53 protein-coding genes, 1 rRNA gene and 1 pseudogene are annotated in these 57,671 nt (G+C 52.2%); 14 read left to right on the top strand and 41 right to left on the bottom strand.

The window, feature by feature from the left end:
- The first annotated feature begins 203 nt into the window (after positions 1–203).
- On the top strand, positions 204–1,157 hold the full coding sequence (locus tag DXH47_RS07555) for an NADP-dependent oxidoreductase (RefSeq protein ID WP_129032753.1): 954 nt from the start codon (positions 204–206) through the stop codon (positions 1,155–1,157).
- A 163-nt stretch (positions 1,158–1,320) separates the two neighbouring features.
- Positions 1,321–1,551 (top strand): annotated as a pseudogene (locus DXH47_RS07550) (transposase); the annotation flags it as partial.
- Between the two features lie 267 nt (positions 1,552–1,818).
- Here the strand turns inward: DXH47_RS07550 and DXH47_RS07545 are convergent.
- The 24 genes from DXH47_RS07545 to trpS form a co-directional block, all read right to left on the bottom strand.
- Positions 1,819–2,334, bottom strand: a complete 516-nt coding sequence (locus DXH47_RS07545; RefSeq protein WP_129032751.1) for a hypothetical protein — start codon at positions 2,332–2,334, stop codon at positions 1,819–1,821.
- Between the two features lie 350 nt (positions 2,335–2,684).
- Positions 2,685–5,144: a phosphoketolase family protein gene (locus DXH47_RS07540; protein WP_129032750.1), complete on the bottom strand. Its 2,460-nt coding sequence runs from the start codon at positions 5,142–5,144 to the stop codon at positions 2,685–2,687.
- Positions 5,145–5,586: 442 nt separating this feature from the next.
- Positions 5,587–6,315: a GntR family transcriptional regulator gene (locus DXH47_RS07535; protein ID WP_129032749.1), complete on the bottom strand. Its 729-nt coding sequence runs from the start codon at positions 6,313–6,315 to the stop codon at positions 5,587–5,589.
- A 104-nt stretch (positions 6,316–6,419) separates the two neighbouring features.
- Entirely contained in the window at positions 6,420–6,773 is a 354-nt protein-coding gene (locus DXH47_RS07530) for a DUF3899 domain-containing protein (protein WP_129032748.1), read from the bottom strand.
- 93 nt (positions 6,774–6,866) lie between these two features.
- Positions 6,867–7,847 (bottom strand): ribose-phosphate diphosphokinase, encoded by a 981-nt coding sequence (locus DXH47_RS07525; protein ID WP_129032747.1) that lies wholly within the window; start codon positions 7,845–7,847, stop codon positions 6,867–6,869.
- A gap of 86 nt (positions 7,848–7,933) precedes the next feature.
- Positions 7,934–9,310: a bifunctional UDP-N-acetylglucosamine diphosphorylase/glucosamine-1-phosphate N-acetyltransferase GlmU gene (gene glmU / locus DXH47_RS07520; protein WP_129032746.1), complete on the bottom strand. Its 1,377-nt coding sequence runs from the start codon at positions 9,308–9,310 to the stop codon at positions 7,934–7,936.
- A gap of 22 nt (positions 9,311–9,332) precedes the next feature.
- Positions 9,333–10,163, bottom strand: a complete 831-nt coding sequence (gene purR / locus DXH47_RS07515) for a pur operon repressor (protein ID WP_129032745.1) — start codon at positions 10,161–10,163, stop codon at positions 9,333–9,335.
- 276 nt (positions 10,164–10,439) lie between these two features.
- Positions 10,440–11,243, bottom strand: coding sequence for a metal ABC transporter permease (locus tag DXH47_RS07510; RefSeq protein ID WP_129032744.1), 804 nt, complete (start codon positions 11,241–11,243; stop codon positions 10,440–10,442).
- Positions 11,236–11,943, bottom strand: a complete 708-nt coding sequence (locus DXH47_RS07505) for a metal ABC transporter ATP-binding protein (protein WP_129032743.1) — start codon at positions 11,941–11,943, stop codon at positions 11,236–11,238. The genes DXH47_RS07510 and DXH47_RS07505 overlap by 8 nt, the downstream gene beginning before the upstream one ends.
- Positions 11,940–12,851, bottom strand: a complete 912-nt coding sequence (locus DXH47_RS07500) for a metal ABC transporter solute-binding protein, Zn/Mn family (protein ID WP_225423526.1) — start codon at positions 12,849–12,851, stop codon at positions 11,940–11,942. The genes DXH47_RS07505 and DXH47_RS07500 overlap by 4 nt, the downstream gene beginning before the upstream one ends.
- A gap of 81 nt (positions 12,852–12,932) precedes the next feature.
- Positions 12,933–13,883 carry an alpha/beta hydrolase gene (locus DXH47_RS07495; protein WP_129032742.1) on the bottom strand — a complete coding sequence of 317 codons (951 nt, stop codon included), beginning with the start codon at positions 13,881–13,883 and terminating at the stop codon, positions 12,933–12,935.
- A gap of 181 nt (positions 13,884–14,064) precedes the next feature.
- The gene (ispE, locus tag DXH47_RS07490; RefSeq protein ID WP_129032741.1) at positions 14,065–14,919 is read right to left on the bottom strand and encodes a 4-(cytidine 5'-diphospho)-2-C-methyl-D-erythritol kinase; all 855 of its coding nucleotides are present in this window, start codon (positions 14,917–14,919) and stop codon (positions 14,065–14,067) included.
- A gap of 113 nt (positions 14,920–15,032) precedes the next feature.
- Positions 15,033–15,269, bottom strand: coding sequence for a Veg family protein (locus DXH47_RS07485; protein ID WP_129032740.1), 237 nt, complete (start codon positions 15,267–15,269; stop codon positions 15,033–15,035).
- A gap of 98 nt (positions 15,270–15,367) precedes the next feature.
- On the bottom strand, positions 15,368–16,258 hold the full coding sequence (gene rsmA, locus DXH47_RS07480; RefSeq protein WP_129032739.1) for a 16S rRNA (adenine(1518)-N(6)/adenine(1519)-N(6))-dimethyltransferase RsmA: 891 nt from the start codon (positions 16,256–16,258) through the stop codon (positions 15,368–15,370).
- A complete protein-coding gene (gene rnmV, locus DXH47_RS07475) occupies positions 16,251–16,823 on the bottom strand; it encodes a ribonuclease M5 (protein ID WP_129032738.1) in 573 nt (190 codons plus the stop codon). The genes rsmA and rnmV overlap by 8 nt, the downstream gene beginning before the upstream one ends.
- The gene (locus tag DXH47_RS07470) at positions 16,810–17,586 is read right to left on the bottom strand and encodes a TatD family hydrolase (RefSeq protein ID WP_129032737.1); all 777 of its coding nucleotides are present in this window, start codon (positions 17,584–17,586) and stop codon (positions 16,810–16,812) included. The genes rnmV and DXH47_RS07470 overlap by 14 nt, the downstream gene beginning before the upstream one ends.
- 104 nt (positions 17,587–17,690) lie before the next feature.
- Positions 17,691–19,724, bottom strand: coding sequence for a methionine--tRNA ligase (gene metG / locus DXH47_RS07465; RefSeq protein WP_129032736.1), 2,034 nt, complete (start codon positions 19,722–19,724; stop codon positions 17,691–17,693).
- Positions 19,725–19,860: 136 nt separating this feature from the next.
- Entirely contained in the window at positions 19,861–20,709 is an 849-nt protein-coding gene (locus DXH47_RS07460; RefSeq protein WP_129032735.1) for a DUF72 domain-containing protein, read from the bottom strand.
- Between the two features lie 54 nt (positions 20,710–20,763).
- On the bottom strand, positions 20,764–21,090 hold the full coding sequence (locus tag DXH47_RS07455; protein WP_129032734.1) for a hypothetical protein: 327 nt from the start codon (positions 21,088–21,090) through the stop codon (positions 20,764–20,766).
- A 10-nt stretch (positions 21,091–21,100) separates the two neighbouring features.
- Entirely contained in the window at positions 21,101–21,799 is a 699-nt protein-coding gene (locus DXH47_RS07450; protein ID WP_129032733.1) for an NAD-dependent protein deacylase, read from the bottom strand.
- A 79-nt stretch (positions 21,800–21,878) separates the two neighbouring features.
- Positions 21,879–22,844, bottom strand: a complete 966-nt coding sequence (locus DXH47_RS07445; RefSeq protein ID WP_129032732.1) for an IpaB/EvcA family protein — start codon at positions 22,842–22,844, stop codon at positions 21,879–21,881.
- Between the two features lie 7 nt (positions 22,845–22,851).
- Positions 22,852–24,120 carry a hydroxymethylglutaryl-CoA reductase, degradative gene (locus DXH47_RS07440; protein WP_129032731.1) on the bottom strand — a complete coding sequence of 423 codons (1,269 nt, stop codon included), beginning with the start codon at positions 24,118–24,120 and terminating at the stop codon, positions 22,852–22,854.
- A gap of 11 nt (positions 24,121–24,131) precedes the next feature.
- A complete protein-coding gene (locus DXH47_RS07435) occupies positions 24,132–25,052 on the bottom strand; it encodes a Ppx/GppA family phosphatase (RefSeq protein WP_129032730.1) in 921 nt (306 codons plus the stop codon).
- Positions 25,053–25,070: 18 nt separating this feature from the next.
- On the bottom strand, positions 25,071–26,090 hold the full coding sequence (gene trpS / locus DXH47_RS07430) for a tryptophan--tRNA ligase (protein WP_129032729.1): 1,020 nt from the start codon (positions 26,088–26,090) through the stop codon (positions 25,071–25,073).
- 390 nt (positions 26,091–26,480) lie between these two features.
- Here trpS and helD point away from each other — a divergent pair, with 390 nt between their 5' ends.
- Positions 26,481–28,787, top strand: a complete 2,307-nt coding sequence (helD, locus tag DXH47_RS07425) for an RNA polymerase recycling motor HelD (RefSeq protein WP_129032728.1) — start codon at positions 26,481–26,483, stop codon at positions 28,785–28,787.
- A 75-nt stretch (positions 28,788–28,862) separates the two neighbouring features.
- Here helD and DXH47_RS07420 read toward each other — a convergent pair whose 3' ends face one another.
- Positions 28,863–29,615 (bottom strand): alpha/beta hydrolase, encoded by a 753-nt coding sequence (locus DXH47_RS07420; protein ID WP_129032727.1) that lies wholly within the window; start codon positions 29,613–29,615, stop codon positions 28,863–28,865.
- A gap of 263 nt (positions 29,616–29,878) precedes the next feature.
- Between DXH47_RS07420 and DXH47_RS07415 the strand changes: the two genes are divergently transcribed.
- On the top strand, positions 29,879–30,853 hold the full coding sequence (locus DXH47_RS07415; RefSeq protein WP_129032726.1) for a tyrosine-protein phosphatase: 975 nt from the start codon (positions 29,879–29,881) through the stop codon (positions 30,851–30,853).
- Positions 30,854–30,926: 73 nt separating this feature from the next.
- Here the strand turns inward: DXH47_RS07415 and DXH47_RS07410 are convergent, their stop codons facing one another.
- Positions 30,927–32,105, bottom strand: coding sequence for a cation:proton antiporter (locus DXH47_RS07410; protein WP_129032725.1), 1,179 nt, complete (start codon positions 32,103–32,105; stop codon positions 30,927–30,929).
- A gap of 248 nt (positions 32,106–32,353) precedes the next feature.
- Positions 32,354–33,691: a dihydrolipoyl dehydrogenase family protein gene (locus DXH47_RS07405; RefSeq protein ID WP_129032724.1), complete on the bottom strand. Its 1,338-nt coding sequence runs from the start codon at positions 33,689–33,691 to the stop codon at positions 32,354–32,356.
- Between the two features lie 326 nt (positions 33,692–34,017).
- Here DXH47_RS07405 and DXH47_RS07400 point away from each other — a divergent pair, with 326 nt between their 5' ends.
- The 3 genes from DXH47_RS07400 to DXH47_RS07390 are packed head-to-tail and all read left to right on the top strand — an operon-like array spanning position 34,018 to position 35,655.
- Positions 34,018–34,464, top strand: a complete 447-nt coding sequence (locus tag DXH47_RS07400; protein ID WP_129032723.1) for a DUF3290 domain-containing protein — start codon at positions 34,018–34,020, stop codon at positions 34,462–34,464.
- Between the two features lie 3 nt (positions 34,465–34,467).
- Positions 34,468–35,106 (top strand): YetF domain-containing protein, encoded by a 639-nt coding sequence (locus DXH47_RS07395; RefSeq protein WP_129032722.1) that lies wholly within the window; start codon positions 34,468–34,470, stop codon positions 35,104–35,106.
- A gap of 12 nt (positions 35,107–35,118) precedes the next feature.
- Complete coding sequence (locus DXH47_RS07390) at positions 35,119–35,655, top strand: NUDIX hydrolase (protein WP_129032721.1); 537 nt, start codon at positions 35,119–35,121, stop codon at positions 35,653–35,655.
- Positions 35,656–35,708: 53 nt separating this feature from the next.
- On the opposite strand, the gene DXH47_RS07385 is transcribed toward DXH47_RS07390, so the two are convergent.
- Positions 35,709–37,580, bottom strand: a complete 1,872-nt coding sequence (locus DXH47_RS07385) for a bifunctional metallophosphatase/5'-nucleotidase (protein ID WP_129032720.1) — start codon at positions 37,578–37,580, stop codon at positions 35,709–35,711.
- A 519-nt stretch (positions 37,581–38,099) separates the two neighbouring features.
- On the opposite strand from DXH47_RS07385, the gene DXH47_RS07380 reads away from it, so the two are divergent.
- Entirely contained in the window at positions 38,100–38,942 is an 843-nt protein-coding gene (locus DXH47_RS07380) for a serine hydrolase (RefSeq protein WP_225423525.1), read from the top strand.
- A 213-nt stretch (positions 38,943–39,155) separates the two neighbouring features.
- Here DXH47_RS07380 and DXH47_RS07375 read toward each other — a convergent pair whose 3' ends face one another.
- The 7 genes from DXH47_RS07375 to DXH47_RS07345 form a co-directional block, all read right to left on the bottom strand.
- Positions 39,156–39,890: an ion transporter gene (locus DXH47_RS07375; protein ID WP_129032719.1), complete on the bottom strand. Its 735-nt coding sequence runs from the start codon at positions 39,888–39,890 to the stop codon at positions 39,156–39,158.
- Positions 39,891–40,009: 119 nt separating this feature from the next.
- The gene (locus tag DXH47_RS07370) at positions 40,010–40,753 is read right to left on the bottom strand and encodes an SDR family oxidoreductase (protein WP_129032718.1); all 744 of its coding nucleotides are present in this window, start codon (positions 40,751–40,753) and stop codon (positions 40,010–40,012) included.
- 185 nt (positions 40,754–40,938) lie between these two features.
- Positions 40,939–41,778 carry an aldo/keto reductase gene (locus DXH47_RS07365; RefSeq protein WP_129032717.1) on the bottom strand — a complete coding sequence of 280 codons (840 nt, stop codon included), beginning with the start codon at positions 41,776–41,778 and terminating at the stop codon, positions 40,939–40,941.
- Between the two features lie 58 nt (positions 41,779–41,836).
- On the bottom strand, positions 41,837–43,018 hold the full coding sequence (locus DXH47_RS07360; protein WP_129032716.1) for an MFS transporter: 1,182 nt from the start codon (positions 43,016–43,018) through the stop codon (positions 41,837–41,839).
- Between the two features lie 175 nt (positions 43,019–43,193).
- Complete coding sequence (gene lpdD / locus DXH47_RS07355; protein ID WP_129032715.1) at positions 43,194–43,610, bottom strand: prenylated flavin chaperone LpdD; 417 nt, start codon at positions 43,608–43,610, stop codon at positions 43,194–43,196.
- Positions 43,610–44,173 carry a UbiX family flavin prenyltransferase gene (locus DXH47_RS07350; protein ID WP_129032714.1) on the bottom strand — a complete coding sequence of 188 codons (564 nt, stop codon included), beginning with the start codon at positions 44,171–44,173 and terminating at the stop codon, positions 43,610–43,612. Before DXH47_RS07350 ends, lpdD begins: the two co-directional genes overlap by 1 nt.
- 19 nt (positions 44,174–44,192) lie before the next feature.
- On the bottom strand, positions 44,193–45,665 hold the full coding sequence (locus DXH47_RS07345) for a UbiD family decarboxylase (RefSeq protein ID WP_129032713.1): 1,473 nt from the start codon (positions 45,663–45,665) through the stop codon (positions 44,193–44,195).
- Positions 45,666–45,781: 116 nt separating this feature from the next.
- Between DXH47_RS07345 and DXH47_RS07340 the strand changes: the two genes are divergently transcribed.
- The 4 genes from DXH47_RS07340 to DXH47_RS07325 all read left to right on the top strand — a co-directional run bounded on the left by DXH47_RS07340 (position 45,782) and on the right by DXH47_RS07325 (position 47,993).
- Complete coding sequence (locus DXH47_RS07340) at positions 45,782–46,663, top strand: LysR family transcriptional regulator (RefSeq protein WP_129032712.1); 882 nt, start codon at positions 45,782–45,784, stop codon at positions 46,661–46,663.
- Positions 46,664–46,715: 52 nt separating this feature from the next.
- On the top strand, positions 46,716–47,126 hold the full coding sequence (locus tag DXH47_RS07335) for a peptide deformylase (RefSeq protein ID WP_129032711.1): 411 nt from the start codon (positions 46,716–46,718) through the stop codon (positions 47,124–47,126).
- Positions 47,127–47,256: 130 nt separating this feature from the next.
- Positions 47,257–47,640, top strand: a complete 384-nt coding sequence (locus DXH47_RS07330; RefSeq protein ID WP_129032710.1) for a fluoride efflux transporter FluC — start codon at positions 47,257–47,259, stop codon at positions 47,638–47,640.
- The gene (locus DXH47_RS07325; protein ID WP_129032709.1) at positions 47,637–47,993 is read left to right on the top strand and encodes a CrcB family protein; all 357 of its coding nucleotides are present in this window, start codon (positions 47,637–47,639) and stop codon (positions 47,991–47,993) included. Before DXH47_RS07330 ends, DXH47_RS07325 begins: the two co-directional genes overlap by 4 nt.
- Before the next feature lie 84 nt (positions 47,994–48,077).
- On the opposite strand, the gene DXH47_RS07320 is transcribed toward DXH47_RS07325, so the two are convergent.
- The 3 genes from DXH47_RS07320 to argF form a co-directional block, all read right to left on the bottom strand.
- Complete coding sequence (locus tag DXH47_RS07320; protein WP_129032708.1) at positions 48,078–49,634, bottom strand: YfcC family protein; 1,557 nt, start codon at positions 49,632–49,634, stop codon at positions 48,078–48,080.
- Positions 49,635–49,799: 165 nt separating this feature from the next.
- Positions 49,800–50,750, bottom strand: coding sequence for a carbamate kinase (gene arcC, locus DXH47_RS07315; RefSeq protein ID WP_129032707.1), 951 nt, complete (start codon positions 50,748–50,750; stop codon positions 49,800–49,802).
- 17 nt (positions 50,751–50,767) lie between these two features.
- A complete protein-coding gene (gene argF / locus DXH47_RS07310) occupies positions 50,768–51,766 on the bottom strand; it encodes an ornithine carbamoyltransferase (RefSeq protein ID WP_129032706.1) in 999 nt (332 codons plus the stop codon).
- Positions 51,767–51,913: 147 nt separating this feature from the next.
- On the opposite strand from argF, the gene DXH47_RS07305 reads away from it, so the two are divergent.
- Positions 51,914–53,215 (top strand): sensor histidine kinase, encoded by a 1,302-nt coding sequence (locus DXH47_RS07305; protein WP_129032705.1) that lies wholly within the window; start codon positions 51,914–51,916, stop codon positions 53,213–53,215.
- Complete coding sequence (locus DXH47_RS07300) at positions 53,212–54,045, top strand: DNA-binding domain-containing protein (RefSeq protein WP_129032704.1); 834 nt, start codon at positions 53,212–53,214, stop codon at positions 54,043–54,045. The genes DXH47_RS07305 and DXH47_RS07300 overlap by 4 nt, the downstream gene beginning before the upstream one ends.
- Before the next feature lie 102 nt (positions 54,046–54,147).
- Here DXH47_RS07300 and DXH47_RS07295 read toward each other — a convergent pair whose 3' ends face one another.
- From DXH47_RS07295 to rrf, 3 genes are all read right to left on the bottom strand, one after another.
- A complete protein-coding gene (locus DXH47_RS07295; RefSeq protein WP_129032703.1) occupies positions 54,148–55,029 on the bottom strand; it encodes a TIM barrel protein in 882 nt (293 codons plus the stop codon).
- Positions 55,030–55,090: 61 nt separating this feature from the next.
- Positions 55,091–57,316: an alpha-galactosidase gene (locus DXH47_RS07290; protein ID WP_129032702.1), complete on the bottom strand. Its 2,226-nt coding sequence runs from the start codon at positions 57,314–57,316 to the stop codon at positions 55,091–55,093.
- Between the two features lie 236 nt (positions 57,317–57,552).
- Positions 57,553–57,669, bottom strand: a 5S ribosomal RNA gene (gene rrf, locus DXH47_RS07285).
- Positions 57,670–57,671: the final 2 nt, after the last annotated feature.

The following is a 57,671-nucleotide window of genomic DNA, read 5'->3' as shown; positions in this document are numbered from 1 at the left end:
CGATTTCAAAAAGCAACTAATCAGCCCGCTAACTTGTCGAATCACGAGGTCCGATGTGCCCGCAACCTTTATCTCACTCTCTCACACACCATCGCATTTAATTAATCCGTTAACGACTCACAGCCGAGTCACAAACCAAATAATTGGTTTCCCCCACCCAAAATGCTAAGCTGAGGTATCGATTTCAAGGAGGTCTGCTGAGCATGCAAGCAGTAATTATTGATCAATACGGTAGTCCCGACGAGTTACACATGACGACCTTACCGCAACCCGAGATTGCCGATGACGAGGTCTTGGTCGCGGTAGCCGCCACCAGCATTAACCCGATCGACTGGAAAGCGCGTCAAGGGTTGTTAAAGTCTCAATTCGATTGGGATTTTCCCGTGGTCCTGGGTTGGGACCTTGCCGGAACCATTGTCAAAGTCGGCGCGAAGATTCACGACTTTAAGGTCGGCGACGACGTATTTGCGCGCCCCGACATCTATGCCGATGGCCGGCGCGGCACCTACGCCGAGTTTGCCGCGGTGAAGGAAGACAAGCTGGCCCATAAGCCCGCCGAACTCTCCTTCGAACAAGCGGCTGCCATGCCACTAGCCGGCCTAACTGCCTACCAAGTTATCCATGACCGTTTGAAGGTCCAAGCCGGTGAAAAGGTCTTGATTCAGGCCGGCGCTGGTGGTGTCGGCCTCAACGCCATTCAAATTGCCAAGGCGCTTGGCGCTGAGGTCACCACGACGGCCAGTGCCGACCACCACGATCTGTTAAAGTCGATTGGCGCCGACCACATCATTGACTACCACGACACCAAGATTACCGACGTGCTCCACGACTACGACGCGGTGTTCGACACCATTAACGCCATTGACGACGGCATCGCCGTGTTGAAACCCACCGGTCGTTTGGTCACCATCGACGGCGCCCCCACCGACGCTCAAAAGGCTCAGGGCCCAGACGTGTCGAGTTGGTGGCTCCTACCGAACGGTCGCGAGTTGGCCATTTTAGGTGACATGGTCGTCGCCGGTCAATTACGCGTCATCATCGATCAGGTCTTTCCGTTCACCACGGCAGGCCTACGGGACGCCCACCGCCACAGTGAGACTAGCCATAGTGCTGGCAAACTGGTCATTGATGTTGACCCCGAAAAGAATGCTGATTAATCATTTAAACCGTTAGAACAATTGCGGCTCTTTGATATTTGGTGTTGATGGACAAAAGTCATCAACACCATTTTTAGTTGCGAGGCGAAAAAAAGGCCACTGCCCGTGTACTACAAACAAACGGGATGATACTGCTTTAAACCCTAGTCTTAAGAACACTTAAAACATCAGTCCTCAGCTTGAGTCGATGCTTAAAATGCTTATCAGGAACCGTCAGTTAATCAAGAATATGCCTAATAGTTCACTCTCAAATGGCCCAATTGAAGGGATAAATCGCAACATAAAACAGATTAAGCGAACAGCAGATGGTTATCGTAATTGGCAAAGTTTTAGTTACCACATTCAACTTGAATTCAAAATCAGACTAAAGAAAAGGAACCCAACTCGAAAGTGAATTGGATTCCAGTAGCACTCCTCATCAACACTGGTTGACAAAGAGCTAATGAAAATAAGACAAGCAATCAGGGATTGGTCTCTCACCCTACATGGGATTGAAGCCTAAAGTCTCAAATAGCTTACTTTCTTGAGATAACTTTGTAGATATACAGTCCACAGCCTATGGTACATCCAATAACGATAGACGTAACATGCCAATATAAAAAAATCGCAGATAAAACACACCATATGCTCAGTAAGATAATCCATCTTTTGATTGACATATTCATTGCTTACCCATTTTAACTAGTCCTGATTTGCTAAACTCAAACCATGCCCCACGATTAGACGGAACAGAACTAATTGCACTGGCAATTGCTGAACCAACAGCAACAGCCAAGTAGCCAGCTTTAATCCCCTTAACAATTGCACTATTTATATAAATTCGATAGTGACCGTGTTTCTCCTTAATATATTTAGTTGTACCTTGGTCAAGTAAATTTTCCATAAGCAGGCTTTTAATATACGGTTGTGGAATTTTACTGTAGCCAATTGGATCGATAAGTTTGTATCGTTGTAACATTTCTGCATTATCCATATCGACTTGCGCCACATTTACGTCAATAGGAGTAACCCGCGAAATAGCCATACTCAACTCTTTGTTCACGGTATTGGCCGCTGTATTTTCAACAGTATCCGCATTTGCTACTATTGGTCCAAGCGCGTATGATGCTGTACCACTAATTGATAAAGCCACTGCGCCAGTTGCCAACAAAGTAATAATCTTGCTATGTTTTGTCATGTAAAGCTCCTCGCGTTTATGTATTAGAAAAAATCAACCATCTGTCAAACTACACGCTAGCTTAGTAAATGTCAATCACTGTATTAGTATTCGCGTCAACCAATCCCATGATTGAAATCACGGGATTGGTTGACGCGAATACTTAATTAAAGCTTAGCAACACTGATTGACAAAGAGCCTCAGCTACAAATCAAAAAGGTGCGCCGAAGATCATTCGATTTTCGACGCACCTTTTCTATAGTCACTTCATGACACAAAAACCAGGACCCCCATTGGGAGTCCTGGTCCAATGACCGCAACCTATGACAGCAAGCTGTCCGCATTACGGTACTTTAGTTTTTGATTGAAGACTACTTCTTCAATGGCGTCCATTGCCACTTCGTGAATTCTTCAATATCATGACCTTCGTCACGCGTAACCTTAAAGTGCTTAGCTAAGATGTCATCCATCTTCTTGTCGAAGGCCTTCGCAGCGGCTTCGTCAATCACACCCTTGTTCACTAAGACGCTAACAGCATCCTTAGCTTGGTGGAACCGGTCAAGCTCGGAGTATACCCGCATGTCGTAAGCCGTGGTGATGTCACCATCTTCACGGTAACCATGCACGTGTAAACCTAAGTGTTGACGTTCGTAGAACATGGATTCGATTAAGTCTTCGTAGCCGTGGAAGCCAAAGACAACTGGCGTGCCAGAAGCACCGAACAATGCGCTGAACTTGGCATCAGACAAGGCCCGTTCGGAGTTCAATTGACCGTTCTTGCTTTGCAGACGACCTAATTCAACCACGTTGACGTAACGCATCTTAACGGCTGGGAAGGCGTCGTTGATCAAGTCAACGGCAGCCAAGGTTTCGATCGTTGGTTCAACACCAGCGGAAGCAAAGACGATATCAGCATCTTCGCCTTCAGCAACGGTGGAAGCCCAGTCGATCGTCTTGATACCTTCAGTGGCCAATTCTTCGGCTTCATCAACGGAGAACCATTGTTGCCGTGGTTGCTTGGAAGCCACGATGTGGTTAACCTTTTGCCGGTCCTTGAAGGCCCGGTCAAAGACAGCCAATAATGAGTTGGCATCGGCTGGCAGGTATTGACGCACGAAGTCGGATTTCTTTTCGGCTAAGTGGGTCAAGATACCTGGATCTTGGTGGGTGTAACCGTTGTGGTCTTGTTGGAACACAGTCGAAGTGGAAATCAGGTTCAATGATGGGTAATCATTGTGCCATGGTTCGTCAGCAGCCTGACGGATCCACTTGAAGTGTTGGGTGATCATGGAGTCCACGACCCGCAAGAAGGATTCGTAAGAAGCGAAGATCCCTTGACGACCAGTCAAGGTGTAAGCTTCTAACCAGCCTTCTGCTTGGTGTTCGGACAATTGAGCATCCAAGATCCGGCCTTCAGGGGCTTCGTATTGGTCATTTGGTTCCTTGACCTTGCTTTCCCACTGACGGTTGGTAATCTTGAACATTTCCCAAAGCCGGTTGGACATGGTTTCATCTGGGCCAAATACCCGGAAGGATGATGGGTTCTTCGTGGCCACGCCAGCGAAGAATTTCGACAAGACGTTCATATCCATGTTTTGGTTGCCATCTGGCAAGTTCGTCCCACGGTTATCAGCGGTAATGTCGTTGGCGTAGCTCTTCCAGTCTGGTAAGTCTAACAACGTTGGCTTTTCGCCACGACGCCGACCACCATTGGCGATTGGGTTAGCAGCCATCCGCTTGTCACCCTTAGGCGCAAAGTCAGCGACTTCAGCCTTCAAGGTTCCATCGGTGTTGAATAATTCAGCAGGCTTGTATGAGTTCATCCAAGCTTCGAATTCTGGTAATTCGTCGAAGTTGTTCTGGGATAAGCCAAGCGGAACTTGGTGGGCCCGGAATGAGTTTTCGATTGGTTCGCCGGCTGGGTTGTGCGTTGGGCCACCCCAACCCTTTGGTAAGCGGGCCACAACAACTGGCCACGGGGCGATTTCGCCGTCTTCGTACTTACCGTTTTCACGGGCGTCTTTTTGGATTTGTTGAATATCAGCGATGGCTTGGTCGAAGACGGCCGCTGCCTTTTCGTGATAAGTCATGTAGTCATGGATATCATCGTTTTCGATGAACCGTGGTGACCAGCCTAAGCCTTCAAAGAACTTCGTGATGTGTTCATCGTCCATCCGGGAGAAGAGCGTTGGGTTGGAAATCTTGAACCCGTTCAAATCTAAGATTGGTAAAACAGCACCGTCGTTCTTAGGGTTCAAGAACTTGATGGAGTTCCACGCCGTCATGGCCGGGCCAGTTTCCATTTCCCCATCACCAACAACCGTAAAGGCGATTTGGTCTGGGTTATCTAAAACGGCACCCGTAGCGTGGGACAGGGAGTAACCTAATTCCCCACCTTCATGCAAGGAACCTGGGGTTTGGGCCGTCATATGCGAGCCAATTCCACCTGGGAAGGAGAACCGCTTGTATAATTTTGCCATCCCGGCAAGGTCCTGGGTGATTTCTGGGAAAGCATCCGTGTAAGTGCCATCCAAGTAAGAGTTCGTGACCATAACTTGGCCACCGTGACCTGGGCCACCGATATAGAACATGTTCAAACCGTACTTGTTGATCAGACGGTTCGCATGTGCGTATAAGAACGTTTGACCGGAAATGGTTCCCCAGTGTCCGATAGGCTTAACCTTAACGTCCTCTTTTTTGATTGGTGTGTTGGTAACAGAAAACAGTGGGTTGTCTTTCAAGAAAATCATCCCACCAGAAAGATAGGTCGTTGCACGCCACCAAGCGTCAACTTTTTCCAAGTAGGACTTGGAATCGAAATCTACTGCCATGAATTTACACTCCTTCGTTGACTAACTAGCATCAATATTACAATGTCGTCGAAAGAATCCGCCGACATTAATTGAACATTCTTTCATCATACGGACTTTTGCGAAAAAGTCAACTATTTTTAAAATTGATACGGTCCAATTTTTGGATTTAACGATCCAAATTTTATTGGTCACGGTCTCCCCGGCCGTTAGACGCAATCGGTTACAAGCCCGCGTTCGCCCCAACGCTGAGTTTACGCCCTGTTTCGCGAAGATGTTGCACAAACGCGAAAACGGTTAAAAATTAAATTTATTTTAGGTTCGGGGCACACCAGCTTAAGCCCATCCCACTCCGTTTACTGCTCCCCCACTGAATGTTCGGCCACCTATCCAACTAACTGAATGTTCGTTTTTACCATTACCCAAAAAACGGAACCCCTGCTCACCAGGAGTCCCGTTTGGACTAATCTTCATTCAAATTCACGAAAGTGCCGTACTTCAAGTCGCGGTAATGTAACCGCATAGTCGACACTTCAAAGGGGGTGCCATCGTCCAAGAAGAAGATTCCACTCATCACTCCGACCGGTTCGATTGGCTTGAGATGCAAGAGGTCTTGATCCTCCGCTGTCGACGGTTGAACGTGAATCGACAAGAAGGCGCGGTTGACCGTTTGTCCCTGCACGTCTTGGACGTAGCTAAAAATCGAGCTTTGGGCCACCGCGGGCGTTAACGTGGGCAAAATCTTAATCGGGATGTATCCCGTTTCGATAATTACGGGCTTATCAGCCACCAACCGTAGGCGCTTGATTTCGTACACGAAGTCCGATTCCGTCAAGAAAAGTTCTTGCTGGAGCTCCGCCGTTGCCGGGATGACCCGGTAATCCAGCAAGCGACTTTTGGTCGGTTTGCCGTTGGCCTGGAAGCTATCCGTAATTCCCAAGTTTTTGCCTTCGTAGCGAAAAGCCGAACGATCCTTCAAGTATAGTGGATTAATAAAGGTCCCCGCGCCCCGCTTCTTAAAGATGATGCCCTGGTCGACTAAAATCTCCATTGCGCGTTTCATGGTACTGCGACTCACCTGATAGGTCGCACTCAAGCTGCGCTCATCTGGGAGTTTTTTGGTGGTAAATTCCCCGTTTAAAATCCGTTTTTTAAGGTCCCGCATCACCCGGCGGTAGACTAATTCTGTCATCATTTACTCCCCTCAAAGCCCAATTTATCACGTTACAATCTTGCTAGTATACCAGAGTTTGGGCGTTTCCGGCAGTTCTTTGTCCAAGCGGGCGCTGGCAAACGCTATAAGAGCGTCAAAATGATACCCACAACAATCAAACCCAACCCCGCCAAAAAGCTGAACCGTGCCCCCGGACTAAATTGAATCGGGGAATTCTTGACCGTAGCCACGTCGTGCACGTCGACCCGCTCACCTGGTAAGGGGTCTTCGCCCTTTTTGCGCCGGTGTCGCCACCCCGTGAAAAGGTGCCCGCGCGCTAGAATCAACACGGCCCCCACCACGATGAGTGCAAGTCCCAGCATGAACAGGAGGTTACCGATCACCATTAGAGGTTGGCCTAAAATATGGGCGACCAAGCCCACCAGGATGCCCGCCGCGATGACGCCCGTGGCCCACCGTTGCCAATTTTTCTGCATCTACCATCCGCTCCTTATCGAAAAAAGAGGCCCGGAGACAAGCTCCCAGACCCCTTATCTTATCTAGATTTATCGTGTCCGCTCCGGTCGCTTTTACTGCTGGTGACTCCGGAAACGGTTCTTGAACAACGGACTGACCGGCCGATTTTCATTAATCCGCTTGATAGCTTGACCAATCAGCGGACCGACCGAAATCTGTTCAATCTTATCAATTTGCTTATCGGCAGTCAATTGAATCGAATCCGTCACCACTAACTTCTTGATGGGTGATTCCTGGATGCGGTCAATGGCTGGTCCGGACAAGACGGGATGGGTACAACTAGCGTAGACCTCAGCGGCCCCCGCATCCATCAAGGCTCGTGCCCCTAAGGTAATGGTCCCAGCCGTATCAATCATGTCATCGATCATGATACAACGTTTACCCTTGACATCCCCGATGATGTTCATGATTTCGGCCACGTTGGCCCGTGGCCGCCGTTTGTCGATAATTGCAATCGGCGCCTTTAAGAACTCAGCCAAGGCCCGCGCTCTAGTCACCCCACCGTGATCGGGGGAAACAACGACGGCGTCTTCGGCTAAGCCGTTACGCAAGAAGTAATCTGCCAGTAACGGTGCCCCCATCAAGTGGTCTACCGGTACGTCGAAGAACCCTTGGATTTGGGCGGCGTGCAGGTCTAAGGCCAACACCCGCGTGACCCCTGCCGTTTGGAGCATATTGGCCACGAGCTTAGCCGTAATGGGTTCCCGTGAACGGGCCTTCCGGTCTTGCCGCGCATACCCGTAATACGGGATGACCACGTTGATGGTGGCCGCACTGGCCCGCCGCAACGCATCGATCATAATCAAGAGTTCCATCAAATTGTCATTTACTGGTGCCGACGTCGATTGGATCACGTAGACGTGGCATCCCCGGACACTTTGTTCAATGTTGATACGAATTTCACCATCACTGAACCGGTCCACTGAAGTTTTTCCTAGTTCCACCCCAACCTCGCTAGCGATCTTCTCGGCTAACGGTTTGTTGGAATTTAACGCAAAGATCTTTAATTTAGGATCGAAATATTGCGTAGCCATAATTTCCTCCAATAGCAAAAGCTGCCTGAATTACTACCATAAGTTTAGGTTATCCGGGGCAAAAACACAAGATTTTCCCCCGGCGATTATTCCCCGCGGTATGGTAATTTTTGATAATAGTTCGGTTTGTTGGTCTGCCGTTGCCGGGCAATCGCCATGTCATACTGGTTGACGGCATCGGTAATCGTCGAGCCCGCCGCAATGAAACTGTGGTCCGCCACGTTCAACGGCGCAACTAAGTTGGAGTTCGACCCGATAAAGGCATCGTCGCCCACGACCGTTTCATGCTTGTTCTTGCCATCGTAGTTCACGAAGACCACACCGCAACCGACGTTGATATGCCGTCCTAATTTGGCGTTCCCCACGTAAGTTAAGTGACCCACCTTGGTGCCTTCACCAATCGTAGCCTTCTTCACTTCCACGAAGTTCCCCAGATGGACCTTGGGGCCGATGTGGGATTCTGGACGCAAGTGGCTGTTCGGGCCAATGTTGGACCCGCTGGCCATGTCGGAGTCTTCCAACACGGATGACGTCACCGTCACGTGGTCCGCTAAGGTCGCGTTGCGCAATTCGGAGTGTGCCCCGATATAGCAATCCGAGCCAATCACCGTCTTGCCCTTGAGCAAGACGCCGGGTTCGATGATGGTGTCGGGGCCAATCTTGACGCCGGCATCGATGTAGGTGGTCTCCGGGTCAATCAGGGTGACGCCATCTTGCATGTGTTGCTTGTTGATGCGTGCGCGCATGATTTTAGTGGCCGCGGCCAACGCCACCCGGTCGTTAACGCCCATGGATTCGTCGAAGTTACTCATCCGGTAAGCGCCGACGATGTCCCCGCGTTGCTTCAAGATTTCGATAACGTCGGTTAAGTAGTACTCGCCTTGGGCGTTGTCGTTGGACGTTTCGTGGAGCGCTTGGAACAACTTCTGGTTATCAAACACGTAGACCCCGGTGTTGATTTCGTGAATCTCTTGTTCTTCCGAGGTGGCGTCCTTTTGTTCCACAATCTTTTCCACGATACCAATGTTGTTGCGCACGATGCGCCCGTAGCCAGTGGGGTCAGGCGCTTGCGAGGTCAAAATCGTGGCCGCTGCGTGCTTAGCTTCATGGTAAGCAAAGAGTTCTTCGAAAGTCTTGGCTTCGAATAACGGGGTGTCGCCGCTGACAATCAGCGTCGTCCCCTCTTCATCTTTTAAGAGGGGCTCCGTTTGTAAGACCGCGTGCCCCGTCCCCAGTTGTTTGGCCTGCAAGACGTAGCGAGTCCGGTCGCCCAGGGCAGATTTGACTTCATCGGCCCCGTAACCCACGACCGTGACAATCTTATCCATATGCGTCTTTTCCACTTGCGTCAAGACATGGTCGACCATGGCCTTACCGCAAACTTGATGGAGGACCTTATACAACTTCGACTTCATCCGGGTACCCTTACCGGCTGCCAGAATGATCGTATTTCTAGTACTCATGCCAAATATCTCCTAGTATTAGTTAATTTGTTTCTTCGCCAAAGATCTGGGTGAGATAATTCCCTGGCGTCACGTGAATCTCGTTATTTTGCGTCTGCACCTTCAACAGCGACGTGTACTTGCTAACGGGACGTTGCCCGTCAAAGTCGCCTTCGGCTAAGACCGCGACCCCGGCTAGTTGCGAATCGAATTCGTCAACCAATGACCGTAAGCCACCGACCGTGCCACCGCCCTTCATGTAGTCATCGACTAAGAGGACCCGTGAACCGGGTTTCACACTGCGTTTCGATAACGCCATGCGTTCGATACGCTTGGTCGAGCCAGACACGTAGTTCACGCTGACCGTGGACCCTTCGGTAATTTGCGAGTCATGACGAACGATAACGAACGGCACGTTTAGGTAATAGGCCACACTTTCGGCAAGGGAAATCCCCTTGGTAGCGACCGTCACCACGACGTCCACGTTTTGGTTCAAATACTGGGTCGCCAGAATTCGCCCAATTTGGCGTAACGCTGAAGGTCGGCCTAAGATATCGGACATATACACATACCCGCCCGGTAGGTACCGGTCTGCCGAAGAAAGCTCGTCAATCAGCTCGCCGACAAATTGCTCGGCCTCTTCCCGTAAAATATAGGGAATGAAGCGGGCACCCCCCGCAGCACCGGGTACGGTTTCGAGTAACCCCGTGCCCCGCGCTTGAAAGGTCCGTTTCAGAATCGTTAGGTCTTCACTGATGGAAGACTTGGCCGACTCGTAACGGGCCGCAAAGAACGTCAAGGAAACCAGTTCGTGCGGGCGCTCCAGCAGGTAGCGCGTCATGTCGACTAAGCGATCACTTCTTCTGACTTTCAAGTTATTCACCTCAATTATTTTCTTTAGGACTAATTGTATGCTTTATTTTAGCATAAACGTTCGGGTTTTTCGTGATATTTCCGTGAGAAATCCACCGACGCCCCCTCTTTTTCTGGTTTATTCAGGCAGGGCCGAACGTCAGCAGCCGCCAACGGCTAGTAATGGTAGCGCTTCGCTCTTTTTTATTAAACATTTTATACCCACTACCTTAAAACGGGCTTCTCGAGAAGGTTCTCCCGAAAAGCCCGTTGGATTTTACAGTAATCTGATACAAACTTACCCTTTCGCGGCCGTGCGCGTCGTTTGCCACCCCAGCGCCAGGAAGTAAAAGAGCGCTTCGATAGCGGCGATGAAGAACGAGACCGGGTAATTCGTTAAATAACTCAACGTGAGGCCACTCCAGACCCCGACCAGCGCTAACACGATGGCCAATCCCATCATACGGCCCACAGAATGGGCGAAGTACTTGGCTGTCGCCGCGGGGAGCGTCAACAGAATAAAAATCAGTAGCGAGCCGACGATTTGAGCGGCCACACTGACACTCAACGCCAATAAGACCAAAAACACGACGGATAACGTGTTGGTCCACAATCCCTTGACCAAAGCGCCGGTGTGGTCGAACGAATCAAACTTCAAGAACCGATAGATGGCTAAAATCACGATCAACACCAGAATCGACAGGGTCAGCATCTGGGTCACATCGCTACTGCTAATCCCAATCACGCTCCCAAATAAGATATTGGTGGCGTAACTGGCATTGGTGTTGGCTAGCGACAGAAATAAAATCCCCAGGCCGATAAATAAAGCCGAAATGGCACTGATGGCTGCTTCCCGCCGTTCGGCCCGGACACTCAAGCGGCCCACGATGACCGAACTGATCACGGTAAACAGTAGCATCCCGCTCAACGGCGTCCAACCGGCAAAAATCCCGAAGGCCGCCCCGGAAAAGCCGATTTCGGAGAGCGTGTGCGTCAGAAATGACATGTTACGGGCAATCACGAAGACGCCCATGATGCCACAGATAATGGCAATGATGGTGCCAGCCGCAAAGGCGTTACGCATAAATTCATACTCAAACATGTTGCGCCTCCTCGTGCCAAACTTTTTGGTCGGTCAACTGGGCAATCGGCCCCTGTTCGCTGCCTTGCGGCGTCAACATCAAGAACTGCTCGGCGTAGCGCCGGGCCATCGGGATGTCGTGGGTCACGAACAACACGGTCAACGCCATCTGCTGGTTGATTTTTTGCACCAAGTCCAACAACTCGGTCTTGGTGACCGGATCCAGACTAGCCGTTGATTCGTCAAGAATCAAGAGGTTGGGCCGTTCGACTAGGGCTTGGGCCAAATAGGCCTTCTGCTTCTCGCCCCCGGAGGCCTGGCCAATCGGCCGGTGGACCAACTGGGCTAACCCGGTCTGCGCCAGGATATCGGTGACCCGGGCGCGTTCGCGGCGACTCAGCCACGGTAACTTCCACCCGGTCAGGTTCAACCCCACGAAGTCGCGGATGGACAGCGGGTAATCCGCATCGATGTTGCGAAACTGTGGCACATAGCCAATTCGTACAGTCGAACTAGTGGGTAGATAGTGGACCCTCCCGGTAGTCGGCCGGAGTTGGTGCAAAATCGTGCGCATCAAAGTGGTCTTACCGACCCCGTTCTCGCCCACGATGCTCCAGAACTCGCCGCGGTGAATCGTCAGGTTCAAATCGTTAAAAACGGGGTGACCCGGAAAGGTCATCCCCAAATGATCAAGTTTTAAAATCGGTGCTGTCGTTGTCATGACTGCGCCCCCGCTTTCTGTTGGATTCGCCGGACCTGCTGGTATTGACTACTCATCCAGGTCACATAGCTTTCATTGACCGGCTTGGCTTCAGTCACTTGAACCACCGGCACATCGTACTTGTGCGCTAACTTGACCATCGACGTCACATTCTTACTGGAATTTTGGGTGTTTTCCACAAAAAAGGCGATTTTATGCTGGCGAATCTGCGTTTCCAAGTGCGTGATGTCGGCTGGCGTCGGGTCACTGTCTTCTTCAATCGCCTGGGCAAAGTGGCTATCACTCACGCGGTACCCCATCGCCGTTAAGGCCAGGTCAAAGACCGGTTCACTGACCGCCACCTGCTGGTTATTAGCGTGCTGTTTGATTGTGCGTGCCAGTCGCGGTAACGCACGTAACTCCTTGACGTACGCATTACCACGGCGTTTGAACGCCGCCGCGTGTTGTGGTGAGATGCGGCTGAATTGCTGAACCAACTTTTGGGTCATCTCGATCATCAGTTGCGGGTCACTCCACAGATGCGGGTTAGCTCCCGTTTTGCGGCCCAGTAGCTTACCTAAGTTCAAGGTCTTGATGTGACTGCTGTCATTAGCGGCCACCAGCCGGCTCATCCAACTATCGTACCCCAACCCGTTTTGAATCACCACGTCGGCCTTGGCGACCTTTTCTGCCGTGGCAATATCGGGTTCAAAGCTCTCCGCATCAACGCTGGGACTGTTGATGACCGTGGTCACGGTCCCGGCGGTGCCTAAAATTCGCTTGGCCGCTTCACCATAAAAGTTCAATGAGGCCACCACGTGGATCTTTTCCGGTGCCTTAGTCGTCTGGGAGGTACTCTTGGTCTGACAACCGCTGAGCACCACCATTAAGACGACCAGCAGGCCAACCAGCCATCGCTTCCGTTGCACAAGCTTCCCTACTTTCCTTGCCGTAATTTCTGTAAATGGTAACTGTTACTGTTTACCAGTTTACCAGAAAATGTAAGCCTGTCAATCCTTTTTTGCAGAATCCACGTACGGTGCCAAGAAAGCCGCGACCTTTTGGTCATACGTCGCCGGGTCAGCCGCCCGGGTCGCAATGTGCGCGGCACTAGGATGCCGGTACTTTTGCTTAGGTCCCGCGGCCGCTTGATAGAGGATATCCAGGTTCTCAATCGGCACCGTTTGGTCGTGCGCCCCTTGAATGAAGAGAATCGGCAACTTCGTGTGGTGCAGTTGCGCCGCGATGTTACCGTCACGCAACCGGTAACCGGCATCGACGCGGGAATACTGATTTGCCAGCGTCATAGCTGGGACCGTGGGGATGTGGTACTTGTGCCACAATCGGTAGCCACCTTCCGAAAAGACGGAAGCGTAGCCAGAATCGGCCACCACGGCCTTGACGTTGGCCGGTAAGTCTTCGCCCGCCGTGGCCAGGACCGTTGAGGCCCCCATGGAAACCCCCATCAAAACGATCTGAATCTGCTGGCCACACCGCTCGAGTAACTGGGCAATCCACCCCTGGTAGTCGTGGCGGTCTAACCACCCGTAGCCAATGGTGTTGCCTTCGCTTTCACCGTGGGCCCGGGCATCCGGCATCAGCAAGCTGTACCCCCACTTGCGAAAGACCCGCGCGTAGGGAATCATTTGTTCGCGGGAGTGTCCCAACCCGTGGGCCAAGATGGCTACTTTGTCGCTCTTTGGTGATTCTGCCGGGATAAACGACGCCCGCAGCGTCAAGCCATCTTGGCTGACCTGCGTCCATTCTTGAATGGGTTGTTGGAGGTACCAGGCATTGTCATCCGACGTATTCTCCGCAATCGAGCGCTCCTTGGACTTCTTCCGGCTACTACTAAAGGACTTCATCCCCAACCGATAGACCGCCAGTGAGCTTCCAAACAAGCTAACCAGACTGGTCGCCGCTAGCGCTGTGGCAATCCCAATTTTCTTCTTTTTCGTCATCCATCTTCCACTCCTTTATCGTCATCAATTACCCTTTTACCTTACTCGAAATTGGGACCGGTTGCCAATTTTTATCGGTAATTTTACCCGTAAAACCAGCAAATCCTCCAATTTAAAAAACGAAAGCCCGGCAAGTCATTTCACCTTACCAGGCTTTCGCATCTCGTTTGAGCGTTAATTTTTACGGTAATGGTCGCACCAAATAGACTTCGCGGCAGAATCCCTTCATGCCGTTAAAGACCCGCTGAGCGCGCGATTGCTTACTACACAGGCCAAAAACGGTGGGACCGGTCCCACTCATCTGGGCCACCTCGGCGCCAAACTTGACCATTTGGCGTTTCAACTGGGTAATCTCCGGGTGTTTAGCTGCCGTCAACGGTTCCAAGACGTTCCCCATCACAGCACACATCGCCGCGATATCCTGGTTGCGAATCGCTCTAACCAGCGCGTCAATGTCCGGATGGTCCAGATCATCGTAGTGAATCTTCTGCAGAATGCTGGGGGTGGACACGCTGACCTTGGGTTTGGCCAGAACTACCCAGGTCGCGGGGAGCTTGGGTAACGGCGTAATCCGTTCTCCGCGCCCACGCACGTGCGCCGGGCGACCGTAAACACAGTACGGCACGTCCGAGTCAATCTGCAGGCCCAGTTCGGCTAATTCACGCCACGACAATCCCAACCCCCAGAGCTGATTCAGCCCCCGGAGCACCGCGGCCGCATCGGATGAGCCGCCGCCCAAGCCGGCCGCGACCGGAATATTTTTCTTCAATCGAATGTTGACCCCTTGCTTGAGTCGAAAACGTGTCTGGAGCAAGTGGGCCGCTTGAAAGGCCAAGTTACGCTGATCATTGGGTAAAAAACCACTGTTTGAGGCGACCCGAATCCGCCGGTGGTGGGGCAAGGCCTGAATCTCGACGTAGTCTGCTAAGTCGACCGAAGTCATGACCATGTTCCACTCCTCCATGCCATCCCGATGATGGTACGGCGTGTCGAGCCCCAGATTTATCTTGGCCGGTGCCTTTTCAATCAGTTGCATGAGCTCACCTGAATTCCTGGTAGGCTGGCTGCTCTACCGTTGTTCTGAATGTAATTAAGCCCATTATACTATGGAAAAGTGCAAAATAAAAAGGCCTTATCTGGCCCAATTATTTATTCATCGAAGTCGACTTCGATGTTTTTGGTTAAAATATCGGTATAGCTATAAGAAACGCGTTCGAATGAATTTTCGTTCTGGTCGAGATCTACCACAAATACCGCTGGGTAGGTTTCTCGCAGAATTCCATGCCGTTCGGTTGTTTTCTTGCGGCCGGCTTGAGCGATGACCATCAGTTTGTCGCCAATTCGCCCATCCAGTTTGTTCTTAATGTTCGCTAAACTTGTTGGCATGCACTTCACCTCTGTGAAACATGATACCATAGTTTCACAAAAAATGCAAATTATACCACAACACCTACTCTAGCGCAATTATCAGCCAATGGTAAGGGTTACATCAAGCCATCCGCATGAAAAGCGTTCACTAATTCAATAAAATTAACCAACGTCAAGCGTTCGGGGCGCAATTGCCGCGAAATCCCAACTTGTTCGAGTACCGCCGCGATACGTTCCCGGACCTCCGGTTGTTTGCCAAAGATTCCCTGTAAATTGTTCCACAGCGATTTCCGTCGGTGGGCAAAACATCCCTTGACGAAGCCAAAAAGGGCCTTATCCTCATATGGCTTGACGGGTAAATCCGTCCGTGGCGTCAAACGAATGATGGCTGAATCGACGTTGGGTTGCGGGATGAACGCCGTGCGCGGGACCCGGAAGGCCACTTCGATGTGAGCACGGTATTGCATCACCACGGATAACGACCCGTAGGCCTTGATGCCGGGTTCGGCCGCCAAGCGGTCCGCTACCTCATTTTGCATCATGACTACGATTTGGTCGAAGGTCACGTTGCTTTGCAACACGCCCATCAGGATTGGTGTCGTGATGTAGTACGGCAAGTTCGCCACCAACTTCAAGGGATGCCCCGCCTCGAACTCAGCCTTGATGACTTCGGGCAAGTTGGCCTTCAAAATGTCCTGGTTGATAATCTTCACGTTGTCGTAGGGCAGTAAGGTCTCGTCTAAGACCGGCAACAGATTCTCGTCGATTTCAAAGGCCACGACGCGCTTAGCCCGTTGCGCCAACTGCTCGGTCAAAGCCCCAATACCGGGACCAATCTCAATGACGTTGTCCTGGTCCGTGACGTCGGCCGCACTCACGATGTTGCGTAAAATGTTTAAATCCGATAAAAAGTTCTGACCCAAACTCTTCTTCGCGACTAAGCGGTAACGGTTCAAGATGGCCTTCGTCCGGGCCGGTGAGCCAATTTCTGGTACACTGTTATTCACGAAAATCCCCCTTTGCTGGTGTTAACTGCGCCACTGCGGCTGCAAACGTGTCCGGTTGAATGCCGAACATCCGTAACCGTTTCTCCAGTTGCTTGCCGTTAACGTAACCAATCTGTAGTTGTTCACCTAACTCTTCGCGCCGGCGTTTGGCCCCGGCGCCCCCAATCAGTCCCGCCGCCACTAAGTCGGCATGGCTGATGAGTTCTGGGGCGGCCTCCGTTTCGGTGTACACGTGGCTCAGGGCGTCACGAATCGCTTCGGGCGTGGCGTGTTCCACGCCTAACGACCCCCCTGCCTTGCCCGGACGCCCGGCCTTTTTCGGTAAGAAGGCGTGTTTGGCGTTCGGCACGGCTTCGGCCACGATCTTACGAATCTTCTCCCCCGAAAAATCCGGGTCGGTGAAGATGATAACGCCCCGTTGGTCGGCCAATTTCTCAATCAACGCTAAGGTCTCGTCATTGATAGCGGACCCGCGTGTCTCGATGGTGTCGGCATTGACCGCCCGGTTGATGGCTTTGGTGTCGTCTTTCCCCTCCACCACCAGGACTTCTTTAATCTTTTTCAATATGGTAAAACTCCTCTGCGTTTTGGTAAGTCGCTTCAGCAATGGCCGCTGGCGTGGTCTCGCGCTCCTTGGCGATGGCTTCGACCGTGTAGCGGGTAAAACCGGGTTCATTCTGCTTGCCACGGTACGGTTCCGGCGTCAAATACGGTGCATCGGTCTCGACCATCATCCAATCGAGCGGTGTTGCCCGGACCGAATCGTGGACCTCGTGGGCGTTCTTGAAACTGGCCACCCCGGAATACGAGATGTGCATCCCCAAGTCGAGGAACTTCTTCAACCACTCCGGATCGCCGTTGAAGCTGTGCATCACGCCGCCAATGTCTTGAATCCCGGCGTCCTTGATGATGCGGTAGGTGTCCTCAAAGGCATCACGGTTGTGGACCACGATAGGCTTGTGGACTTCCTTAGCGATGGCAATCTGCCGGGCAAAGACCTTCCGTTGCGTGTCTTGCGGCGAGGAATCCCAGTGGTAGTCCAAGCCAATTTCACCCAGCGCCCGGACCTGGTCGTCGGCCAACTGGGCTTCCAACTCGGCTTCCTTTTCCGGGGTGTAGTCCTTGGAATCTTCCGGGTGCCAGCCCACGGCCGCCACTAATTCGGGGTACTTGTGCGCCAGGTCGATGGCACTGGTGTTCAGTGCCGTGTTCGAGCCCACGATGGTCATCTTAGTCACGCCCAAATCCGCGGCGCGCTTCAAGTACCGCGGCACGTCGGTGATGAACTCCTCGCTATTCAAATGCGTGTGTGAATCGTAAATTTGCATGCTATCCGTTCCCTTCTCGCCTTGGCGCCGAGAACTGCCCGGTACCATAAAAACGCGAGCTGGCGTCTTTCGATTCGCCGCCCGCGTTGTGCTTGACCTTGAGATTATTCAACTGAAGAGCCGTTGACCAGGTTCTGCGGCACGATGGCTAATTGAACTTTTCCGTCGTGTTCCGCGGATAGGAGCATCCCTTGGCTAATTTGCCCCCGCATCTTCCGCGGCTTCAAGTTGGCCACGATGATGACCTTCTTACCCACCAAGGATTGCGGTTCTGGGTACCACTGGGCAATACCGGAAAGAATCTGGCGTAAGCCCTGATCCCCCGCATCCAACTGGAACTTCAAGAGCTTGTCGGCCCCTTCGATGTGGTCGACCGCCTTAATTTCAGCGACCCGGAGTTCCACCTTTTCGAACTTGTCGAAGCGAATCTCCGGCTTGTTCAAGGTGAGCTCGCTGGCGCCCCCGTTGTCTTGTTCCTGCTTTTGGGCTTTAGCAGCCATCGCAGCCCGGCCCTTGGTCTTCTCCGACTTGGTCATTTGACCCTGGATGAAGTCGACTTCGGCTTCGGTGTCCAACCGTGGAAAGATTGGGGTCCCCTTGGCCACGACCTGCTTGCCAGCTGGTAAATCAGCCAACTGTAAGCCACTTAACGTAATCGTTTCGGGGTCTAAGCCCAATTGGTCGAAGATCTTCTTCGGCGCGTGGGTCATGACCGGGCTGATCAAGGTGGCGATGACCCGTAGGCTCGCAGCCAAGTGCGCCATCACGGCGGCCAATTGGTCGGTAGCACTGTCATCCTTGGCTAATTGCCACGGTGCCGTTTCATCGATGTACTTGTTGGTCCGGGCAACGAGCTTCCAGATTTCCGCCAACGCATCGGCGAAGTGCATCTGGTCCATCAACTCGTGGTAACGACTGATGACAGTAGCGGCCGTTTGTTCCAGGTCGGCGTCAAATTCCGTGACGCCCGCCTTGAAGGCCGGTAACTTGCCGTCTTCGTACTTGTTGATCATGGCCACGGTCCGGTTCAAGAGGTTCCCCAGGTCGTTGGCAAGGTCGTAGTTGACCCGGTCGACGAAATCTTCGGGCGTGAAGTTACCATCGTTGCCATATGGCATGGCGCGCATCAGGTAGTACCGTAAGGCATCGAGGCCGTAACGGTCAACTAACGTTTCGGGGTAGATAACGTTCCCCGTTGACTTGGACATCTTGCCGTTCTTCATCAGTAACCAGCCGTGCGCAAACAGTTCCTTAGGCGGCTTGATGCCTAAGGCATGGAGCACGATTGGCCAGTAGATGGAGTGGAACCGGACGATTTCCTTACCGACCATTTGCACGTCGGCAGGCCAGAACTTCTTGAACTGGCTTTCATCGTCGCTGGTGTAACCTAAGGCGGTGATATAGTTCAATAAGGCATCGATCCACACGTAGACCACGTGCTTGGGGTTGCTCTTGACCGGCACGCCCCAGCTAAAGGTGGTCCGGGAAACGGCCAAGTCTTCCAAACCAGGCTTGATGAAGTTGTTGATCATTTCGTTCATCCGGGTCTCTGGTTGGATGAAGTGCGGGTTCTGGTGGTAGAAGTCTAACAACCAGTCAGCGTACTTACTCATCTTGAAGAAGTACGACTCTTCCTTAACCAAGGAGACTTCGTGGCCGGACGGGGCCTTCCCGCCAATAACCTTACCGTTGTCATCCCGGTAGACTTCGGCCAGCTGGGTCTCGGTGAAGTACTCTTCGTCGTCTTCGGAGTACCAGCCTTCGTATTCCCCCAGATAGATGTCGCCCTGCTTCAACAGGCGCTCGAAAATTTCTTGGACCGCCGCCACGTGTTCGGCATCCGTGGTCCGAATGAACTTGTCGTTTGAGATTTCCAGCGTCTGCCAGAGTTGCTTGATTTGTGCCGCCATCCCATCGACGTATTCTTGGGGTGACTGGTGGTTGGCACGGGCTTTATCTTCAATCTTTAATCCGTGTTCATCGGTCCCGGTGAGGAAAAAGACGTCGTAACCGTCGCTACGCTTGTAGCGCGCAACCGTGTCACAGGCAATCGTGGTGTATGAATTCCCGATGTGTAACCGGCCGGACGGGTAATAGATCGGCGTTGTGATATAAAACGTTGGTTTGGTGTCTGCCATAAAATAAAGCCTTCCTTTGCTCCAAAATATTCCGTAAAAAATCGAGTTTGTAATCGAGTTTAAATTCTCACTTAGTATAGCATAAACCCCCGGCAAGCCATAGCGACGACCGGGGATTTTGTGGTCTGCAGCCCCTTTAAAAGAGGTCTAACTGTTGCGGGGCCAGATTGGTCCAGTGTAAATTCAAGATTTCCTGTAACCGCAAGGCGTTCGGCGCGGCATCACGCCCGGAGTTGTTGTTGAAGATCACGCAGACGTCTTTAGCCTGCGCCGCTAACTGTGTAACCAGGGTAGCAACCTCCTGCAACTCGGCCTCGCTGTACTTGTACAGTGTCCGGGTCTTACGCCAGTTGGACCCCTGATTGAACCAGCCCTTGGCGTTGCGGCCATGCAAGCGCACTACCGCTAAGTCCGGGGTGGTCACGGTACCGACCAGGGGCACGCCGTCGTTTAGGTTGTGCGGCTCGTCGGTCACCACGTTGGTCAACCGCAACGATTGCAAATAGCGCATCACGTCTTGGGTCAGCCCCGGTGTGGCGAACCAGCTAGGACTGCGAAATTCCACGGCAACCGGCAAGTTCCCCATCGCCACACGGACCTGCCGCAAGTAATCGATGTTGGCCGTGGTGCGGTTGAAGTACGGCGGAAATTGAAAGAGCACCGTGCGTAACTGGTGCGCGGCGGCTAACGGCGCCACGATTTCACGGTAGTGCGTGAAGGTCGTCTGCAAGTCCGCGTCGGCCACGGCTTGGTCGCGTTTACCATGGGTGGTCATGGCCTGGTTGGCCTTCAAGATAAACTGAAACCCATCCGGAACTTGGGCTTGCCAGGTTGCAATCGTTTTGGCCGTGGGGATGCCATAAAATGGCGTGTCGAGTTCGACCAGCGGGAGAGTCCCCGCATATTCAGTTAAGGTGACCGGACGTTGTTCCCCGCCAATCAAGGCCGGATGTTCGGTCCAGGTGGTCAACCCAATGGTAATCACCCCTGTCACTCCCTTCGAATTCCCGTGTTGCCCCACCAGGGGGCGGGCGCCGGGTTACTTCAGCCGTTGAAATTGTTTGATAAGTTCGGCTTCCGCGGCACTCAACTTGCCGCGTAACTGGCTGATCAGCTTGCGACCCTCTAAGCGATCATTGTGGCGGATCCCGGTCACACACAAGTCGATGAGCGCGAACATAATCGTGACCAGGCTCGCTTTTTGACGCGTAAACGTGGTATTGAACAACGTGACAAAATCCTGACTGAATCCCAGTTGCAAAATGCCGTAGATCACTAACGTATCGGGAATCAACTGTAACACGTTGAGCCACCGTAAGCGTCGGACTAAGCGCCGTAACTGGGCAATGATCTCTTGATGGGTCATGCTTTCACCCTCAAACCTGAAGTTCGTTAAAGAAACTCGTGGCATCCGCTTGTACCATTTCGATTGGTACCCCCAGGTCTAATTTTTCCTGGTTGATAACGACCACGGGCGCCTTAGCGTTGCGGTAGTTCAGCAGGCCGGCGAACAGGTAGACCCGCATCGACGTGCCCACGATGACGACTAAATCAGCGGCTGCCATGGCGCCGACCGCGCGTTGGATATTGGTGGCGTTCAAGCCCTCGTCGTACAAAACAACGTCGGGCCGTAACCAGCCACCATCCACCTCGTGGTGTGGGTCCTTCAAGTAGTCGTGCCAGTCTGCGGGTTGACCACAGACCTGGCAATAGACCTTGTAGAGGTTCCCGTGAAATTCGACTAGGTGTTGACACCCCGCCTCGCGGTACAAGTTGTCGATGTTTTGGGTCACCACCGTGGCGCGATTTTGTTGGGTCAACGCCGCTTGTTTTTGGTGAATGACGTTAGGTTTGGCGTCGGGATAGTAGAGATTCTGCTTGACGTACTGGTAAAAGGTTTCCGGTTCCTTGGCCAAACAAGCGTGGCTCAAGTAATACTCCGCGTTATGGTGCCCGGTGTACAGGCCGTTTTTCGACCGATAATCCGGAATCCCCGATGGCGTGGAGACCCCCGCCCCCGTCAAAAAGACGATGTGCGTGGCGTCATCAAATAATTTTTGTAATCGTGCTTCCATCTAAAATCCCCCTAACATTACGCTTGGGACAACTTCCCAAGTGGGGGCCCACTCGTTTAAGGGTCCCGTCTCTTCTAGACTACCGTAAAATGTACGGCATTTTCAACATCTTGAAGAGGTCCGCGACGGTCATGTCGTAAATCTTGGTGTAGTAATCCGGGGTGTCTTCGCTGGGCTTTGGTGCTGACAAGACGAAGGCGTTCTGGTTGTCCGCCCGGTTGAAGCCCACGTATGCCCGCCGTTGGCTGTGTTTGTCGTGCATGTCCGAATGGTACAGTTCAAACATTTGCCGTACTTGTAAGCCCAACTGCCGCTTGGAGACGACACTGGTCAAAGTCGTGAACTCCGCATTATGCAACGCGGGTAAGTGCCAAGCCTCCAATTGTTCGTCAAAGGCCCGGAACAACTTGACCACGTTGCGCCGTAGCGTAAACGGTGAGTCAATCGGTTTAGCCGTGATCAACGCGTATAACTTCTGAGCAGCTTCTAAGCTGATCGGGTAATCGCGCTTGAATTGGGCGATGATGTCGTCGTGACCGTCACCGAAGAAGACCAGCGCGTCTAACAAGGTCAAGGTCCGCAACGTCATCTCGTCGTCGACCGGGGTCGGTTCCGGCTTGATAGTGGCCCGAACCCCCTTCAAGTACATCTCCTCGATTTCCGGCGTAATCAACTCGTGCTTACGCTGTTCGCTGACCACGACGATGTGGCTAACGATATCGTAGAGTTCAGTCCCCATGATCATCAGTTGTTCGTCGAGTTGGGTGTTGCCCGTGGTCAGACTGAAGAAGACCTGTGGAAAACCCGATAAAATCATCAGCAAATGTAATAATTCGTGAGACGCCGTGTAGTTCGGCGCCGTTAAATCGGCCACCTGGATGACGATATTATTGCCATCTTGGACCTGTTGCGCCTGGTCGTGCCGGACGTAACCCGACTGGAGCTGACCAATGAATTGAACTTCGACTTTCCCTGGGAACTTGCCGTTAACTTCATTGATTAACCCTTGAACCACTGGCGATAATTGAACATCTTTTGCTTCCATAATAAGTTTAGTCCCCCGTTTTCTGTGAATTGGCGGCGCGGACCGCGCGTAACGCGGCTTGCGCCTGTTCGGTGGTTGGTTGCGTTGCCGTTAGCCGCAGAAGAACCGCCGGCACTTCTGCCGGGGTCGCCCCCACCGATAGGGCTAAGGATTTACGTTGTAAGTGCATGTGCCCTTTTTGGATGCCGTCCAAGACCAACGCACGTAACGCCGCGACGTTTTGGGCTAAGCCCAAAGCCGCGGTCACGCGCATCAAGTGCCGGGCGTCTTTGATCTGGGCTAATTGTTGGTTGACGGCGACCAAAGGAAAAACCTTGGTGGCACCGCCGACCGTACCTAACGCCAGCGGTAACGTCAGCTCACCGTGAAGCGTGTCACCATCGACCCACCAGCGGCTAAGCCCGCGGTAATGACCGTCGCGGCTAGCATAAGCATGCGCCCCACTCTCCACGGCGCGCCAATCGTTGCCCATCGCGAGCACCACGGCATCGATGCCGTTCATGATGCCCTTGTTGTGAGTGGCCGCTCGGTACGGGTCGACTTGAGCAAACTCACTGGCGGCACACAGCCGTTTAGCCACGGTGGCTCCCGCCAGCGTCTTGGTCCGTAAATTGGTTACCGGAATCGCGCACCGAGCCGTCGCCAAACTGTGCGTGGCATAGTTGCTTAAGATACTCATCAACACGTCTGCATCAGTGTTGACTTGGATGTCGTGGACGACGGCTTCGGCCATGGTGTTGACCAGGTTAGCCCCCATGGCTTCACCCACGTCGACGAACAAATCGATGGACACCCAGTCGGGTGGGAGTTTGCGTACCCGTAGCGACCGAGCCCCGCCACCATGGTTTTGCAACGTCGGGTGCGCGGCATTGGCCACCGCCAACAAGTGCGCGGTGTGCGTCGTGACCCACTGTTGCAAGGCCGCGGAATCCGTCACGTGTTGACAGACGATCTGCCCCATCAGCTCGCGCTGGGTCACCTCGGTCGTAATGCCCAGGTGCCCATCGTTTAACAACCGGCCACCATTGCTGGCCGCCGCAATGACCGAGGGTTCCTCGGTGACCATCGGAACGGCGACGGTCTGACCATCGACGTGGAGATTGACCGCCACGCCTTCGGGCAAGCCGTAAGTCGTCAGGTAGTTTTCAATCAGTTCTTCATCTTGTGACCGGCGCGATTGGGCGATGGTCGCCAGTTGCGCCACCGGCCACTTAGCAATGCGGGCCAAGCGGTCACGCCGCTTAGCGTAGGGCAACCGGTAAAAGGACGTTGCCATAGCGGTCCCTCCTAACGTTGACTGAGATACTCTGAAATAATCCCTTCCCGCACGCCACTTTCGGAGAATACCACCCGGTCCGAATCTAGCATTTGCAGTAACGTGACCAGCGGTAACATGCCACCTAAGATGATGTCAGCGCGTTCCGGTTCCAGGCCCGAGATCCACTTGCGTTCCGCCAGTGGGACCCGTAAAAGCCGCTCGAAGGTGTAGAGCACCTGATCAGTCGTGAGCCGGTAACCGTGGATGTTTTCCACGTGCAGGATTTTTTGTTGTTGGCGGTTCATCCGGGCTAACGTCCGGTTGGCCCCGCCCAGAAGCACCAAGGGGAGGTGTTTGGCATCATTTAGCCACCAGATGTCACGCAAGCGTTCGCGTAAAAACACCTGGGCGGAAAAGAGGTCGACGGCACTGACCTGGTCGTCGAGGTGAAACTGTTCGGAGAGGTTGACCGCCCCAAACGGCACACTGATCAGATTGGCGTCGTGACCATCCTTGACGTGGACCAATTCACAACTGGCGCCACCGGTATCCAATAACAAGCAATCCTTGACCTTCAACCGATTGACGGCACCTAAATAATCGTAATAGGCTTCCTGGTCACCGGATAGGACTTCTAAATCGATAGCCGTGGCCGTTTTGACCTGGGCCAAGAATTCCTTACGGTTCCGCGCTTGGCGGACCGCCGCCGTGGCGATGCCGCGCACAATTAAGTTAGGCAAGTGTTCATAGTAAGGTCGAAACGAGCGTAACGCGGTAATCGTCCGGGCCATGGCTTTGGGCTGGAGAATCTTCTCCGGCCCCATCCCCTCGGACAAGCGACTATCGGCCTTAATCCGGTTAACTTCCCGATAAGTCCCGTCGGCGCGCAACTCGTTAATGGCTAACCGCACTGAATTGGATCCTAAATCCACAATGGCTAAATTCTGCATGGCCGTCCCCCCGTTTTTCTAACCGAAGTAATCCACCCCAACCGCGTGCCGAACCTCGTGCAGGGTCTGAGCTGCCACTTGGTTAGCCTTCTCACTGCCTTTTTTCAAGATAGCGTAAACGCTAGCTGGGTCGGCCGCAAACTGTTCGCGCCGCTCGCGAATCGGCTTCAATTCGGCTTGGAGCACCTCGTTTAGGTACCGTTTAATTTTAACATCTCCCAGACCACCGTGTTGATATTGCGCCTTTAAGTCGGCGATTTTGGCCTGATCCGTACCAAAGATGTCTAGGTAAGTGAAGACCGTGTTTCCTTCGATGTGACCGGGGTCTTCGACGTGGACGTGGGTCGGGTCGGTGTACATCGACATGACCTTCTTTTGGATGGTGTCGGCATCGTCACCCAGATAGATGGCGTTGTTCAGTGACTTACTCATCTTGGCGTTGCCATCTAGACCGGGAATCCGACCTTGGCCCTTCGGTGGGAAGTAGCCTTCGGGTTCCACCAAGATTTTTTGCCCATAAATGTTGTTGAAGCTCCGCACGATTTCGCGGGTCTGCTCCAGCATCGGTTCCTGGTCGTCACCCACGGGCACCGTGTCTGCCTTGAACGCAGTGATGTCAGCAGCTTGGCTGACCGGGTAGATGAAGAAACCAGCCGGGACACTTTCGCCAAAGGCCTTTTGCTTGATTTCGGTCTTGACCGTTGGGTTCCGGTTCAACCGCGCCACCGTGATCAAATTCAAGTAGACCATGGTCAGTTCGCTCAGGGCGGGAATCTGGGATTGCACCAACAGCGTCGACTTTTGTGGGTCGAGTCCCACTGCCAGGTAGTCTAAAGCCACTTGAAGTAAGCTGTGTTGAATCTTTTCGGGGTCGCGGGCGTTATCGGTCAACGCTTGCGTATCCGCAATCATGATGTAGGGCTCATAGTCCCCGGAATTTTGGAGTTGGACCCGGTTCTTGAGGGACCCGACGTAGTGGCCGATGTGCAGTTTACCGGTTGGTCGGTCACCAGTTAAAAAGACGTGTTTTTGAGTCATTGAAAATCTTCCTTTCTGAAAAAGCGCCCTACTGGATTGCTCCAATAGGACGCTAATGCGCGGTACCACCTAATTTATGGTCCAATTGACCATCACTTTTAGCCGTTAACGGGGCCCCCGCGAGTTTTATCGTCGTTTAGTGTCGTTTCAACCCACTTCGGTCATAGCGCCCTTGCAGCCGGGGAGCACTTCTCTAAAATGGACCTACTTCATTGAAACATATGCCTACAGTTTAGTGGATTTAAGGGCGAAAGTAAACTGAAATTCCAGCCGGTCGTTTAGAAATTCGGGGCCCAAGTCATTTCCACAACGGTCTTTCATTGACACTGCCCCCAAATGTGACTAAACTTGTTAAGCAATTTAGCGAACTCTATAAAGGAGGCGGTCATCTTGACCACCAACGAACAAGCACACGAGCAACACCGCGTGGACGACGTGGTCCACCAGATTGGTCAGCGCCTCGACCGGACCACGGCCGAATATAACGACGCCCACCACGAGTTGCGTAACGTGTTGAAAAACTATAGCGAAAACACGTCCGTGAACTGGTTTGAAGTCGATGACCGAATCGAAACCAGTGCCGAACTTCAACAGCAACGGGCCTTAGTCTCGCGGCTGACTGAAAACCAAAACATTATCCAAGACCAGTTAGCGACCTATCGGGAACTCCAAAAGTCCCCCTACTTTGGTCGCATCGATATCCAAGATCCTGACGAAACGAAACCCGAATCCCTCTATATTGGGACGGCCTCGTTCGTCGATGATGATGAGAACTTTCTGGTCTACGACTGGCGGGCCCCGATTTCCAGTATCTACTACAACGGGGTCTTAGGCCAGGTCGCCTACGACACGCCGGCTGGCCGGCAACAGACTGACCTACTCAAGAAGCGCCAGTTCCTGATTCAAGACGGCCAGATTCAAAGCATGTTCGACACCAATGAGACTGTGGGTGACGAGATGCTCCAGCACGTCTTAGGCGAACAAAACGACACCACCATGCAAAACATCGTGGCCACGATTCAACGCGAGCAAAACGACATCATTCGTGACGTGCATAGCGACTTGTTGGTAGTCCAGGGAGTCGCCGGTTCCGGCAAGACCTCTGCAATTCTGCAACGGATCGCCTTTCTGCTTTACCACAGTCGTCGCGACCTCGAAGCCGACCAAATCGTCCTCTTCTCGCCCAACCGGCTGTTCAGCCACTACATCAGTGACGTCTTGCCTAGTTTAGGGGAACGCAACATGCGCCAGGTCACGTTAGCCGAATTTTTGACCCAACGGTTCCAAGGGCTCAACGTGCAAACGCAATTCGACCGCTACGAAAGCGACCAGCAACACCCCGTCAATCAAGCAGTCCGCAACTTCCAAGAAAGCGCCGCAATGATGACGGCCGTGGCTGACTACTGCACCCACCAGACCGCGACCGACCTGAAGTTCACTGATATTCGGTTCAAGGGCCGGGTCTTCTTTGGCCATCAAGAAATCCAGGACATCTACGATAGCTTCCCGACTACTTTTCCGGCGGCCGAACGCTTCTTAAAGACCAAGAACGCCCTGGAAAAGCGATTGCGCCAACGGATCGCCGAAGAAGCCAAGGCCGACTGGGTCCGCGACACTATCGACCAGTTAAGTGACGAAGACTACCATAACTTACTGGGCAGTAAGCACCTTGGCCAGTTCGAACAACTCGATGACGAGATTGACTTTCTCGCCCGCCAAATCGTCCGCCGGCGCTTACGGCAGGTCGATGACGCCATTTATAACGGTTACTTCTTAGACGTTTACAGCCAGTACACCGCCTTTTTGAAGCAGTGTCCGCTGCCCGAAAACGTCACGACCGACCAATGGCAGGCCATCATCGACCGCTACCAGCACGACATCGAGTTCCACAAGCTGGCGTTGACTGACGCCGCACCGTTACTTTACATGCGCGACCTGTTAATCGGTGGCGGCCAAAACCACCAGATGCAACACCTCTTCGTCGATGAGATGCAGGACTATTCAATCGCCCAACTGGTTTACTTGCAACACGCCTTTCCGCGCGCCAAGCTCACGTTATTAGGCGATAGCGAACAGGCCCTCTTCAAGGCCGTCGAATCTCCGGAAGACCTCTTAAAGAATCTGGGGGTGGCCCTCCACGCCAAGAAGTCGCGCCTGATCACGCTGCGGCGGTCTTACCGTTCGACGTTACCGATCACAACCTTCGCCAAGGCGCTCTTGCCGGATGGCGATAAAATCGAAGCCTTCAACCGCGATGGTGACCTGCCTAAAGTGGTCATTCGCTACGATACGGCGTCCGCCTTCAAGGCGTTGGCCCATGAACTGCGGAGTGAACTAGCGACCAACGGCACGGTGGCGATTCTGACTAAGAACACCGCCGAAGCCAAGTACGTTTATCAAGAACTCCATATGGACTTTGATTTGACCCGCTTGACCGATACCGATCGGACCTTGCCGACCGGCGTGGTAGTCCTGCCGATTTATCTGGCCAAGGGCTTAGAGTTTGATAGCGTCATCGCCTACAACGTCTCGGCAGAAAACTACCCTGACCAACAGTTCACCGGAACCCTCTATACGATTGCATCACGGGCCATGCATCATTTGACCTTGCTGAGCATCGGACCGGTTTCCCCGTTGATTGCGTCGGAAAAAATCCCGCAGAGTGATTTGCGGATTGAACATGAATTATCGAATTAACTTGTCACAGCGCTAAAAAGGACTTGGGCGGCATGCCCAGGTCCTTTTTATTTGGCATCGATTTAGTTAATCACCTTAATCACTCAGCAAAAACCGCGTTGCAATGTCTAATGCCTTTTGCCGCGAATCGCCCATCGTAAACTTATGGTCGGCGTGGGGCAACAGGTTCAATTCATCATGTTGATAGACTTCGTCGTAACGAGTCGACGCCACGTGGTCGACGACTCGGTCGGCCAACCCGTGAATCAGACAAACTGGACCTTGGTATTGCTGTGCCACCTCGTAGATGGGCAAAGTTTGAGCAGTGCGTAAGTAAAAGCCGCCCAACGTTAACCCCTTTTTAATCGGTAGTTCGTCGGGGATATTCTGCGGATCATAGGTAAAGCCCTGGGTGTCTCCCTTTAAGGCATCGTCCTTCAACGTTGCCGCGGGGGCCATCAACACAAGTTTGTCGATTTTTTCGTGGTAGTACCCGGCCAACATGCTGGCGACCACCCCGCCCTGCGAGTGGCCTAACAAGTAAATCCGGCGCACGCCCTTTAGCTGGCGAGCGTAATCCAAAATGGCCTTGCCATCACTGATTTCGTTTAAGACCGTCATGTCCTTGAATTGACCATCACTAGTGCCGTGGCCGTTAAAATCAAACCGCAAGGTGGCCAGGTCCTTCGCTTCAAACCGTTCCGCCAGCTGATACAGCAATTGGTCGGGCGCGATGCCCCGGTTAGCCGTGAACCCATGCATCAACACCACTAAATCAAACGATGCCCTGTCCGGTTTTTTCAGTGTCCCGCGTAACGTCAACTGGTCGCGTAAAATCTGCACGTCCATCTCGTAACCTCCTAAAGTAAATTGTTATCGGTGATTATTTTAAGACTAACCCCCAGCTGGCCGCCACTTATTTGGACTTATAGCGTGGCTGATATACTTGCTAAGCTGCTGATTAACTTGCTCCTAATCCCGAAAAGATGGTCCCTATTAATATCATTGTGGCAAATTAGCCAACTTGCCCGCTATCTTTACACGACTAACACGGTTTCGTTACACACCGTTGGTATCCTAGCACTGTACCATAAGAAGAGGAGGAGTTATTCATGAATAAACGTGTCAGCACCTTAGTCTCTGCGTTGCTTTTGGCGACCACTTTAGGTTGGCAACAACCCTTAATGAACGTGGAAGCCGCCACTCACGCTAAGACCAGTCAAACGGTCAAGGCCAAGAAGGCGAAAAAGGCTAAGGGCGCCAAGATTAAGACCGTCAAGGCGAAAGTCGCTAAATCGGCTTCCAAACACATCAAACTTCAAGGCGCTTCCAACGCCCGCGACTTAGGTGGTTACATCAACAAGGACGGCCAGAAGATTAAGGTTCACCGTTTGATTCGCTCCAACAGTTTATCGCATTTAACTAAAGCCGACCAAAAGAAACTGGTCAAGACTTACCACGTTGCCACTGATATTGATTTACGGACTATCAAGGAACAAAAGCAGAGCCCCGACGTCAAAATGAAAGGCGTCAAATTAATTAAGGATCCTGTCTACAAGTCCTTCGGCGCCTTCCCAGATTTTTCTAAGAAGAACGCCGGTGTCAAGATGATGGAAAAATCCTATCGACTAGCCATCACATCGGCTCAAGGACGCAAGGCCTATAAGACTCTCTTCCACGAACTCCTGAAGAACCCTAAGAACAAAGCTGTGCTGTGGCACTGCTCTGCTGGTAAGGACCGGGCTGGTATGGGGACCGTTTTCGTGCTCTCTGCTTTAAACTTTGACAAGAAAATGATTGCTAAAGATTACCTGAAGTCCAACCAATACTTGGTTCAAACTAACAAAGAAAATTTGAAGCATCAAGAAGCCAGTTGGAAGGCGCAAGGCAAGACCTTAACCCCAACCGTTGTTTCTAACTTCAAAGCTCAAAACGGTGTCCGGATGGCTTACCTCAACGCAATGTACAAAGCTATCAACCACAAGTATGGCAGCATGAAGAAATTCCTGCACAAGGGCTTAGGCTTATCCAATGCCCAATTGAAGCAACTGCAACACAACTACTTAACCTCAGCGAAGACTAAGTAAGTCGTGTTGGCTTGACTGAATCAAAATGGTCCCCGGAAACCAGATAGTTTCCGGGGACCATTTTTAGTTTGGTTTAATCGGTTGATGCCGGGGTGGCCGCCATGCGGCGTAATGCCGGCTTCAAGAACAACGGTGCTAAGACCGTTGCCAGAATGATGACTAAAATCATCGCGGAATAGCTGGTGTTGCTCATCAGCCCCGCTTGGTGCCCGATTTGTGCGGTAATCAATCCCATTTCACCCCGGGCAATCATCCCCGTGCCAATCACGGTACCACTAGTCCAGGAGAAACCACTGACCCGCGCCCCTAGGCCACAACCCAGAAGTTTGGTTAAGCAAGCCAGAATCGTCAATACGACGATCAGGGTCACGTTCCCCCCTAAGTGCGCCAGGGTCATGTTTAGCCCCACACTCACGAAGAAGACCGGAATGAAGACGGCGTTGCCCAACGGTTCGACGTGATCCGCTAAGGTACTCCGGTACGGCGTATTCGACACGGCGATTCCCGCGAAGAAGGCGCCAATCGCACCGCTTAACCCGACAATATCGGCCAACCAGGCCATCCCCAGACAAATCACCATGGACATGATAGTCACACTCGACGCGACCACTAGTCGTTCACTCAAATGCATCAAGTATGGCGCAATCCATTTGACCAGCAGATAAGTGCCCCCGAAGAAGGCCACCTGTTCCAGCAGAACCAGTCCGAGTGCGGGTTGACTCCCCGCCGCATGGATTCCCTGACTGGCCAGTAAGCTAATCATTAACGATAGCAGAATCACCCCGATGATGTCGTCGGCGACGGCGGCGCCCAGGATAGTGGCGCCTTCCCGTGTGCCGAGCGCGTGGTATTCTTTTAACACGGCCACGGAAATCGAGACCGAAGTTGCCGAAAAGATGACCCCGATAAACAGGGATTCTAACGCGGTGAATCCCCACCACCAGGAGACGGCGCCCATAACGGCCACCGGAAAGATGACCCCGGACGTCGCCACAACGATGGCTGGCCGCAGATACTTCATTAATAATTTCAAATCGCTTTCCAGGCCGCCCAAAAACATCAACACGACGACCCCGATGTCGGCAAATAACGACACCAAGCCATTCAATTGGACCCAGTTCAACATCGCTGGCCCAATCACGATTCCAACCAGTAATTCACCAATGACCGCGGGAACCCCGAGGCGGTTCCCAAAATTACCGGCTAGCGTCGTTAACACCAAGATCAAACACAAGGTTCCTAAAAATGCCACGAACCCACCTTCCTTACTTTATCGTAATTAATCCCCATGATACGCTATTTTCAGCCGCGACAAAAGTGGGGTCCCGTGAAGAATTCCCGCCCTTCAAGCCATAAAAAAGAGTTTAGGTGGGTTGCCTAAACTCTTTTAATCATCAAATTATGAGTTTCGCCGCCGACTCTTTTCTAGGCTGGAAGGACCGCCGGGAAACATTTTGATTGTGAGACTAGTCACCACTGTACCGCTAAAGTGGGACCAATCTAATTGAAGTAGGTCAGATCAGACGCTAACGTTGGGTACGCCAGAATACTCTGGTTGATAGCCACTGAGTCGAGCTTCTGTTGGATGACGAACGCCAGGTAATTAATGACCTGTTCCGCCTCCATACTCAAGACAGCCGCGCCCACAATGCGTCCACTGGCCCGTTCAATGACTACTTTGATGCGGGCTTTGGGATCTTCAATCCGTTGATAGCTAAACCAATGGGTCAGGTCCAAGTCATTGACTCGATAGGTCTGCGAGTCACGTTGGGCCTGTTCCGGTGTCACGCCAATTTGGGCTAATTGGCTCTTACCGTAAACCACCGATGGAATCGCCGGGTAATGAATCGGGTCGACCGCATCGGTCGCCGTCAAAGCCGTGACCACGTAGCGGCCTTCGTATCCTGCCACGGGCGTCAACTTCGGTTGTGGCCGATCGACCACATCCCCAATCGCAAAGATATGGGGATTCGTCGTCTGTAAATGGTCGTTGACGGTGATGCCATGGGTCGTTGTCGCCACGTTGACCTGATCTAAGCCTAAGTCGGCGATGACGGGTAAGCGTCCCGCCGAGGCAAAGACCATGCCGGTCGTCCAACTGGCACCACTCTTGGTCGTGACCCGGTACTCATCACCATCCGGTTCTACCTTAACGATGTCGGTCATCAACTGCACGTCGATACCGGCCGCCTTTAACCGGGACATCAGGTCTTGAACCAAGTCAGCGTCAAACGCCCGTAACGGCCGGTCGCTATGGTGGACTAAGTGGACCTGTCGCCCCGCGGCGTTCGCAATGGTAGCCAGCTCAACGCCAACGTAACCGGCCCCCATGAAGGTCACGTCATCGGGCAGATGGTCCAAGTCCAAGAAGTCGTTGCTGGTCCGGAGCCACTCCTGCCCCGCAATGTGTGGTAACCGCGGTGCTTGCCCTGTCGCAATCACCACGTTGGTCGCTTTCAGTTGGTCCTTGCCAGCTTGCACACTCCCATCGGCATTGAACCGGGCTGCAGCGTGAAAATGGGCAATTTCCGCAGACTTCAGCCCTGATTCAGTCCCGCCAGGAATCATACTCGTATAGGCCCGCTTTTTCGCCATCAAAGCCGGCCAATCTAACTGGGGAACCCCATTCAAGCCGTGACTTTGTAGCGTTGCACTCCGCGCTTGCGCTTCCACGGCGGCCATCAAAATCTTCTTGGGATCACACCCGCGGTTCGGGCAGGTGCCACCCCAAAGATCCTTCTCCACTACGGCGACACGTTGTCCTTGTGCATGTAACCCGTAAGCCACTGCTAAGCCACCCGGGCCACCCCCGAGGATTACCGTATCAAACTGTTGCATGACCCTATCACCCTTTCCAAAGTAAGTCCACCTTTGATTCTAACACGCTTGAAAGCGATTGCTAAGGATTTGACTCACACTACAAATTGCTAAGCCATCTAATCCCAGTTTCGGGGCTGAATGGTGTACAGTAGGCTGTAGATAACCATCCGACTCATTTTCACTATCAATGGTCATAAACCGCTACCATTCAGGGGCCCTTTTGCTCACTATTTTTCAACCAATGACCACCTCTGGGGCCCTTTTACTCAGGTCAGTTTGCTGTTGGTTCGATCTGACCGTTATGCCATCCCCCTGCCAATTTTATTAGAGAAAGGAAGGTCTGCATGACTTTTTACACTTATGACTACCTCAAGGACCAAAACCAAGGCTGGCAATATCTTCGGTTTATCTTAATCGCGGTATTGATTGTCGTCTTCATCGGCTTTCTGGCCTACTATCTACAGCACCGGTGGAACGTTAAATATAAGGATCTCACCGTCATCACCGGGGCCATTATCTTGCTCTTCATTGGCTTTCAGATCAATGACCTGGCGAACATGCACTCCAGTAGTGAACAAACTAGCGCCATCACCTCGACCGTGAAGGAAGTGGCCAAGCGACTCGACGTCAAACCCCAGAAGATTTACGTGAACGAAACATCTTCCACGGATAACTTGCTGTTCAAGACCCCTAAGGGATATTACCGCACCGACTATAACTCGGACGGTTCCGAGTTCGTCCTGGAAAAACTCACGTTGCACGACCCTAAGATTACGATTACAAAGGAGTAGCCTATGTTTGCTTATTCAGACGTTGCGTTAAAACTTATCGTTGGTTTCATTTTTATGACCTTACTGATCAACTTTACCGGGAAAGGTAACCTCGCGCCGACTTCGGCCATTGACCAGGTTCAGAACTACGTTTTAGGTGGCATTATCGGGGGCGTCATCTATAACTCCTCCATCACCCTGATTCAGTTTGTCATCGTCCTGCTGGTTTGGTCACTCCTGATTCTAGTCATGCGCTACTTGAAGATTCACATTCGGGCCATCGGAAAATTCATCGACGGCGGTCCCATCACCATCGTGCGTAACGGGAAGCTATTGGTGCACAATTGTCTCAAAGCCAACCTCTCCGCCAAAGAGATTGACTTCAAACTCCGGACAGCTGGGGTCTACGACGTGACCGATGTCAAGCGCGCCATCGTGGAACAAAACGGGGGCATCACCATCTTGCGTCAGGGAGAAGGCTCGATTCGCTACCCCATCATCATCGATGGTCAAATCGACCAGGACGTCTTGGAATTAATGTCTCACGATGAGGACTGGTTATTAGCCCAATTGAAGGAACAGGGCGTCACCAATATTCGTGACGTGTACATGGCCAAATTCGAAAATAATGTCTTAAAAATCACCCGTTACGACCGCGACTAAGGAGGTCTTCACATGCCCGCCGACCAACTCAATGAAATTTGGGACCTGTATAACTATCAACTCCAACTGGTCGGCCATCAACGCCGCGCCAGTCCCGTGAAGCCGGGGCGCTATCATCTAGTGGTCAACGCCTTTCTCTTCAATCCTGCAGGGCAAGTCCTGCTCCAACAACGGTCCCCCAACAAGCTCTATTTTCCTGGTTACTGGGATACCAATGCAGGTGGGTCGGTTCGGACCGGCGAAACGATTGAGCAGGCCATGCAGCGTGAACTAGCTGAGGAATTGGGCGTTCACTATCGGCTAACGCCATCGGCCAACTACCGCATCGTTCCCCATAGTCACTGGATTGATGCTTGGTTTGCGCTCAAAACGACCCATCAAGTTACCGACTTTACCCTCCAAAAAGCAGAACTCCAACGGGTGGCGTACTTTGACGTGCCTCAGGCCGTCACGCAACTGCAGCAACCCGGCTTTAATTCTTACCGCTTAGAACTCCATCAAGCTTGGACCCACCTGCACCGCCTGCGCCCTACGACAACAGTTGTCTAAAAAATGGCTCTGGAAATTTTCCAGAGTCATTTTTAGTCACCATTTTAAGCTCGTTATTTAACCGCGACAGGTGCCGCTGACGTTGGCAACGTCAAGGTCGTGCCGGTTGCTTGGTAGATCTTACGGTCAGGCTTAGGCGCCGTCAATGGCTGGTTAGCCGTGGCCATGTCCTTAATGTACTGAACAAAGACATCGCTATCCGTCCCCAACGATCCCAAGGTTGGCGTGTTCTTGAAGGCGTAGAACCGATCCCCACCCGTGTGGATGTAATCGCTGATGACGACCCGGTATTTAGTTGCCAAGTCAATTGGCGTGCCGTCCGTCTTGGTCATCTTCAGCACCTTAGCGTGTTGCTTGCCACCAGGCGTATTAGTGTAGGTGTATTTGAGACCCGCCACCTGCATGAAGAAGGCCGGATTGTAATACTGTTGGTTCAACGCATCTTGAATCTGTTGTCCCGTCATCTCGACGACTTGAAGGACATCCCCAAAGGGTTGAACGGCCATCGCGGCGCCCCAGGTGATTTGACCCTGCGCGTTAGGAATCAAATCCGACCGGACCCCACCATTATTGGTCATCGCAAAGTCAGCCTTGAGACCACCGGGCTTGTTGGCTTCGTACAGTTGCCCGTCGACCACGGTTTCACCAATGGCGTTTTCCAAAGATTTCGTCGTGCTCTTGGTGATCGACTGGCCACCCGCTGTCTTCCCGATAACCACGTTGACCTTGGGACCGACCCGCTTGTCCGCATCCTTGGCAATCGCGGCAACCTTAGCGTTGGTCTTCACTTTGGCATCGTCCTTAGCGGAAAGCACTGGGTAGACGTGCGCTTTCAAGCCCACGAATTTGCCCGTTTTAGGGCTGACGTAGCCTTGCGCATCATCATACGCTTTACCAGAGGACAGCGCTTGGACGACCCGGGTCTTGCCTACCATGCCGTTCGCGTATTGGTGCGAGTGCGCCGCCACGTAGAGACCAACGTTATTCTTCGGGTCGAGCTTATTCAACTTGTGTAAGATATCCACGGTTGGACCCGCCGTCTCACCAAAGCGCGTTTGGACCGCGGTGTGGGCCATGACGACGACCGCCTTAACGCCCTTCTTATTTAAGATCCGGTCATACTTGGCAATCGATTCGGCTTCGTCCAAAATCTTGTAGTCCTTCACGTTCTTAGCCGGGGGAATGTCACTGAGACTCCCCAGTTCGAGGCCAATAAAGCCAATCTTCGCCGTTTTGCCGTGGGCTTTTACCTTGCGTATAAGGTAAGGCTTGTAGCCATAAGGGGCCTTATTCGTGGACTTCTTAACCACGTTAGCCACCACAATCTTCATGTTCGTGGGTTCATTCGGGTAGTGTTGCACCAGGGCATCCGCGCCGGCCCCCGCCTTTTTCCCGTGGAGGATCCGGTTGAACTCGGGCAGACCGCGGTCAAATTCGTGGTTCCCCAGAGTTCCAATTTGGAATTTCATCCCTCGTAACGCGTGCATGGTGGATTCATGAGCCAATAAGGAGGAATCTGCTGGCGCAGCTCCCACCATGTCCCCGGCTTCGACCCGAAAAGTGTTCTTGGAGTGGTGCACCCGTTTGAATTGGTTCTGCGCCTGGTCTAAGTATGCCGCTAATCGACCCACGGTCCCCGTATTCTGGTACTGATGGGAGCCAATGTATGCCGTCCCGGTCGTGCTCAGGCCCCCGTGCAAATCATTGATGCCCAACACTTGAACCGGGATATCCCGCTTATCTTGCTTGGTGCGGTGTTGGTACTCCGGTTGTTTCAATGGCGTGCGATAATTATCGACCTCAGTGGATCCCGTCCCTGCCTTGGCCAAAGCTAACTCTGGCAAGGTGGCAACCCCACTGGTGACCATCATGGGAATCATTAAGCTGACGACCAGCTTACGTAACCCGTTCGGTGTAGACTTCATTCTCTCAATTCCTCCCTAGACTCTCTTATATGATGTTACGGTCTTAGCTTACCAAGCCTAGCCGAAATCACCTACGCTTTTGAGACTAAGCTAGTCGACCAGTAACCAAATAACCGGTGTAACAAGTCTGTTTATTGTTCGGAACTCGGCCGTTTTAGTCGCTAGTACATCACGTGAAGGTCACGTTAAATTACGTTCTGACCACTCCACCACGGTTCCCATTGGCGTCCCACCTTTACCACACTAGAATGTAAAACTATTTTTAAAATAGTCCCATAATCTTCCCCGCCTCACGCCAGCGTTTAAATGACTCAGCCCTTATATTTCCAATCACCGTTCGCATTAACTAGATTTAATTTTTTTGCTCAAGTCGGTTTGCGGCGCTGATTAGCCCCCAGAATGACATTCCTAAGTTTAATAATTTTCCCCTTAATTAATTTATCAGCCGCACCGTTGTAATTGGGCGTATAATTATATTCATAAAACATCATTGCCATTATTTATTAAGGGGATTCGCGTATGCAACCAAAACATCTCAAACCGGTATCGCCTTTATGGAAGCGCTATCGCCGTTTGCTCATACTCACCGGCTGTTTGCTCATCTGCTTAGGTGGTATCTGGAGTGTTCACACTCACCGCGCCGTCTCAGCCCAAAAGGTGACGTCACCGGCGACCCCAGCGCCCGTGACGACCACTCAGATTCGCCACCAACAACGCCAAGTCAAGGCTGAGCTCAAGCGGTACTTACACCAGCAGACCGCCGATGGCACCACTAGCATCAGCTTCTATAATTTGGGCGCGTTGCCCAAATCTGCGGCGGCTAAGGACCACCTCACCAAGACTTTCTACCAACCCGGTCAACTCGCCGTTAGTGCCCACGCCCATACAGCCGAAGTTTCCGCCAGCACCTATAAACTCTACATTGCCGCCTACCTCTTCACAGTCCACCGCCAGACCCACACGGCCTGGACCCCCACCGACCAGGCTGGCTTCGAAAACATGATTCTCCATAGTGCCAACGATTTTTCAGAGGCCACCCTCGCCCAAAGCGGACTATCCGCGCTCAACCAATTTATCCATAGTGAGCACTGGACCACACCGGTCTTCATTTCCGGTGAAGCAGCCCAGACGACGGCTGCCAGTCTGACTTTGGTCCTCCGCCAGCTTGCCACCCAACGGGCACCGTTTGACCACGCGGCCGACCAGCAATGGTTACTCAAGCTGATGCGCCACCAAGACTACCGGACTGGAATCCCGGCCGGCGCACAGACGGCCCAACGAGGCACCACCGTGGCCGATAAGGTCGGGTGGTTCGCCGATACCAACAACGATGCCGGTATCGTCACCCTCCCTAACGGTTAACGCTATATCCTGGTGATTCTCACCCACGGCCACGGTCAAACCGGCTTCAGCGGTTTTCCTCGCATCGCCAAAATTACCACGCACATCCAGCGATTGGTCTACGACCCCCATTGGGTCAAGACCCTGGATACGCCAGCCCCACACTGATCAACAAAAAATGCTCGACCCTCAAAGACAATCTTTGACGATCGAGCATTTTATTTAGTTTGAGTTTTACGGCCGTTGCTGCTTAACAAGCGCCGCAATTTGACGTTGAAGTTCCTTATTTTGTTGCTTGATTTGCGCCAGTTCCTGTAAGAGCCGTTGAGTATCCGAGGTCCCGTGGCGTTGGGCAAAGTAAGTCGTGATGGTACTGGTCAACGCCCCGATGAACCCGATGCCCACAATCATCAAGACCGTGGCCGCCCATTTTCCCGCAACAGTGTGGGGCGCCACGTCGCCATAGCCGACGGTCGTAGTGGTGGTAATCGCCCACCAAAAGGCTTCCCCCCACGAGACGCGCTCGGCGTAAGCGTACAACGAGGACGCTAAAATCAAAATGATCAGGCTAGCCCAGACCAAGTAGCCGAACCCATTGGTCCGAAAGAACTGCCGCAAATGGCGGCGCAACTTATTGATGAACCCGACTAATCGAATCAACTGAAACAGTTGGACCAGCTTTAACAACCGCATCAACCGGGCCAACCGGAAGAAGTTGAACAACGAGCTGAACGGAATAATCGCCAGCAGGTCGAAAAAATTGGTCTTGAAGAAGGCCTTCTTGTTGGGCGCTTGCCAGAATCGCACTACGTAATCGACCGTAAAGAAGCCCAAAATGGCATCGTCCACCCAGGACCAGACGCCCTTCGAGAGGTCGACCACGTTGACTAAGTCGAGCAAGACGAGCGCAATCGACACCACCGCTAAGCTGATGACACTAATTTGATAAACCCGTCGCCACGTCCGCATTTCTTCGCCCCCATCACCATAACGCCCCAACGTTACGTTTAGTATGACAGGTTCTACAAGGAAGGCCAACTAAGCGGCTTAGCAATTTCGCTGACCGTCAAAACTGATTCATTCGAAACTTATTGGGCGATGAAGCCGCCGTCAACGACAAACTCGGAGCCGGTCGCAAATGAGGATTCGTCAGACCCCAAGTAGACACAGATTTCACCGATATCCTTCGGTTGACCAATGTGACCAACTGGCGTTAACTTCGTTGCCACATCCACAACTTCTGGGGTCAAGATTGGCGTTTGGATAAAGCCCGGGTGCACCGAGTTGACCCGGACATTGTATTGATTAGCAGCCGAATCTAGGGCTGCAGCCTTGGTCAATAACCGAGTACCACCCTTGCTGGCATTGTAGGGTGCGGCGTTGACCGTGCCGACAAAACCTTCGATGGAGGACACGTTGATGATGGAACCGCCCTTGCCCTTCATGGTCTGCATTCCATACTTCACACCCAGGAAGTTGCCGTTTAAATTAACGTTGATGACCTTTTTCCAGTCCGCATAGCTTTCCTGGTCGACGGGCTTAACTTCCGGCGCAATCCCCGCGTTATTGACCACGATATCAAGCCGACCAAATTTGTCCAGGGTCTCTTTGATGACCCGTTGCCAATCGGCTTCAACGGCGACATCCTGTTGGATGAACAGACTGACGTCATCACCAAACTTAGCCACGGCGGCCTTACCACCGTCCACGTTATGGTTGGCAGTCAAGACGACCTTGGCACCTTCACGCACGTAGCATTCCGCGATACCCAAACCAATACCGGCGACGCCGCCAGTAATAATTGCCACTTTGTCCTGTAAACGATCCGTCATAACGATCAACTTCCTTCTTTTTTGTGATTAGTATCACACGTGAGTTTACGACACTTACTAAAATTAAGCAACCACAGAAAAGAGTTCACCCCGAACATATCGTTACGGTTACTAGTCTTACGGAGGCTTATTTATTTTCTCTACAAAAAAGTGACCGGCACCAGGTCCGGTCACTTGCTCATTACTTATTCAAATTCTTCGTAAACGTTAGGATCTTGCCCGTCAACCCGACCATCCGGTTTACTCAAGGCGTTGATGGCTTCGATTTCGTCTTTGGTCAGGCTAAAGTCGAAGATATCGATGTTCGCCCGTTGGTGTTGGAGGTGTTGGGCCTTCGGGATTGGCACGATACCCCGTTGGGTGTGCCAACGCAAGATGATTTGGCCCACGTTCTTCTGGTATTTCTCGGCCAATTGCTTAATCATTGGTTCTTGCAACGCAGCACTGCCCCGGCCAAGTGGACTCCAAGCTTCCGTCACGATGCCCCGTTCCAAATCGGCCTTGCGCATCCGTTCTTGGACCCAGTACGGGTGCACTTCAATTTGGTTGACGGCCGGCGTCACGCCGGTCTCCTTGATGATCCGGTCCAAGTGTTCCGGTTCGAAGTTGGAGACCCCAATCGATCGAATCAAGCCCCGCTTTTGAGCGTCAATCATGGCGCGCCAAGCTTCCACGTAATGGTCACGCTTCGGCAGTGGCCAGTGAATCAAAAACAGGTCGAAATAGTCGAGACCCATCCGGTACAAGGATTCTTGAATCGAGATGGTCGCGTCATCATACTGGTGGTACTTGCCAGGTAACTTAGACGTCACGAAAAATGCCGAACGGGGCAGACCTGAGCGGCGAATCGCTTCACCCACGGCCCCTTCATTATCGTAATTCGTGGCGGTATCTAAACTGCGGTACCCGTCGCGAATGGCGGCGAGAATCTGGTTAACGCCTTGGCCCCCACGGACCTGGTAAGTGCCCAGTCCCACGGCTGGCATCTGGTAGCCATCATTTAAGGTTAGTTCTGGTACTTGCATCGACTCATCCTTTCTTCATCAATGCTTTTAGCTTACCGCAACCCAGCTCAATTGTGAATTATTTAGCCGTCACCCCTTGCGACTGCCCGTTGGCCCGATTGAGCAACACGGCCAGCCCCAACGAGATAGCCGCAAACACTGCGGCGCCCCAGCCTAAACTGGTCAACCCAGCCGCCTGTAGGACACCCGAAGCCGTCGCCGACCCCAGGGAAATTCCGATATTAAAGAAGATGGCGTTCAACGCAGAAGCTAAGGCCACCGCTTGCGGATAGCTGTCTTCGGCCACGTCGAGGAAGTGGACCTGAATCGGCGAGCCCCCAATCAAAACGACTAACGTCAAAATCAGCAACAACCCATAGCCGAGCCACGCCGATTGCATTGCTAACGGGAATAAGAGCAACAGTATGATATCAAGCACGTAAAATTTCGGCAACTGGCGGAGTCCGTGATGTTCGGCCAAGGTCCCCGATAACCGGTTACTGATAATGCTGACGATTCCGATAACCATCAGTAACCAGTTGAGACTGGTGGTGATAAAGCCCAGCGTATCGGTAATCAGGGGGCGCACATAGGTGTAGTAAGCGTACGATGCCGCGGCCGTAAACAGAATCAACGCGGCGCCCAAATAGATGCGCCGGTCGGTCAACAAAATCAGTTGGGACTTGATGCCACTGGCAGATTGCGGCAGGTCACGCGGTACCAGAAGCCCTAAAATCACACAAACGACCAGGCTCAAGACGGAAATCACGTGAAAGGCGTCCTGCCAGCCCCAGTGGGTACTGATGGCCGTCCCGATTGGCACCCCGATGACCGAGGCGATACTAAAACCGGCGGCCAACCAGGAAATCAAGACGGCGCGTTTGTTACGCGGCGCAATAACGCTACAGATGGCAATACTGAGCGACTCGATGGTTCCAGCGACCACCGCGGTAATCATCCGCGCGGCCACCATCATGGGAAAAGTCGTCGCAAACCCGGTCAGCGTATTGCCCAGTAAAAAGATGACCATTAAGACCATAAAAGTATGGTACCGGTTGAACCGGTTGGTCAGCACCGTCACCAACGGCGTGCTGACTGCATAGACGATGGCAAAGACCGTCACCAGATATCCCACCGTCGCGACACTGACCCGCAACGACTGGGCAATGTCGGAAATAATCCCCACTACGATAAATTCGTTACAGCCCAGCATAAACGAGACCAGCACGAAAGCCGCGGCCTGAACTTGATACTTACTCACAGTCAACTCTCCTCTAACTCTAGTCTCGTCGCGCGCCCATCTTTTCCGGGCTGCGACGGCTCCTGTCTCCACTCTACCGGTTTTCTATCAAAATAGGAACCCCGCTCTTCTCGACCCAAACAGCTAAAAACACCGCGGGGACTGGCCCCGCGGCGTTCGTTTGTGTGCTTAATCTTTAATTGCGTGGTGGTGTCTGGTCATCACGATAATACTGCGGTTTCGGCGCCGTTGCCGGGTGATCTTTAAGCCAGGCGGCAATCTGGCGGCCCAACTCATCGCCCATCGGCGCACTGGCCGCGATTTGGGCTTGGGTGATCTGGTCGACGTGAATCCCCGCGGTAATCGTACAGGTGCCCTCAAGCACCGGTTGGATGACCCGCGCGATACGTTCGCTCACAAAGTTGTCCTTGTGAAACCGACCGTCGTGGCTAGGAAACTTCACGGTCTGCAGTGGTGTGGTCGCCGTTAACGTGGTCACGTCACCGATATGCGGCGTGGTCCCGCCGGTGACGACGATCAAGAGGTCGCGCCCCACCACCTGCAAGTCATCCTGAATCGTATACCCAGTCTGAGTAACTTGAAATCGTGGCATTAGTCTCCCTCCCAACGCCGGTCCGTCTCGTTTTGAATCCCGAAGGCGTCCAGAATCTTCATGGTCTGGTGATCGACTAAATCTTGAATGGTCTGCGGCCGATGATAAAAGGCGGGAATCGGTGGGATAATCTGGGCACCCAGCTTAGCTAACTTGGTTAAGTTTTCCAGGTGAATCACACTGAGGGGCGTTTCGCGGGGCACGATGACCAGGTTACGACGTTCCTTGATGGTGACGTCAGCCGCCCGACTAATCAGGTTGTCGCCGAAACCATAGGCCACGCTAGCGACCGTCTTCATGCTGGCCGGGACGATGACCATTCCTGCGTTCAGAAACGATCCACTGGCGATACGGGCGCCCTGGTCGCGGTCACTATAGGTCACGTCGGCCAAATCTTGGACTTCAGCTAGCGTGTAGTCCTTTTCTAAGGAAAGGTTCTTGGTGGCCCAGGGACTCATCACCAGGTGCGTCTCCACGTCCGGGATGGCTTGCAGTCGCCGCAATAAATCGACGGCATAAATCGTCCCGGAGGCACCCGTGACCCCCACAATAATCTTCTTCATCAACGGTGGACCTCCTTCATTAGTCTAAATACTTTTTCCAGTCAGGGACTTCCTTGAAGTGGGCCCGTTCGAACTGGTCTTTCATGTCAAACGGCACGGTGCCATCTATGATCAATTTCGACGACATGCCCCGGACCCGAATCGACTTCGGGTCGTACCCTGGCCGTTCAGAAGGGTCTAGTGGGTGGTTACGCATCCCCGGCAAGACCATGATGTCCTGGTCGGCCTGGAAGCGCGTGTTGACGGTCCACATCACGTCGTTCATATCAAAGATGTCGACGTCTTCATCCACTAAGATCACGGTCTTGAGTTCCTTAAAGGCCGAGAACGCCAGTAACGCCGCTTGCCGTTGAATCCCTTCGTCGGCTTCGTCGTCCTTGTGAATCTGCATGATGGTCATCAGCTTCCCACCACCTGCTGGCGGATTGTAGACGTTTAAGACCTTCCCCGGAATCGCCCGGTTGGTCAGCTCTAAAATGCTGGCTTCGGTCGGGATGCCGGCCATGCTGACGTGTTCTTCGGATGGCCCGATTACGCTTTGCATGATCGGTGACTTGCGGTGGGTGACCGCCGTGACCTTGATGACTTGTAAGGCCGGGTTGGCGTCGCCATCGTACCCTGGAAATTCGGGCATGGCCTTACCGGTATGGGTGTTGATGTCTTCTTGAATCCGTTCGTTGGGCATGATGTAGCCTTCCAGCGTGTACTCGGAACGCGCAATCGCCCGTTCGTCGACGGTCAAGCCCGGTACTAACCCAACGGCTTCTTGGCGAATAGCGCCCGCGACGCCCAGTTCGTTGTAACCGAGTGGCGTGGTCGGCGGCTCGAAGGTGGCCCCAATCGTGATAGCCGGGTCGAGACCAATGCTGATAGTAACCGGCATCGGTTCGTTAGCGGCTTCATATTCGCTGGCAAACTTCCCGATGTGCCGGCCACCAGGCATGATGTAGATGCCCAACTTATCTTTGCCTTCTAAGACCATCCGGTGAATCGTGACATCACTCATGGTCTTAGCCTTGTTCGAGCCTAAGACCACGCCGACCGTGATGTAGGGGCCGGCGTCTTCCGGCGTGTTAGTTGGCGCAGCGACTAATTTCCGAATATCAAAATCCGGGTCGGTGGCCTTATGCACGACCTCGTGGGCCGGGGCCTGGTCCTCTGAGACTTCTACCGGTGGAATCGGGTGATCGACCGAGTCATTTAAGAATTGACCCAGGGTCTGGTAGTCGTGATGGAACATCAAGCCAACACGCTTGCGGCTCGCCATCAAGCCCATCAATACGCGGGTGTCCGGGAAACCGGTGACGTTGTTGAACATCATCGCGGGCCCCTCTTGCGTCGGCCGCTGGACCGTTCCGCCAGCCCCAATGTAGCGGTAGACACCGGAGAGTTCGGCGTCTGGATCGACTGCCACATCAGTTTCGTGGTACTGTCCCGGGTGCGTCTTTAATTCCGCTAAGACCCGGCGTAAATCGTAAGGTTCATTTGTCATCACATTGACCTCCTTATTAATATCTAAATCATAGGTTACACTGGTTAACGCTTGCAAACAATTCAACTTACGCTTAACGTTATTCCTAATAGGACTAATAGAAAGGAGCCCGCCCTATGACCTTTACCGACCTCCATAGTTTCATCGTGGTTTATCAATTACGCAGCGTCTCGGACGCCGCCGTTGAACTCAATATCACCCAATCCGCGCTTTCTAAACGCCTGCAAGCCCTGCAAACGGAATTGAACAGCACCCTGATTTCCACTCGTAACAAACGTCGCCTGGTCATCACGGAGAGTGGCGAAGTCTTTTTTCGCTACGCCCAGACCTTGATGACCCAGTACGGGTTGTTGCAAGACGAACTCCAAGCTTACCGCGACCTACGCCGGGGGACCTTACACATCGGTAGTGTCCCGGTCATGGCCCAGTACGGTCTCACCGCTAAACTCAGTCAGTTCATGCAGACCTACCCGCAGATCAACCTGCGTCTCGACGAGCTGGAAGGTGCTGACTTACTGGCCCAACTGCAAGACCACCAAATCGACCTGGCCATCCTACTCGACGTGCAGACCCGCCAACTCAACCGTTCACAGTTCGAGAGTCGAGACCTGTTGACCGACGACTTGCGGGTCATCTTACCCGCCACGCACCCATTGGCCCGTCAAGAAACTGTGCGCATCCTCGATTTACAAGACGTCGACCTGGTCACTTTAAGCCCTGGTTCCGGCGTGTACGAACAGTTGGACACCCTGTTTCAGCGCGCCGGCATCACGCCCAACATTCGTTTCAGTACCCCGCACATCGAAACGTTACTGGGGATGATTGCCCACACGCAGTGGGTCACCTGCCTATACGCTCAGGCGGCGGCCCCGTTTTTATCCGCCGACTTTGTCACCCGACCGCTCTTGCCAACGCAAATCAGTCGCCTCCAATTAGTGGCTCCGCGTGGACAACGGGCGCCGGCCGTGACACGGTTACTTGAAGCACTCACCCACTAACCACCCGTGGTATACTACTCAACAGACTTAAATTTAATTTCGGAGGTTCCCCATGATTAGACCCATCGTTCACGACCCACAACAACTGCAAACTTCGGCCACCCCGGCCACTCGCGCTGATGCCGGGGTCATCACCGACCTGTTAGACACTTTGAAAGCTCACCAGGATAACTGCGTGGGCATGGCCGCTAACATGATCGGCCAAAACAAACGCATCATCGTCATACTCGTAGGCGCCTTTCCCATCGCACTGGTCAACCCACAGATTCGCCAACAGCGCGACGCCTTCCAAACGGAAGAAGGGTGCTTGTCCCTAGATGGACAACGGCCGACGACCCGTTACCAGACCATCACCGTCGACTATTTAGACCAACAATTCATCCCGCACCACCAGGAGTTTACCGGCTTCGTGGCCCAGATCATCCAACACGAAGTCGACCACTGCAATGGCATTCTCATTTAACCAGTCGCCCCTAACCTAATTTTTAGGCGCGGGGGCGATTTTTGATTGCCAAACGGTCCCCACTTCCCTAAAATAGAATCCGCGGTCCATCCCCAGTCGGGCCCGATTTCAACGCGCAGGGAGCGATTTTTTGAAAAAGATTTTAGCCATTTTCGGGTGCGCGTTTATCGGCAGTGCCCTTCGATACCTCTTAACGCCCGCGGGGGCCAACCACCACCTGCTCACGGTGCTAGCCATCAACGTGGCGGGCTCGTTTTTATTACCCCTGATTACTGGGGCCTTACCACTGGTCGTGCCAGTCTCCCTGGCCACGATCACCGGACTCAGTGTCGGCCTGGTGGGCAGTTTCACGACATTTTCCACCTTCATCGTCGACGCTTTACACCTGGCGCAACAAGGCGCCTGGGGGACGTTCAGCCTTTATTTGAGTGCCAGCCTTCTGTTGGGGGGATTAGCCGCGGCGCTCGGTATTCGCCTAGCCCGTAAATTCGTGACCAGGGGGTGGCACCAATGATGACTTTACTCCTAGTTAGTCTAGCTGGTGCTGGGGGCGCATTAGCCCGCTACGGCATGACCTTTCTCGGCAACTATCTCTTTTACGATACTTATTTGCCCTTACCCACGTTAGTCATTAACTTGATTGCGGCCTTTCTCTTGGGCCTGGCCGCGGCGGCCTTTCCCGCTAGCACCCTGGCTTTTCAAGCCACCAGTGGATTTTTAGGCGGCTTCTCAACATTCTCGACGTTCACTAATGAATTCGCCGGCCTTTTTCACCGGTTTCCCCGGGTGGCTAGCGGCTATCTCGTCTTGTCCGTGGGCCTGGGGTTACTTTGCGCTGGCGGCGGGTATTGGTTGCTGGCCCATTGATTTCAAATCAGCCACTTAAAAACGCACCCCCGACCAGTGTCAATTCGGTCGGAGGTGCGTTTTAACGTTCCATTTTTTATTAGCCTATTTGTAAACCAAAACTTGAGTGACCAGGATTCCGCCACCAAAGACGAGCAGGAAAACGACCACTGGCCAGACGAACCGGAACCAATGCGAGTACCGCATGTGCAACATCTGTAAGGTTGCCATAACCAAACCGGTCGGTGCCAGGAACAGCATCGCGTACTGCCCAAATTGATAAGCGGTAACCACGACAAACCGGGGAATGTTAACCGTATCGGCTAATGGTGCCAAGATTGGCATCGACAGCACGGCCAATCCGGATGACGATGGCACGATGAAACCCAGTACGAAGAAGATCATCAACATGACCAAAATGAAGACCGGCCCGTTCATGTGTTGCACAAGAGCAGACGCAAATTGCAAAATCGTGTCGGAAATCAGGCCGTTATTTAGAACTAAGTTGATGCCTCGAGCTAAACCAATAATTAACGAAACACCGACTAAACTAGAAGAACCCGCCACGAAGGCGTCAACCACGCCGGTTTCACCGAGACCGTATTTCCCAGTTGCAGCGATGAACATAATGATAATGGCAAAGACTAGGAATGAAGAAGCCATGGTTGGGAACCACCAGCCTTTTGACATAACACCCCAGACCATGATTGGGAAAGTAACCACAAATAAAATTAAAATCAACTTTTTGCGGAAGGTAAACCCAGTCTCTTGATTTTCAGCAGATGATTCTACTGACCACATCTTGTTGAATTCTTTATGGTCGTCCCAGGTGTACGATACTTCTGGATGGGCTTTAACTTTTTTACTGTACCAATGGAGGTAAATCAGTAAGAAAATCGTGGCGATGGCCAGGCCACCAGCCCGCCATACAATCCCTTCTGTAAAGTTAATTCCGGCCGCGTTAGATGCAATAACAACCGAGAAGGGGTTAATAGTGGAAAATGCAGTCCCAACCGAACTGGCCAGGAAAATTGCCCCGACACTCACGATTGAGTCGTACCCCATGGCAATGAAGATAGGCACCAGGATGGGGTAAAAGGCTACCGCCTCTTCTTCAATCCCACATAAGGTTCCCCCTAAAACCAAGAGTACGGAGACTAAGAAGATCAGCATAAATTCATGCCCCTTGGTCTTCCTCGTCAGGGCTAACAGACCAGTCTCAAAGGCCCCACTGGCCTTAACTACCCCGATTAGTCCCCCTAAGACGAAGATGAAGACCATAATATCAACGGCTTGAATAGTCCCGTTGACCATACTACCGGTAATGTCTCCCAACGAAGCGGGATGTTGTGGTAATCGTTCATAAGTATTCGGGACCGAGACCGCTTCGCTAATTCCCCCCGATTTGAATTGACCAATTTTAATCTTAACATCCAATTTATCTAGTTCTTTTTGTGTTGCTGGTAATTTTTTAACGTGCCCTTGCGGATTTTTCACCTCTAATTCTGAAGATGCACTGTTATACGATAGTTTGGAATAACTCCCGGCTGGAATCATCCACGTTGCCATCACCGCCACGACGGTGAGGATAAACAGGATGAAGAAGGCGCCGGGCATTTTTAGCTTGAAATGCCGTTTTTTTGCTGTTGGATTATCTGTCATCATAATTCCCCCTAAAATATGAGAGCGTTTTCTGTTACACTCAACTATGGGAATACCGAAAACGTGGTCCCCGGCTGTCGGGGTCTCCCTATCACCCTCCCGGTAAGAAATCGGGACCAGTCAGGAAAATTATCCACCAACGACCGTTGGACCACGTTTTTAGTTTTACACTGTTGCGTTAACCGCGGTCGCCGTAATCAACGTCCCCACCTTACCGGCCAGGGCATCGTCTAAGTGATCGAGTGACGTAATGAGCGCCGAACGTTGGTCCCCAGAAGTCACGAAGTCTAGGCACGCTTCAATTTTTGGCAACATACTGCCAGGGGCAAACTGCCCATCATCAATATACCGATGCGCATCGGCCGCTGAAAGGTGGCGCAAGGCCCGTTGATTAGTTTGACCATAGTTCACGAAGACATCGTCAACCGCCGTCAAAATAATCAGCTGGTCAGCCGCAATTTTATCAGCCAGCAAGGCACTTGAGCGGTCCTTATCGATGACGGCTGGGACTCCACGTAACCCAGTTGTCGTTTTGACAACGGGAACGCCACCGCCACCGCCAGCAATGACTAAACTTCCTGCCTCAATCAGGTGATTGATGCTGTTGAGTTCAACGATGGTCTTAGGTTGTGGCGATGGCACGACTTGTCGATAACCTCGCCCTGCGTCTTCCTTAAAGGTGTAGCCCTTCTCGGCTTGAATCTTAGCAGCATCTGCTTGCGAATAGAAATCACCAACGGGCTTCGATGGATTCTGAAATGCAGAATCACTCGGGTCAACCTCAACCTGGGTAACCACCGTTGCGACATCTTTTTGGATACCTTGTCGGTGCAATTCGTTTTGTAAACTTTGTTGTAAGTGATAGCCAATGTAGCCTTGACTCATGGCCCCACATTCCGGAAATGGAAAGGCAGCAGTTTTTCCATTTTCAGCCGCAAAGTTCATCCCCAGGTTGATGGCTCCCACTTGTGGACCATTCCCGTGACTGATGACGACCTTATGTCCGGCGGCAACTAACCCCACGAGTGAGGCCGCCGTGTGTTTGACGAGTTTAAGCTGCTCTTCAGGAGACTTCCCCAGAGCATTCCCCCCGAGAGCGACAACGATTTTTGCCATACATAAAACCTCCCTGATTAGTCACCTAAGGTTGCTACCATAACGGACTTAATCGTGTGCATCCGGTTTTCAGCTTCTTGGAAGACTACCGAAGCATCACTTTCGAAGACCTCATCCGTTACTTCCATTTCGCTAATACCAAACTTCTTTTGGATTTCAGCCCCAACCTTGGTATCTGTGTTGTGGAAGGCTGGCAAGCAGTGTTCGAAAATCACGCCAGGGTTTTCAGCTTGATCCATCACAGCTTGAGTCACTTGGTAAGGCTTGAGTAACTTAATCCGGTCAGCCCAGACACTGTCGGGTTCACCCATGGAGACCCAAACATCAGCGTAGATGACGTCAGAACCCTTTACACCTTCAGCAATGTCATGGAAGACTTCAATGTCGGCCCCCGTCTTGTCCGCAATAGCCCGAGCCTTCTTCAAGAGGTCTGCGTCCGGCCGCAATTCCTTTGGGCAAACCACGTGGTAGGTCATGCCCATCACAGCGGCCCCTAACATCAACGCGTTAGACACGTTATCTTGCCCGTCACCCACAAATGTGAACTTAATGTCAGCGTAATTCTTCTTGAGAACTTCGTGGGCCGTCAAGAAGTCCGCTAAAACTTGGGTTGGGTGGTCTTCATCGGTCAAACCATTCCAAACTGGGACACCAGAGTAGTCCGCCAGGGTCTCCACAGTCTTTTGGGAGAAGCCCCGATACTCGATGCCATCGAACATCCCGCCTAAAACGCGGGCCGTATCCTTAGCAGTTTCCTTCTTACCCATGTGGGAACCGGATGGGCCTAAGTAGGTGACGTGAGCTCCTTGATCCTTAGCGGCGACTTCGAAAGCACAACGCGTTCTTGTGGAATCCTTTTCAAAAATCAGTGCAATGTTTTTGTCGAGTAATTTCTTTTGTTCCGTCCCCGCATACTTGGCTTTTTTCAGATCTTCAGCTAAATCGAGCATGTAGCTCATCTCACGGGTACTAAAGTCAGCTAGGGTCAAGAAACTCCGATTACGTAAATTAAACATGTTTGATTCCTCCTAATTGATATTTACAAGTCTTAATTTAGTAAGCGGTTTCATAAAGCTTCATTTATGACAAAAAATTTAAGTATTGGCAATCGATTATTTCAGTATCATTACTTTTCAATCGCCTTTACTTGAGGAGTTTTAGTAATGTTTAAACAATCCCGTTTTATCAGTCATGGTCGTTGGCAACGAATTTTGATTGCTGCAACCTGTATCGCGTTGTCCTCTCAAGTCAACATTCCCATCTACGCTCCTGGATTTATCTTGGCCCTATCAGCGCTCTTGCTACCTACTTTTTTATATTTTAATCGCGATCTCAATCCATTACTTTTAACCGGAGCCATTGCACTGGCTTCCCCCATTTTCCAAGGCATTCTTCTATTTATTGGTCATGCTTCAAGTCAACAAATAATTTTAGAGTATGTTGTTACTGATATTGCTTTTTACCTCTGCTATGGTTTTCTTTATTACTTCATCTATTGGCGACGTGGACAACGCAATAACAGTTCTTTCTTTTTGACTATCGTTTTGTGCGTCTACCTATCCAATCTCCTAGAGGTCAGTCTCCTGACTGATTTCTCCCATTACAGCTATCGAATCTTTCAAATTCTATTCATAGCTGCGTTGGTTAGGAGCCTCGCCAGTTGCTTATGTGCCTTTGCCTATCATTACTTCACGTTATTACTCCGAACAGAAAGCCACGAACAACGGTATTACCATTTTGTCTGGATTGCGGCTGCTGTAAAGAGTGAGGTTTACTTCATGCAAAAGAGCCTGGGGGATATTGAGAACGTGATGAAAAACGCTTATCTCCTCAATAAGGATTTACAAAAGGCCAACGTTCCGCAAGAATACCAAGACCGCGCCCTCACAATTGCACGGGACGTCCACGAAATTAAGAAAGACTACCGTAACGTGGCGTTGGGCCTTAACGATTATTTCTCCGACGACCAGGAATCTCCAATGCAATTAGCAGACATCCTCAAAGTCACCGTAGATTATATTCGAGAAGCCATTAAGTCCGATCACCACAACATCGTCATCGAAGTCCATAATCAAGTTGACTTAGTGGTTCCCAATCACTATTACGTGGTTACGATTCTATCCAACCTCATCTTTAACAGCGTTGACGCTATTTCTCCGGATAAATTAAATGGTCTCATTCGAGTCACGGTGGCGGATGCTGGCGACCATATCTTGCTCAACGTCAGTGACAATGGCAGTGGCATGGACCAACAGACGCAAGCCATGATTTTTCGACCCGGCTTCACCACCAAATTCCACGAGGAAACTGGTGATGTCTATCGGGGCATTGGTCTGTCTCACGTTAAAATCATTGTTCAGGAACAATTTGACGGGGAGCTGCGTGTGGAATCTCAGCCCGGTCACGGAACCAATTTTCAAGTTCGTTTAGCTAAATCACGACTCATTCAGGAGGCGCACTCATGAAATTCTATATTGTAGACGATGACCCTAGCGTTCCCATGATTCTCCAACGGATTCTGGAACAGAATCCCCACAATGATGTGGTGGGAACAGCAACCGACGCCAAAATTGCCTTAGCCGATTTGATGCTGAACGATGTCGACATTGTTTTGGTTGATTTACTTATGCCTGTAGTTTCGGGTATCGATCTCGTAAAACAGCTTAAGGCCGCCAAGCCTAATTTAACCTTTGTGATGATTTCACAGGTACGCGACAGCGACTTACGGGCTGAAGCATACCAAGCAGGAATTGAATTCTTTATTGATAAACCCATCAACCTTATCGAAGTCAAAACGGTTATCCAAAAAGTGGTACAAAATATTCAAATGGCCGCTAAGCTCTCCAACATTCAAGCTTTGGTGGGTAGCGGCGTGACGAATAGCGACCCTGCCGTAAACGAACATGCCGCGGAAAAGGAAAAGATTCTATCGATTTTACGTTATCTAGGCATCACCTCAGAATCCGGCTCTTCGGATATTCTTTCTGTTTGCCAATTGATGATCGACCAAAATATTGGTTTTAAACAAATTGATTTCAACCAGGCCTTTGCCATTGATGACCATGAAAAAAAGATTTTGTTTCAACGTATTCGACGAGCCATCAAAGCTGGCCTCAGCAATCTTGCCAATTTAACGCTCGACGACCATGGCGACGAAATTCTAGTGGAGTACGCTAATTCTCTGTATGAATATAAAAATGTCCGTAACGAAATGGCATATCACCAGGGAAAACGAACCACTGGTGGCAAGGTTTCCCTTCAGCACTTTTTTGATGGGTTGACCCAGGAAATCTAGTTTCACCCTAACCTAAACAAAAGGTCCCAAATTTCTCAATAATGAGGAACTTGGGACCTTTTGTTTAGGAATACTCAACTATCTTTAGACTTAACCTACTAACTAAGCGTCACCAGCATCAACCTGATTCTCCAACTGCTGCACTTCTAGCCGTCGCAGGTAATGGTAACTTTGGAGCATATTGGCGCAGGTCGCATCGGTTTCGTCCGGTACCTCGTAGATCATGGTTGCGGCCGGGTTCAATGCCGGTAAGACTCGGCGCCAATCAATCAACCCGCGACCGAGTGGCAGACTATCGTGTCGTCGCCCCAACGAATCCACGAGATGGTAGTGTTGAATCAAGGGTTTCAACCGGGTCAGCGCCGCCATGGTCCGGTCCATATCGCCATTAAGGCCGATAAAGACATGACTCAAGTCGCAGACCAGTGGCCAACCGTGCTGTAAAATCGTGCGGTCCAACTCCGGGTCGCCGTACATAAAACTTGGTGTGATCCCGTTTTCGATGATCACGTGTCCGTTGGCCTGGGCGACCAGGTGGTCTAAGCGCGTCGCGACCGTATGCCGGGCAACCGCTAACGACGGGTATTCGGCAATCAATGTCCGGCTTTCTGCGCCACCATAGCCCCCATGAATCAAGACCCGGACGTTGAGGTCGTTGGCCAAGTCCAATAATTGGGCCGTTGAGCGTTGCAAAAAGTGATAAGCCGCAGCTTCCCGGTGCGGGTCCAATAATTGATCCAAGTGCCAATCACCGTAAGCCATCGGGTGATGAATCACAATTTTAGGTGTCACGGTGTCCCGAACGAATCTGACTGACTGTTTCAATGTTTGAAAAGCGGTCGGTTCAAAATCCGTCACGGCCGTGAAAAATTCAAAGACCGTGGGCCGATACTTCAACCGGTCCAATAATTGTTGCGGTTCAGCACCCGCCTTTAACCCCAATTGAACCTTCCCGGGGTTGTTTGGAAGGGTAAACATCGCCATGTTCTCAGTCCTTTCACAGTTAAGTCACCTTTAGTTTACCGCGAATTACCGTCAACCGACGTTAGTGTTCGCTAACGGCATCGATAACTAAGATCTGAGCGCTAAAGTCCGCGGACGCTTCGACTCCCATCGTGGTATGTAAAAGCGATGGGATAAAGACACCGGCGTGCATGAGTTCATCGCCGTAAAGGGCTTGTTTCCGCCCACTGACAGTATAGCGTTGGTCGGGTAATAATCCCCATAGACGCAACTGAGTATAGCCCGGATTGGGCCGGTTCAAGAGTTGATAGCGAGCCACAATCGCGTGGCGCTGGTCAACACTCACGACGAGCCAACTCCCCACGTTACGGTCCCCCGTAAACGGGCTATCAAGTCGGTAAAGGGTCCCAAATTGCAATAACTGCCGGTGTTGCTTGTAAAAGGCGACTTGCCGTTTAATTTGGGCCTTTTCGGCATCGGAACACCGTGTCACATCCAGCTCATACCCCAGGTCACCAAAAAACGCCACGGCGCCGCGCGTCTCGAGTGGCGTGATGCGACCGGTCTGGTCATTCGGCACCGCCGACACGTGCGCGCCCATCATCGCCTGCGGATAAGCGTAGGAGGTCCCAAATTGAATTTTCAACCGTTCAATGGCGTCGGTGTCATCACTGGTCCAGGCCTGCGGTGCGTAATACATCATGCCCAGATCAAACCGGCCCCCGCCCGAAGCGCAGGATTCAAAGAGGACCTGCGGGAAGGCGGACGTCAACCGAGCGTATAGTCGATAAACGCCCAAAATATAACGGTGGTTGAATTCCAACTGTTGGTCGGCACGTAAGGTGGGACTGTAGGCCTCGGTAATGTTGCGGTTCATATCCCACTTGATGTAGTCGAGGTGGGCATCCTTGATCATGGTACTCATTTTTTGGTATAGGAAATCCACGACTGCTGGGTTGGTCATGTCGAGGACGAATTGGTTGCGTCCAGGTGTCATCTGCCGCTTGGGGGTGCGCACGACCCACTCTGGGTGATTACGGTACAGGTCACTGGCTAGTGAAATCATTTCGGGTTCGTACCACAAACCAAATTGAAGGCCGAGCTGGTGCACTTGCTGAACGAGGTGGGCCATGCCTTGTGGGAGCTTTTGGGGATTCACGTCCCAATCGCCAAGCGAGGTGGTATCGTCATTGCGGTGGCCAAACCACCCGTCATCGAGGACGAATAGTTCGATGCCCAACGCCTTAGCTTGCTGGGCCATCGCCACTAACTTAGTCTCATCAAAGTCAAAGTAGGTCCCCTCCCAATTGTTCAAGAGGATGGGCCGTGGTTGCTTCGCAAACCGGGGATTGACCAGGTGTTGTTGGTAAAAGCGTCCCATTTGTTGGCTGAGCTGATTCAACCCCCGGTCGGTATAACTCAAAATGGCCTCGGGCGTCTGGAAGCATTGTCCGGGCGCGAGTTGCCACCCGAATTCCTCGGGATTGATACCCACGAGGATGCGCGTGGTGTCGAACTGGTCGACTTCGATTTGATCTAAAAAGTTACCGGAATACACCAGGTTAAAGCCGTAAGCCGCTCCCTGGTCCTCGTTAGTCTGTGGCCGCGCTAAAATAAATCCCGGATTTTCTTGATGGCTGGACGCCCCGCGCAAACTGCCGATACTTTGACTACCAGGGCGCAGCGGGGTTCGTTTGAGTTGCCGTTCGCGCGCCCAACTCCCGGAAAATTGTAACAGCTGATAATTCGCATCGGGTAAATCTAATTGGCTACTCAACGCGCGATTCAGTGTGAGGTGGGCCGCTCCTTGGTTGTCAAACGTGGTACTACGCACAATCACGTCTTGGTGGGGAAAAACGGTATAGTTTAACCGTACGACCAAGTGAGTGACCATGTCCTTGAGTGTCACGTTAAGCGTTTGCGCCCCGTCGTCATCATCATCGAAAGTTGCCGGTAAATCGACTAAGCGCTGCTTTCCCGCGCTGATTTGGTTACTTTGGTACTGTAATTCACTGATGCGACTGCCATCTGGAGCCGTGACCTGATAGGCCGGCTCCCGAAAATCTCCTTTGCCGAAGCTGGCGTATTCTTGTTTGAGGGCTTCGGGTTGAACGTCCGGCGCATCAAGCCGCCACGCCGGCATTGCGCCGTGGATTTCTCGGTGAGTCAGTTCCGGGTAAGTGGTACGGTTATGTATCCGAGGTCCGTAATAGAGTTGCCCCAACTCACCATTGGGCATGACGTGAAAGAGGTAACTACTATGATCAGTTTGAAGATGAAATTGACCTTGTTGGCTATAAATTGCCATCTTATTCAGTCCTTTCTACTTCCTAGGATACCGAATAATCGTGCTTCTGTAACCGTTTTCCACAACATTGCTAGAAAAAAATCATGCAGCTAGCTACCTCCAGCCTCCAGCAGGCTTGCCCTCATAATCCCGCTTTGGTAGGTTGTTGGTCCACCGCTTCTGTGGCTAGCCTAGGGAAGCCTTGCGTGACCCAATTTAGGGCACAAAAAAAGGAACCCGATTGGGTTCCTAACATTGCGTGGCAACGTCCTATCCTCGCAGGGGGCGATCCCCCAACTACTATTGGCGTGCTGAAGCTTAACTTCCGTGTTCGGCATGGGAACGGGTGTATCCTTCAGGCTATCGCCACCACACT

This window comes from Levilactobacillus suantsaii (assembly GCF_004115745.1).
Classification (GTDB): domain Bacteria; phylum Bacillota; class Bacilli; order Lactobacillales; family Lactobacillaceae; genus Levilactobacillus; species Levilactobacillus suantsaii.
Note: the sequence above shows the minus strand (reverse complement) of the source record. Positions and strands in the feature narration are given on the sequence as shown.

Bases quoted from the DNA above. Each gene is read 5' to 3' on its own strand.
- DXH47_RS07345 (WP_129032713.1), bottom strand. From the start codon at position 45,665: ATGACAAATGAACCTTACGATTTACGCCGGGTCTTAGCGGAATTAAAG.
- trpS (WP_129032729.1), bottom strand. From the start codon at position 26,090: ATGACTCAAAAACACGTCTTTTTAACTGGTGACCGACCAACCGGTAAA.
- DXH47_RS07415 (WP_129032726.1), top strand. From the start codon at position 29,879: ATGAATAAACGTGTCAGCACCTTAGTCTCTGCGTTGCTTTTGGCGACC.
- DXH47_RS07450 (WP_129032733.1), bottom strand. From the start codon at position 21,799: ATGGAAGCACGATTACAAAAATTATTTGATGACGCCACGCACATCGTC.
- DXH47_RS07445 (WP_129032732.1), bottom strand. From the start codon at position 22,844: ATGGAAGCAAAAGATGTTCAATTATCGCCAGTGGTTCAAGGGTTAATC.
- DXH47_RS07545 (WP_129032751.1), bottom strand. From the start codon at position 2,334: ATGACAAAACATAGCAAGATTATTACTTTGTTGGCAACTGGCGCAGTG.
- DXH47_RS07530 (WP_129032748.1), bottom strand. From the start codon at position 6,773: ATGCAGAAAAATTGGCAACGGTGGGCCACGGGCGTCATCGCGGCGGGC.
- DXH47_RS07470 (WP_129032737.1), bottom strand. From the start codon at position 17,586: ATGCAAATTTACGATTCACACACGCATTTGAATAGCGAGGAGTTCATC.
- DXH47_RS07295 (WP_129032703.1), bottom strand. From the start codon at position 55,029: ATGGCGATGTTTACCCTTCCAAACAACCCCGGGAAGGTTCAATTGGGG.
- DXH47_RS07395 (WP_129032722.1), top strand. From the start codon at position 34,468: ATGTTTGCTTATTCAGACGTTGCGTTAAAACTTATCGTTGGTTTCATT.
- DXH47_RS07535 (WP_129032749.1), bottom strand. From the start codon at position 6,315: ATGACAGAATTAGTCTACCGCCGGGTGATGCGGGACCTTAAAAAACGG.
- metG (WP_129032736.1), bottom strand. From the start codon at position 19,724: ATGGCAGACACCAAACCAACGTTTTATATCACAACGCCGATCTATTAC.
- DXH47_RS07510 (WP_129032744.1), bottom strand. From the start codon at position 11,243: ATGTTTGAGTATGAATTTATGCGTAACGCCTTTGCGGCTGGCACCATC.
- DXH47_RS07405 (WP_129032724.1), bottom strand. From the start codon at position 33,691: ATGCAACAGTTTGATACGGTAATCCTCGGGGGTGGCCCGGGTGGCTTA.
- DXH47_RS07540 (WP_129032750.1), bottom strand. From the start codon at position 5,144: ATGGCAGTAGATTTCGATTCCAAGTCCTACTTGGAAAAAGTTGACGCT.
- arcC (WP_129032707.1), bottom strand. From the start codon at position 50,750: ATGGCAAAAATCGTTGTCGCTCTCGGGGGGAATGCTCTGGGGAAGTCT.
- DXH47_RS07375 (WP_129032719.1), bottom strand. From the start codon at position 39,890: ATGCGGACGTGGCGACGGGTTTATCAAATTAGTGTCATCAGCTTAGCG.
- ispE (WP_129032741.1), bottom strand. From the start codon at position 14,919: ATGCAACTGATTGAAAAGGCACCGGCCAAGATAAATCTGGGGCTCGAC.
- DXH47_RS07435 (WP_129032730.1), bottom strand. From the start codon at position 25,052: ATGCAGAATTTAGCCATTGTGGATTTAGGATCCAATTCAGTGCGGTTA.
- argF (WP_129032706.1), bottom strand. From the start codon at position 51,766: ATGTTTAATTTACGTAATCGGAGTTTCTTGACCCTAGCTGACTTTAGT.
- DXH47_RS07385 (WP_129032720.1), bottom strand. From the start codon at position 37,580: ATGAAGTCTACACCGAACGGGTTACGTAAGCTGGTCGTCAGCTTAATG.
- DXH47_RS07335 (WP_129032711.1), top strand. From the start codon at position 46,716: ATGATTAGACCCATCGTTCACGACCCACAACAACTGCAAACTTCGGCC.
- DXH47_RS07420 (WP_129032727.1), bottom strand. From the start codon at position 29,615: ATGGACGTGCAGATTTTACGCGACCAGTTGACGTTACGCGGGACACTG.
- DXH47_RS07495 (WP_129032742.1), bottom strand. From the start codon at position 13,883: ATGACGAAAAAGAAGAAAATTGGGATTGCCACAGCGCTAGCGGCGACC.
- DXH47_RS07340 (WP_129032712.1), top strand. From the start codon at position 45,782: ATGACCTTTACCGACCTCCATAGTTTCATCGTGGTTTATCAATTACGC.
- DXH47_RS07370 (WP_129032718.1), bottom strand. From the start codon at position 40,753: ATGACGGATCGTTTACAGGACAAAGTGGCAATTATTACTGGCGGCGTC.
- DXH47_RS07365 (WP_129032717.1), bottom strand. From the start codon at position 41,778: ATGCAAGTACCAGAACTAACCTTAAATGATGGCTACCAGATGCCAGCC.
- DXH47_RS07440 (WP_129032731.1), bottom strand. From the start codon at position 24,120: ATGGCAACGTCCTTTTACCGGTTGCCCTACGCTAAGCGGCGTGACCGC.
- DXH47_RS07505 (WP_129032743.1), bottom strand. From the start codon at position 11,943: ATGACAACGACAGCACCGATTTTAAAACTTGATCATTTGGGGATGACC.
- DXH47_RS07380 (WP_225423525.1), top strand. From the start codon at position 38,100: ATGCAACCAAAACATCTCAAACCGGTATCGCCTTTATGGAAGCGCTAT.
- DXH47_RS07390 (WP_129032721.1), top strand. From the start codon at position 35,119: ATGCCCGCCGACCAACTCAATGAAATTTGGGACCTGTATAACTATCAA.
- DXH47_RS07325 (WP_129032709.1), top strand. From the start codon at position 47,637: ATGATGACTTTACTCCTAGTTAGTCTAGCTGGTGCTGGGGGCGCATTA.
- glmU (WP_129032746.1), bottom strand. From the start codon at position 9,310: ATGAGTACTAGAAATACGATCATTCTGGCAGCCGGTAAGGGTACCCGG.
- DXH47_RS07350 (WP_129032714.1), bottom strand. From the start codon at position 44,173: ATGAAGAAGATTATTGTGGGGGTCACGGGTGCCTCCGGGACGATTTAT.
- DXH47_RS07525 (WP_129032747.1), bottom strand. From the start codon at position 7,847: ATGGCTACGCAATATTTCGATCCTAAATTAAAGATCTTTGCGTTAAAT.
- lpdD (WP_129032715.1), bottom strand. From the start codon at position 43,610: ATGCCACGATTTCAAGTTACTCAGACTGGGTATACGATTCAGGATGAC.
- DXH47_RS07300 (WP_129032704.1), top strand. From the start codon at position 53,212: ATGAAATTCTATATTGTAGACGATGACCCTAGCGTTCCCATGATTCTC.
- DXH47_RS07305 (WP_129032705.1), top strand. From the start codon at position 51,914: ATGTTTAAACAATCCCGTTTTATCAGTCATGGTCGTTGGCAACGAATT.
- DXH47_RS07320 (WP_129032708.1), bottom strand. From the start codon at position 49,634: ATGACAGATAATCCAACAGCAAAAAAACGGCATTTCAAGCTAAAAATG.
- DXH47_RS07290 (WP_129032702.1), bottom strand. From the start codon at position 57,316: ATGGCAATTTATAGCCAACAAGGTCAATTTCATCTTCAAACTGATCAT.
- DXH47_RS07485 (WP_129032740.1), bottom strand. From the start codon at position 15,269: ATGCCAACAAGTTTAGCGAACATTAAGAACAAACTGGATGGGCGAATT.
- DXH47_RS07455 (WP_129032734.1), bottom strand. From the start codon at position 21,090: ATGACCCATCAAGAGATCATTGCCCAGTTACGGCGCTTAGTCCGACGC.
- DXH47_RS07400 (WP_129032723.1), top strand. From the start codon at position 34,018: ATGACTTTTTACACTTATGACTACCTCAAGGACCAAAACCAAGGCTGG.
- DXH47_RS07555 (WP_129032753.1), top strand. From the start codon at position 204: ATGCAAGCAGTAATTATTGATCAATACGGTAGTCCCGACGAGTTACAC.